The organism is Arthrobacter oryzae (assembly GCF_030812315.1).
GTDB classification, from domain to species: domain Bacteria; phylum Actinomycetota; class Actinomycetes; order Actinomycetales; family Micrococcaceae; genus Arthrobacter; species Arthrobacter oryzae_B.
Genome location: NZ_JAUSSM010000004.1, coordinates 1 through 56,497 on the forward strand (window position 1 = coordinate 1; position 56,497 = coordinate 56,497).

51 protein-coding genes, 1 rRNA gene and 3 pseudogenes (1 of these 55 cut by a window edge) are annotated in these 56,497 nt (G+C 65.1%); 33 read left to right on the forward strand and 22 right to left on the reverse strand.

From position 1 onward, the window contains the following. Positions 1-68: ribosomal RNA gene (locus J2S97_RS09245) — 16S ribosomal RNA — on the reverse strand; the annotation flags it as partial. A gap of 739 nt (positions 69-807) precedes the next feature. On the opposite strand from J2S97_RS09245, the gene J2S97_RS09250 reads away from it, so the two are divergent. Together J2S97_RS09250 and J2S97_RS09255 are read left to right on the forward strand one after the other, a co-directional pair. Next, entirely contained in the window at positions 808-1,587 is a 780-nt protein-coding gene (locus tag J2S97_RS09250; RefSeq protein ID WP_307048618.1) for an alpha/beta hydrolase, read from the forward strand. Further along, a pseudogene (locus J2S97_RS09255) lies at positions 1,571-2,857 on the forward strand (flavin-containing monooxygenase). Before J2S97_RS09250 ends, J2S97_RS09255 begins: the two are co-directional and overlap by 17 nt. Before the next feature lie 48 nt (positions 2,858-2,905). Here J2S97_RS09255 and J2S97_RS09260 read toward each other — a convergent pair. From J2S97_RS09260 to J2S97_RS09285, 6 genes are all read right to left on the reverse strand, one after another. Then, a complete protein-coding gene (locus tag J2S97_RS09260) occupies positions 2,906-3,667 on the reverse strand; it encodes a hypothetical protein (RefSeq protein WP_307048620.1) in 762 nt (253 codons plus the stop codon). 32 nt (positions 3,668-3,699) lie between these two features. Beyond that, entirely contained in the window at positions 3,700-3,966 is a 267-nt protein-coding gene (locus J2S97_RS09265) for a hypothetical protein (RefSeq protein ID WP_307048622.1), read from the reverse strand. A 242-nt stretch (positions 3,967-4,208) separates the two neighbouring features. Beyond that, positions 4,209-4,793 (reverse strand): hypothetical protein, encoded by a 585-nt coding sequence (locus tag J2S97_RS09270; protein WP_307048623.1) that lies wholly within the window; start codon positions 4,791-4,793, stop codon positions 4,209-4,211. Between the two features lie 101 nt (positions 4,794-4,894). Further along, on the reverse strand, positions 4,895-5,731 hold the full coding sequence (locus J2S97_RS09275) for an IS3 family transposase (protein ID WP_307049360.1): 837 nt from the start codon (positions 5,729-5,731) through the stop codon (positions 4,895-4,897). 14 nt (positions 5,732-5,745) lie between these two features. Next, the gene (locus tag J2S97_RS09280) at positions 5,746-6,234 is read right to left on the reverse strand and encodes a helix-turn-helix domain-containing protein (protein ID WP_307048625.1); all 489 of its coding nucleotides are present in this window, start codon (positions 6,232-6,234) and stop codon (positions 5,746-5,748) included. A gap of 120 nt (positions 6,235-6,354) precedes the next feature. Continuing rightward, positions 6,355-6,849, reverse strand: a complete 495-nt coding sequence (locus J2S97_RS09285; RefSeq protein ID WP_307048627.1) for a hypothetical protein — start codon at positions 6,847-6,849, stop codon at positions 6,355-6,357. A gap of 295 nt (positions 6,850-7,144) precedes the next feature. Between J2S97_RS09285 and J2S97_RS09290 the strand changes: the two genes are divergently transcribed. Then, positions 7,145-8,002, forward strand: a complete 858-nt coding sequence (locus tag J2S97_RS09290) for a class I SAM-dependent methyltransferase (protein ID WP_307048629.1) — start codon at positions 7,145-7,147, stop codon at positions 8,000-8,002. A gap of 63 nt (positions 8,003-8,065) precedes the next feature. Here J2S97_RS09290 and J2S97_RS09295 read toward each other — a convergent pair. Beyond that, positions 8,066-8,862: pseudogene (locus tag J2S97_RS09295) on the reverse strand (response regulator transcription factor). A gap of 544 nt (positions 8,863-9,406) precedes the next feature. Here J2S97_RS09295 and J2S97_RS09300 point away from each other — a divergent pair. Then, positions 9,407-10,399: a hypothetical protein gene (locus tag J2S97_RS09300; RefSeq protein ID WP_307048631.1), complete on the forward strand. Its 993-nt coding sequence runs from the start codon at positions 9,407-9,409 to the stop codon at positions 10,397-10,399. A gap of 90 nt (positions 10,400-10,489) precedes the next feature. Here the strand turns inward: J2S97_RS09300 and J2S97_RS09305 are convergent, their stop codons facing one another. Both J2S97_RS09305 and J2S97_RS09310 read right to left on the reverse strand, forming a co-directional pair. Further along, positions 10,490-10,654 (reverse strand): hypothetical protein, encoded by a 165-nt coding sequence (locus J2S97_RS09305; protein WP_214948754.1) that lies wholly within the window; start codon positions 10,652-10,654, stop codon positions 10,490-10,492. A 5-nt stretch (positions 10,655-10,659) separates the two neighbouring features. After that, entirely contained in the window at positions 10,660-11,709 is a 1,050-nt protein-coding gene (locus J2S97_RS09310; RefSeq protein ID WP_307048634.1) for a glycosyltransferase, read from the reverse strand. A 458-nt stretch (positions 11,710-12,167) separates the two neighbouring features. Between J2S97_RS09310 and J2S97_RS09315 the strand changes: the two genes are divergently transcribed. Then, positions 12,168-13,196 (forward strand): Gfo/Idh/MocA family oxidoreductase, encoded by a 1,029-nt coding sequence (locus tag J2S97_RS09315; RefSeq protein ID WP_307048636.1) that lies wholly within the window; start codon positions 12,168-12,170, stop codon positions 13,194-13,196. A 110-nt stretch (positions 13,197-13,306) separates the two neighbouring features. Here J2S97_RS09315 and J2S97_RS09320 read toward each other — a convergent pair whose 3' ends face one another. Continuing rightward, a complete protein-coding gene (locus J2S97_RS09320) occupies positions 13,307-14,953 on the reverse strand; it encodes an alkaline phosphatase D family protein (RefSeq protein WP_307048638.1) in 1,647 nt (548 codons plus the stop codon). Between the two features lie 180 nt (positions 14,954-15,133). Here J2S97_RS09320 and J2S97_RS09325 point away from each other — a divergent pair, with 180 nt between their 5' ends. From J2S97_RS09325 to J2S97_RS09355, 7 genes are all read left to right on the forward strand, one after another. Next, complete coding sequence (locus J2S97_RS09325) at positions 15,134-15,922, forward strand: ATP-binding cassette domain-containing protein (protein ID WP_307048640.1); 789 nt, start codon at positions 15,134-15,136, stop codon at positions 15,920-15,922. Further along, positions 15,919-16,785: an ABC transporter ATP-binding protein gene (locus tag J2S97_RS09330; protein WP_307048641.1), complete on the forward strand. Its 867-nt coding sequence runs from the start codon at positions 15,919-15,921 to the stop codon at positions 16,783-16,785. The genes J2S97_RS09325 and J2S97_RS09330 overlap by 4 nt, the downstream gene beginning before the upstream one ends. Beyond that, the gene (locus tag J2S97_RS09335; RefSeq protein ID WP_307048643.1) at positions 16,782-18,035 is read left to right on the forward strand and encodes an MFS transporter; all 1,254 of its coding nucleotides are present in this window, start codon (positions 16,782-16,784) and stop codon (positions 18,033-18,035) included. The genes J2S97_RS09330 and J2S97_RS09335 overlap by 4 nt, the downstream gene beginning before the upstream one ends. A 46-nt stretch (positions 18,036-18,081) precedes the next feature. Further along, positions 18,082-19,614, forward strand: a complete 1,533-nt coding sequence (locus J2S97_RS09340) for an ABC transporter substrate-binding protein (protein WP_307048645.1) — start codon at positions 18,082-18,084, stop codon at positions 19,612-19,614. Then, positions 19,614-21,440 (forward strand): ABC transporter permease subunit, encoded by a 1,827-nt coding sequence (locus tag J2S97_RS09345; protein WP_307048647.1) that lies wholly within the window; start codon positions 19,614-19,616, stop codon positions 21,438-21,440. Before J2S97_RS09340 ends, J2S97_RS09345 begins: the two co-directional genes overlap by 1 nt. A 5-nt stretch (positions 21,441-21,445) precedes the next feature. Beyond that, positions 21,446-21,742 carry a DUF1905 domain-containing protein gene (locus J2S97_RS09350; RefSeq protein WP_307049362.1) on the forward strand — a complete coding sequence of 99 codons (297 nt, stop codon included), beginning with the start codon at positions 21,446-21,448 and terminating at the stop codon, positions 21,740-21,742. A 137-nt stretch (positions 21,743-21,879) separates the two neighbouring features. Next, the gene (locus tag J2S97_RS09355; RefSeq protein ID WP_307048650.1) at positions 21,880-22,227 is read left to right on the forward strand and encodes a hypothetical protein; all 348 of its coding nucleotides are present in this window, start codon (positions 21,880-21,882) and stop codon (positions 22,225-22,227) included. A gap of 89 nt (positions 22,228-22,316) precedes the next feature. Here the strand turns inward: J2S97_RS09355 and J2S97_RS09360 are convergent, their stop codons facing one another. After that, a complete protein-coding gene (locus J2S97_RS09360; protein ID WP_307048652.1) occupies positions 22,317-22,478 on the reverse strand; it encodes a hypothetical protein in 162 nt (53 codons plus the stop codon). A 118-nt stretch (positions 22,479-22,596) separates the two neighbouring features. On the opposite strand from J2S97_RS09360, the gene J2S97_RS09365 reads away from it, so the two are divergent. Next, positions 22,597-24,405 (forward strand): SARP family transcriptional regulator, encoded by a 1,809-nt coding sequence (locus J2S97_RS09365; RefSeq protein ID WP_307048654.1) that lies wholly within the window; start codon positions 22,597-22,599, stop codon positions 24,403-24,405. 54 nt (positions 24,406-24,459) lie between these two features. On the opposite strand, the gene J2S97_RS09370 is transcribed toward J2S97_RS09365, so the two are convergent. From J2S97_RS09370 to J2S97_RS09380, 3 genes are all read right to left on the reverse strand, one after another. Continuing rightward, entirely contained in the window at positions 24,460-25,707 is a 1,248-nt protein-coding gene (locus tag J2S97_RS09370) for a plasmid pRiA4b ORF-3 family protein (protein WP_307048656.1), read from the reverse strand. A 130-nt stretch (positions 25,708-25,837) separates the two neighbouring features. Further along, on the reverse strand, positions 25,838-26,041 hold the full coding sequence (locus J2S97_RS09375) for a cold-shock protein (RefSeq protein WP_003806113.1): 204 nt from the start codon (positions 26,039-26,041) through the stop codon (positions 25,838-25,840). A 164-nt stretch (positions 26,042-26,205) separates the two neighbouring features. Next, on the reverse strand, positions 26,206-27,453 hold the full coding sequence (locus J2S97_RS09380; protein WP_307048663.1) for an FHA domain-containing protein: 1,248 nt from the start codon (positions 27,451-27,453) through the stop codon (positions 26,206-26,208). Positions 27,454-27,696: 243 nt separating this feature from the next. On the opposite strand from J2S97_RS09380, the gene J2S97_RS09385 reads away from it, so the two are divergent. Continuing rightward, the gene (locus J2S97_RS09385; RefSeq protein WP_307048665.1) at positions 27,697-28,083 is read left to right on the forward strand and encodes a TfoX/Sxy family protein; all 387 of its coding nucleotides are present in this window, start codon (positions 27,697-27,699) and stop codon (positions 28,081-28,083) included. A 71-nt stretch (positions 28,084-28,154) separates the two neighbouring features. Here J2S97_RS09385 and J2S97_RS09390 read toward each other — a convergent pair whose 3' ends face one another. Further along, a complete protein-coding gene (locus tag J2S97_RS09390; protein ID WP_181039024.1) occupies positions 28,155-28,310 on the reverse strand; it encodes a hypothetical protein in 156 nt (51 codons plus the stop codon). After that, entirely contained in the window at positions 28,307-28,432 is a 126-nt protein-coding gene (locus J2S97_RS09395; protein WP_307048667.1) for a hypothetical protein, read from the reverse strand. The genes J2S97_RS09390 and J2S97_RS09395 overlap by 4 nt, the downstream gene beginning before the upstream one ends. Before the next feature lie 203 nt (positions 28,433-28,635). Here J2S97_RS09395 and J2S97_RS09400 point away from each other — a divergent pair, with 203 nt between their 5' ends. The 10 genes from J2S97_RS09400 (at position 28,636) to J2S97_RS09445 (ending at position 40,581) form a co-directional block, all read left to right on the forward strand. Continuing rightward, complete coding sequence (locus tag J2S97_RS09400; RefSeq protein WP_307048669.1) at positions 28,636-30,228, forward strand: alkaline phosphatase D family protein; 1,593 nt, start codon at positions 28,636-28,638, stop codon at positions 30,226-30,228. Between the two features lie 216 nt (positions 30,229-30,444). Further along, a complete protein-coding gene (locus J2S97_RS09405; RefSeq protein WP_307048671.1) occupies positions 30,445-31,110 on the forward strand; it encodes a hypothetical protein in 666 nt (221 codons plus the stop codon). A 2-nt stretch (positions 31,111-31,112) separates the two neighbouring features. Then, a complete protein-coding gene (locus J2S97_RS09410; RefSeq protein ID WP_307048673.1) occupies positions 31,113-31,688 on the forward strand; it encodes a hypothetical protein in 576 nt (191 codons plus the stop codon). Positions 31,689-31,701: 13 nt separating this feature from the next. Then, the gene (locus J2S97_RS09415) at positions 31,702-31,968 is read left to right on the forward strand and encodes a type II toxin-antitoxin system Phd/YefM family antitoxin (RefSeq protein WP_307048675.1); all 267 of its coding nucleotides are present in this window, start codon (positions 31,702-31,704) and stop codon (positions 31,966-31,968) included. A gap of 179 nt (positions 31,969-32,147) precedes the next feature. Further along, the gene (locus J2S97_RS09420; RefSeq protein WP_307048676.1) at positions 32,148-32,354 is read left to right on the forward strand and encodes a hypothetical protein; all 207 of its coding nucleotides are present in this window, start codon (positions 32,148-32,150) and stop codon (positions 32,352-32,354) included. A 78-nt stretch (positions 32,355-32,432) separates the two neighbouring features. Beyond that, positions 32,433-33,914: a DUF3375 domain-containing protein gene (locus J2S97_RS09425; RefSeq protein ID WP_307048678.1), complete on the forward strand. Its 1,482-nt coding sequence runs from the start codon at positions 32,433-32,435 to the stop codon at positions 33,912-33,914. Continuing rightward, a complete protein-coding gene (locus tag J2S97_RS09430) occupies positions 33,911-34,570 on the forward strand; it encodes a DUF4194 domain-containing protein (RefSeq protein ID WP_307048680.1) in 660 nt (219 codons plus the stop codon). The genes J2S97_RS09425 and J2S97_RS09430 overlap by 4 nt, the downstream gene beginning before the upstream one ends. Then, positions 34,567-37,971, forward strand: a complete 3,405-nt coding sequence (locus tag J2S97_RS09435) for an ATP-binding protein (RefSeq protein WP_307048682.1) — start codon at positions 34,567-34,569, stop codon at positions 37,969-37,971. The genes J2S97_RS09430 and J2S97_RS09435 overlap by 4 nt, the downstream gene beginning before the upstream one ends. Next, entirely contained in the window at positions 37,961-39,241 is a 1,281-nt protein-coding gene (locus J2S97_RS09440) for a Wadjet anti-phage system protein JetD domain-containing protein (RefSeq protein ID WP_307048683.1), read from the forward strand. Before J2S97_RS09435 ends, J2S97_RS09440 begins: the two co-directional genes overlap by 11 nt. A gap of 140 nt (positions 39,242-39,381) precedes the next feature. Beyond that, the gene (locus J2S97_RS09445) at positions 39,382-40,581 is read left to right on the forward strand and encodes a Fic family protein (protein WP_307048685.1); all 1,200 of its coding nucleotides are present in this window, start codon (positions 39,382-39,384) and stop codon (positions 40,579-40,581) included. An 11-nt stretch (positions 40,582-40,592) separates the two neighbouring features. Here J2S97_RS09445 and J2S97_RS09450 read toward each other — a convergent pair whose 3' ends face one another. Beyond that, the gene (locus tag J2S97_RS09450) at positions 40,593-42,056 is read right to left on the reverse strand and encodes an AAA family ATPase (protein WP_307048687.1); all 1,464 of its coding nucleotides are present in this window, start codon (positions 42,054-42,056) and stop codon (positions 40,593-40,595) included. A gap of 111 nt (positions 42,057-42,167) precedes the next feature. On the opposite strand from J2S97_RS09450, the gene J2S97_RS09455 reads away from it, so the two are divergent. Further along, positions 42,168-42,950, forward strand: a complete 783-nt coding sequence (locus tag J2S97_RS09455) for a GntR family transcriptional regulator (RefSeq protein WP_307048689.1) — start codon at positions 42,168-42,170, stop codon at positions 42,948-42,950. Positions 42,951-42,969: 19 nt separating this feature from the next. Here J2S97_RS09455 and J2S97_RS09460 read toward each other — a convergent pair whose 3' ends face one another. Next, positions 42,970-44,247 carry a S8 family peptidase gene (locus J2S97_RS09460; RefSeq protein ID WP_307048691.1) on the reverse strand — a complete coding sequence of 426 codons (1,278 nt, stop codon included), beginning with the start codon at positions 44,245-44,247 and terminating at the stop codon, positions 42,970-42,972. Between the two features lie 324 nt (positions 44,248-44,571). On the opposite strand from J2S97_RS09460, the gene J2S97_RS09465 reads away from it, so the two are divergent. Beyond that, positions 44,572-45,357 (forward strand): alpha/beta fold hydrolase, encoded by a 786-nt coding sequence (locus J2S97_RS09465; protein WP_307048693.1) that lies wholly within the window; start codon positions 44,572-44,574, stop codon positions 45,355-45,357. Positions 45,358-45,401: 44 nt separating this feature from the next. On the opposite strand, the pseudogene J2S97_RS09470 reads toward J2S97_RS09465, so the two are convergent. Further along, a pseudogene (locus tag J2S97_RS09470) lies at positions 45,402-45,766 on the reverse strand (nucleoside deaminase); the annotation flags it as partial. A gap of 118 nt (positions 45,767-45,884) precedes the next feature. Between J2S97_RS09470 and J2S97_RS09475 the strand changes: the two are divergent. Genes J2S97_RS09475 through J2S97_RS09495 form a run of 5 tightly spaced genes read left to right on the forward strand, consistent with a single transcriptional unit; the run spans position 45,885 to position 52,567 of the window. Then, entirely contained in the window at positions 45,885-46,880 is a 996-nt protein-coding gene (locus tag J2S97_RS09475) for a LacI family DNA-binding transcriptional regulator (protein ID WP_307048698.1), read from the forward strand. A 42-nt stretch (positions 46,881-46,922) separates the two neighbouring features. Further along, positions 46,923-48,299, forward strand: coding sequence for an ABC transporter substrate-binding protein (locus J2S97_RS09480; protein ID WP_307048700.1), 1,377 nt, complete (start codon positions 46,923-46,925; stop codon positions 48,297-48,299). Beyond that, the gene (locus J2S97_RS09485) at positions 48,296-49,219 is read left to right on the forward strand and encodes a carbohydrate ABC transporter permease (protein ID WP_307048702.1); all 924 of its coding nucleotides are present in this window, start codon (positions 48,296-48,298) and stop codon (positions 49,217-49,219) included. Before J2S97_RS09480 ends, J2S97_RS09485 begins: the two co-directional genes overlap by 4 nt. 42 nt (positions 49,220-49,261) lie before the next feature. Continuing rightward, positions 49,262-50,182 (forward strand): carbohydrate ABC transporter permease, encoded by a 921-nt coding sequence (locus J2S97_RS09490; protein WP_307048705.1) that lies wholly within the window; start codon positions 49,262-49,264, stop codon positions 50,180-50,182. Between the two features lie 54 nt (positions 50,183-50,236). Further along, positions 50,237-52,567: a beta-L-arabinofuranosidase domain-containing protein gene (locus J2S97_RS09495; protein ID WP_307048708.1), complete on the forward strand. Its 2,331-nt coding sequence runs from the start codon at positions 50,237-50,239 to the stop codon at positions 52,565-52,567. A 291-nt stretch (positions 52,568-52,858) separates the two neighbouring features. On the opposite strand, the gene J2S97_RS09500 is transcribed toward J2S97_RS09495, so the two are convergent. Continuing rightward, a complete protein-coding gene (locus J2S97_RS09500; protein WP_307048710.1) occupies positions 52,859-53,407 on the reverse strand; it encodes a TetR/AcrR family transcriptional regulator in 549 nt (182 codons plus the stop codon). A gap of 115 nt (positions 53,408-53,522) precedes the next feature. On the opposite strand from J2S97_RS09500, the gene J2S97_RS09505 reads away from it, so the two are divergent. Together J2S97_RS09505 and J2S97_RS09510 are read left to right on the forward strand one after the other, a co-directional pair. Further along, positions 53,523-54,944: an MFS transporter gene (locus J2S97_RS09505; protein WP_307048712.1), complete on the forward strand. Its 1,422-nt coding sequence runs from the start codon at positions 53,523-53,525 to the stop codon at positions 54,942-54,944. 177 nt (positions 54,945-55,121) lie between these two features. Further along, positions 55,122-55,907: an alpha/beta fold hydrolase gene (locus J2S97_RS09510; RefSeq protein ID WP_307048714.1), complete on the forward strand. Its 786-nt coding sequence runs from the start codon at positions 55,122-55,124 to the stop codon at positions 55,905-55,907. A 55-nt stretch (positions 55,908-55,962) separates the two neighbouring features. Here the strand turns inward: J2S97_RS09510 and J2S97_RS09515 are convergent, their stop codons facing one another. After that, positions 55,963-56,497: the 3' portion of a TetR/AcrR family transcriptional regulator gene (locus J2S97_RS09515; RefSeq protein WP_307048716.1), read on the reverse strand. The gene runs 77 nt beyond the window's last position; 535 of the gene's 612 nt are visible here — the last part of the coding sequence; its start codon lies off the right edge, out of view; its stop codon occupies positions 55,963-55,965.

Sequence of the window (56,497 nt, forward strand, 5' to 3'; positions counted from 1 at the left end):
CGTTCGACTTGCATGTGTTAAGCACGCCGCCAGCGTTCATCCTGAGCCAGGATCAAACTCTCCGTTGAAGTAAAACAAAAACAGACACAACCAGGAACCACGGGAAAACGCGGAACCAGACTGCACAAAATTTGAAACCAGCTGAAAAACAACCGGATCACACCACGGGGTGGCACAATCCAGCCAAATCCAACCAATCCATATAAACAAATTGGTATCAACAAACTTGGCACACTATTGAGTTCTCAAACAACAGACACACCCGGCACCACCACAACCAACAACTCGGTCGCGGATCGCTCCGGAGCAACTTTCCAAACTTACCCGCTTCCGGGAAGCTTTGCAAACCCGCGTTTCCGCAGTTCCAAGCTCCACCACAAGGGCCCCCACCCGGTTTCCGCACGCCAGCAAAGACGCCGTTTTTCAGGCCATTCAGAAGGGGGTCGGTCGCTATCTTTCCGCATCAGCGGCGGCGACTCGAATTACTTTACACGGGCCTTAGACCCTGCGCAAACCGGGCCAATCAGGGCGTCCGATGCGCCAAAAACCCTGGAATGGCGCGGGCTGGAGACTTGCCAGGCCGCAGCCGCCCCTAAAATCCGCCGAAACGGCTTTCTGTGGAGCCCGTCATACTCCGAGGCCGCGCGCTGAGTTCCCCCAAGTAGGTAGCAGCAGATGCCGTTTTGATGCCCCGGAACGATACCAGCTGCTACCCAGTTGGGCTGGCTGGCCCGCCCGGTCCAAGCACCTCATCTCCCCGGAGGAAACACCCCTTGAATCCTGCAGGGCCGGGCGTATGGTTCTTCCATGGGACCGATTCGGGCCATGCTTCTTCCCGGTGCAGTGCTTCCCGCTCAGCGCGCGTACGGCGCGCTGATTGAGGCCCTGGGACCGGACGTCGACGCCGCTGCCAAGGACCTTGAGCTCTATGCAGGCGAGGATCCGCCGCCGGGCTGGAGCCTGGACACTGAGGTAGATGGCGTGCTGCGCGAAGCCGATGCCCGGGGGTGGGCAACGTTCCATCTCGCGGGGTACTCCGGCGGGGGTGCGGCGGCGTTGGCCGTCGCCGCCGGACACCCTGAGCGCTTGTTAAGCCTGTCCCTGTTTGAGCCCGCCTGGGCCGGAACCTGGGATTGGAGTCGGGCCCACGCCCTGATGTGGGAGAAGCATGACGCACTGGAGGCGCTGCCGGCCGACCAGTTCTTGCCGGCGTTCATGCGGCTGGCAGTCAAGCCCGACGTCGTCCTTCCGCCGCCGCCGGCGGGCGACCCTCCGCCGTGGATGGCCAGACGCCCGGCAGGAATCATGGCGTTCCTGAAGAACTTCAGGAGCTACAACCTGGACCGTGCACGGCTGGCCAGCTTCGACCGGCCGGTGCTCTTCGTCCTGGGCGGCCTGAGCAACCCGGACAACTACGAGGAAACGGGCGCCCGGTTGTCCACGGTCTTCCCCGACTACCGCCTCGAGGTCTTCGAAGTGCGCCACCACTTCGATCCCCCGCACCGGATCGAACCCGACCGCCTAGCCGGGTTGTTGCGTGTGCACTGGGACCGCGCCGAAATCAGGCACCGTGCAGACCTTCTCTGACCCGTTCCCAGCAACACCCGCGAACCACACGAGCCAGGTGGACACCCTGGTGGTCGGTGCCGGGCAGGCGGGCCTGGCCATGAGCTACTGGCTGAGCCAAACCGGCGTCGAACATCAGTTGCTGGAACGGCGCCCCGCGCTGGGCGGGGCGTGGCAGGACCGTTGGGACGCGTTCGTCCTGAACACGCCGAACTTTTCCCTCGCGCTGCCCTGAGGGACCTATGACGGCCCGGTTCCGGAGGCGTTCATGCCGCGCGCGGACGTCGTGGATTACATGCGGAAGTATGCCGAGACCATCGGGGCCCCCGTCCTGACAGACACGGATGTCACCCGCATCGCGCCTATGGACGGAAACGGCTTCAGCGTGGAAACCACCCAGGGCAGCTGGCGGGCACGCAACGTGGTGCTGGCCACCGGCGGCTACCAGAAACCGAAACTCCCCGCGCTATCGGCAAAGCTGCCGGCCCACATCCTGCAACTGCACACGGACGGCTACCGCAACCCGGAACAGCTGCCCGACGGGGCGGTCCTGATTGTGGGGACCGGCCAGTCCGGGGGCCAGATCGCGGAGGAACTGCTAGCCGTCGGCCGGGAAATCCACTTGGCGGTGTCCACTTGCCCCGAAGCACCGCGCCGGTACCGTGGCCAGGACGTCATCTACTGGATGATGCAGGTTGCCCAGAACGGCCCGGAGTACGGACTCAACGGCCTCACCGTGGGCCAGCTGCCCTCCCCCGCGGCGCGGTTCATGTGCAACCCGCTGGTGTCCGGCGCCGACGGCGGCCATGACATCCATCTGCGGGATCTCGGCCGCCGCGGCGTTCGGCTGCACGGCCATTTGCAAGCAGCCGACGACGTCGAACTCGTCTTCAGTGACGACCTTCCGGCGCGCTTGGGCGTCGTGGAGCGGACGTTCTACCAGCGCATGCGGCCGATGTTCGATGCCTACATTGCCGTTGCGGGCCTGTCAGCCCCGGAAGCGGAACCGCCGCGCAAGGACGACTGGGTTCCGTCTGAACCGGCGCGGCTGAAGCTTGAGGCCTCGAACATCACGTCGGTCATCTGGGCAACGGGCTACAGGCTGGACTTCAGCATTTTGGACATCCCGGTGCTGGACGAGTGGAACTACCCCCGCCACCACCGCGGGGTCACCGAACACCCGGGCCTTTACGCGGTCGGACTCCCGTGGCTGACCGGGCACGGCTCGTCGATTGTGGCCGGGGTCGGGCGCGACGCCAAGTACATCGCGGAGTACATCGCAGCACGGTGAAGCGACCGCTTAGGTAGGCCGGTTACGTAAGCCGGTTAGCAGCGGAAATTACTCCGCACAAAGCCCGTCGAAATGCACCGGTGTGGCCAGGCCGGCGGCGCTGAACCAGTCCTTTGCCCAGGCCTGGACTGAAGGCTTCCCGAGCTGTTCGATGACCTGTTCCGGCGGTCCGGCGAACACGGATTCCCCGTCCTCGACGCACTCGCCGGCAGCAATGCCGGCAAGCAGCCCGAAGAGGGCCGGCTGGTCCAGGAACGGAAGTTTCCCGCCGTCGCCGTCGCTCAGAACGCCCCAGCGGGAGGTGAACAGCGAAAAGTCCTCGGGATATTCGCCGTGGCCCACTTGGAGCGGGCAGGCCTCCGCGTTGAGCTGGATCCGCCGGTAGTTGGGCTCCGTTTCGTCCAGTGCCAGCAGCTGGCGTTCGTCCAGCCACGACACCCAGACCGGAGTGCACTCCCCAAGCAGCGGGTACGGAGCGGCGGCAATGTAGCCGGCCCTGCTCACGTGCGCGGAGTGGCCGACGGCGATGTTGTGGAGCTGGCCACGGACCAGAGGCAGGACAGGGCTGACAGGCCGGTGGTAGGCGGCGAACTTTCTTCGCATCACGTCGGCACTGGCATTCGAGCCGATGGAGACCACCATGGAGCGGGAGTCGAGCGGAGCGGCGTCGGCTTCTGCGAGCGCCCGGTCCAGGCCGACTGCCAGCTCAAGGGGCAAGAAGCTGTCGCCGTCCATCACACCTGAGGATTCGGGCGCATCCCACGGATACAGCAGCGGATCGAGCTCGGTGCTGTTATCGCTCGTGGTCATGCCCATCGGTCAGTCTTCCTCGTGGTGCAGCGTCAGTCACCCATGCCGGGGTGGACGGGCACGAAGTCGATCTTGTTTCCCGGGCTGGTCTTCTTCGTCGGAGACCGCGAGAATCCTTTCGCGTCCAGGTGGTTCTGCGCCCGGTATTCGGCCAGGGCCTCGTCGTAGGCCCTGTTGAGCCTGCCGCCGGAGAGCTCCTCCGTTGTGCCGTCGGCAAAGGTGACGCTAATAAGGACGCTTTCCGGGAAGTGCCGGTTCATCCGGACATAGCCATCGGCATCCTGCTGGAGATTAATCAAAGTGTCGTTCGCTTTCGTGGTCGTGACTTCCAGTGTCCCGCACTTTTCGTTGCCGCAGGTCCTAACGCCTATTTCCCCGCCAGGCACGCACCTTAAACAACCCAAGGCCTTAAATAACCCAAGGCCCGGATTGAAGTGGTCCCCGAAAGTTGGACTCGTAAATGTGCGAGGTCCACTCTAGCGGCCATAGACCGGCCTTCGAAAAAGTCCCCGTCCCATTGGGACGGGGACTTTTGTCGTTGCTATTCCGGCGGGGAATCCCGGGTCACCAGTCGTGGATTAGCGTGAGCGGTGGCAGTGGGCGGGCCCTGCCACATTTTGATGAAACGCGGCAGGCTCTTGCCGTGCTCTGATTCGGAAGACAAGACAGACACTGGTGATGGCGATTCCTTCCAGAACTGGACGAAATGCCGTTCGACTGACGATTCCACGACCAGGTCAAAGGCTGTGTCGCGGCCTGTGGCGTGGAGTCTGGCACGGTAGCTGCCATTCTGATCACCCGTGATGGTGCCGACGTCCTTCATCTCCCAGGCTGCGGGCGTGTTGAAGTAGGCGCGGCCCTCCGGGATCATCAGCGACACCTCGTGGATGTCTTCCCAGCCTGGCGAGAGGGCCTCCGGTCTCGATCGAAGGACTTCGACAGTCAGGTCAATGGGCCCTGAATGGACTCCGGTGGAGACCAACGGAACCGCCAGCCGAGTCGCCTGGCTCTCCCCGCGCATGGCCGCCTGCAGGGCAGCTGCGGGGTCCGCCGGAGGAAAGGGCTCCACCACGAAGTCCACGACATGACCCGACGCATGTATGACGAAAGTTACGTACTCGATCACAGGCCCTGCCTTTCAAGCAATTTTGATTGGAATGCCTCGCATTGAACATACAAGACGCAGGCGGGTGGATTATCCCGTAGAGCGTTGGCTAAGTAGGAGACCTATGCCGCAAGCATCTGAGCACGATACTCGACCGGGCTCAATCCCTTGAGCTTGGTGGAAATTCTTTCAGTGTTGTACCAGCGGATGTACTCGTGCAGCGCTGCTGTCAGTGCGTCGGCGTTGAGGAACCGGACGCGGTGGAAGAGCTCTTCCTTCAGGTGTCCGAAGAAGTTCTCCATCACGGCGTTGTCGTAGCAGTTGGCTTTGCGGGACATCGACTGGACCGCGCCGGCGTCCGCCAAGAGTGTGCGCCATGAGGTGTGCTGGTATTGGAATCCCTGGTCGGAGTGCACGAGGGGTTTCTGCCCCGTCTCCAGCGTGGCCAAGGCGCTGCGCAGAGAGTCGTTGGCCAGCGCCAGATTGGGCGAGGTGCCAATGGCGTAGGAGATGATCTGCCGGTCAAAAAGGTCCATGACCGGTGATAGGTAGAGTTTCCTGTCGCCGACGCTGAACTCGGTCACACCGGTAACCCACTTCTGATTCGGCGCATCCGCTTCGAACTGGCGTTTCAACAGGTTCGGGGCAATAACGCCCTGCTCGCCCTGGTAGGAGTTGTAGCGCTTTTTCCGCCGGACCTTGCAGACCAACCCCAGCACACCCATCAGCTTCAGCACGGTCTTCTTCGCGACCGTCCAGCCTTGCTTGACGAGTTCGATATGGACACGGCGGTGACCATACCGGGCGTGGCTCTTCTCAAAGATGCCCGTGACCGCTGCTTTGAGCTCTGCTTGCGGGTCAGGAGCCAGCAGCCGAGCTTGATGATAGAAGAACATGGACCGGGGCAGGCCGGCAACGTCCAACAGAACTTCCAACCGGTGTTCGGCCTTGAGAGCGATGACAGCGCGGACTTTTAGCGCTGTCCCTCGTCCCTCAAGGCGTTTACTTTTCCCAAGAAGGCCACCTCTGCCCGCAACCGCTCGTTCTCGCGACGAAGCCGCTGCAGCTCAGACTCCGGCTCGGCCGGCAGCTGAGGAAGAGAGGTCGGCCGGCCCGGTGATTTCGGGCGCAAGCCGTCCTCGCCTTCGTTGCGGTATATCCGCGCCCACTTCTTGATCAGATCCGGCGAGGAGAGTTGGAGGTCCTTCGCCAGAGCGACCTGGCTCTCCCCGGCCAGGAACCGACGGACCGTATCGAGTTTGAACTCAAACGTGAACTTCCGATGGGTCGATTTGGTCACCAGCGCCGTACCTCCGCGAACTCTCCACAGGGCATGAATGCGGATGACAGCTTTTGAACGGACTCCTAATCTCGTCGCCGCTGCCTTCGCACCCCAACCAATCTCGAACAACGCTACCGCGGCCTCGCGCTGTTCCTCAGATAACGAACTACTGTCCTGCATAAAACTGCTCCCCGATAGAAGGTCCGATTTCTCGGTCCAACCTTCGGGGAGCAGTTCAGATGGGGGTTCCGGGCCTTGAGCGTTTCGGGAGCCGGGCTCAGCGGCTGCCCGGGGAGGGCGTCAGTCGGACATTGACGTGACGCCGCTGTAGTACCAGCCGGTGTACGGCGACCAGACGCCGTTGCTGCCTTCCTGGAAGCTGATCTTGTGGTAGACCTCCTCGTTGCCGATCTCGCCGTTCACCAGGGTGCGGACGTTGGAGATGGTCACGGCTCCGCTGTACTGGTTCAGGTGCCGGCTGAACGTGCTGGTGCCCAGGTGGTCGTCGCCGTTGGGCCAGTCGTCCTGCTCCCAGCGCTGCTGCGTGATGTTGATGTAGCGGTCGGTGTTGCAGTAGACCCGCATCCGGTAGTCCACCAGCTTCACGCCGGAAGAATTGTGGCCGGCGAACACCGGGGCGAGCGGGGTCACCGAGCAGGCGTAGTTGGTGCCGGCCGCCTGGGCCGGGGCGGCCAGGGCGAACGGTGCCGCCACTGCTCCGAGCCCGATGGCGGTCAGCAGGGCCACCTTGCGGCGGACGGAGTGGGACTTCTTGGTGGTTGGTGCGTTGGACATGGAGTTGCTCCTGAGGGGAAAGATGCAGTGGGGATGAGGTGCTTTGCCCGGCATTCCGGGGCTCCGGATCCGCCGGGATTTTCCCTGCGTTCCGATGTATCCATAGTGGATCCGGCGACCCCTCCCGCACTTCCGTGCTAGCACGTAAATCTACTGGCGAGTATCGAAACGCCCCCAGATAGCGCGGGCACCTTTACATCCCGCCGGTCCGCGGCCAAAATAACTCACACCACAGCCTCCACTGGGACCACAGCGCGCTGTCACTCAGAACCTGCCACAGCAGAGGGGTGCCACCATGAACGACAAGACCGAAGCAACCGAGGCGGACCGGGCACTGAAGCAAAAGCACCGTGCCATGTGGGCGCAGGGCGACTACCCCGCCCTCGCCAGCGAACTGGTTTCAGACCTCGGGGCAATCCTCGTTGAGGCGTGCGGCATCAAGCCCCGGCATCGCGTCCTGGACGTGGCCGCGGGCGCCGGCAACGCGGCGATCCCGGCCGCCATGATGAACGCGGAAGTCATCGCCAGCGACCTGACGCCAGAAATGTTCGACGCCGGCCGCCGGCAGGCAGCCGATCGCGGCGCTGAGCTGGAATGGCAGGAGGCGGACGCCGAGGCGCTCCCGTTCCGGGACAACGAGTTCGACGTTGTGATGTCCTGCCTGGGCGTGATGTTTGCGCCGCACCACCAGGCCGGTGCGGACGAGCTGGTGCGGGTCTGCAAGCCTGACGGCACCATCGGGCTGCTGAGCTGGACGCCCGAAGGGTTCATCGGGAAGATGTTCGCCACCATGAAGCCGTTCGCTCCGCCGCCCCCGCCCGGCGCGCAGCCGCCGCCGCTCTGGGGCAGCGAGGACCACGTCCGCGAGCTCTTCGGCAGCAGCGTCACGGACATCAAGGCCGAAAAGCGGACGGTGGCCATCACCAGCTTCCACCACCCGGAGGACTTCCTGCACTACTTCAAGTCCCACTACGGCCCGACGATCTCCGTGTACAAATTCCTTGGTGAGGACCAGGACAAGGTCAGCGCCCTGGACAAGGCCCTCACGGAACTGGCCGACACGTTCCTCGAAGCCCACGGCGACACCACGGCGCAGATGGAATGGGAATACCTGCTGCTCACCGCCAAGAAGGCGCGCCCCGCAACGTCGTAGCTTTCCGGATCCTCGTCCCCGTCCAAGGCACTGACGCCGTCCATGACCGGCGGATAACGTTGGCTATGGCGCGAGCCGATAACCCACGCCGCGCACTGTTTCAATCCAGCGCGGCGAACGCGAGCTGTCCCCCAGTTGCTTGCGCAGGTTCCCCAGATGGACCTGGACGGCGCGCTCCTCGCCGTCGCTGACGAACGAGCCGGTGTTGTAAGGCTCGTTCCGCAACCGGCGGACCAGGTCCGCCTTCGTCTGCACCATGCGGCCGTTCTCCATCAGGACCAGGAGCAGGTCGAACTGCGTACGGGTCAGGTTTAACGGCAACCCCTGGATGGCGGCTGCGCGCGAACCTTCGTGCAATGTCAGGCCCCTGTGCTCAAAATCGCACAGCATTACAGCGCCGGCGTTCCGGGGCCGAGTGTCGACGGCGGCCGCAACTGGAGCCGGAGGGTGTCTTCCGGGCCGGGAACGTGGCCCCTCGACCTTCTCTCCGAAGGTGGAATCCAGCAACCGCGGACGCCTCAGCATCGCTGCGATCCGGCACGCAATTCCCTGGGACGGAATGGCTTGGTGAGGTAGTCGTCCGCCCCAGCCTCGAAGCCCATCAGCGCATCGGCTTCGTCCATGCGGCCTGTGACCATGATCAGGTAGGCGTTACTGAAAGTCCGGATCCGGCGGGAGGCCTCGATGCCGTCAAAGTCCGGAAGGCCTACATCCATGGTGACAATGTCCGGGTCGTGTTCCCGCACGGCCTCCACGCCTTCCATTCCCGAAGACGTTTCGAACACGGCAAAACCGAACTGCTGGAGGACCTCCTTGAGAGACCTCCTTATGTCGTCGTCGTCTTCGACAACTACTGCAATGCCCCGTTCCACCGTCTGTCCCCCAAAAAATTACACACTGCCCATTGCTGTGCCGAACGTAGGATAATTTCCCCCGATGGAGCGGGCTGGCGTCCGCGACGGACGCTCGCTTGTGTACACACTCCGGCACCTGGTCCTCCGGCACACCATCCAAGATGTTTCACGTTTTCTATTCGTTGACGTGAACCAATCGGATGGGTTTTATAAATGACATGACGGAGGCCCTGAATACCGAGCCTACACTCTCGAATTACTTCTCATCCCAAGCTGCACACCCAAATTTGCGCAATTCTTGATCTTTGCAGAAAATTTCGCATTTTGAGGTTCTGACGGGCTCAAATATTGATGCAGCAAGACTATTGCCTTTTGTGACAGGTCTGACTGATGATCATCGTGTGCTCAATGGGGGCGCAAAGCTGCTCGCTGGGGAGCAACACATAAGGGGCGTTGCATGGCTTCTTCTCGGTTACCTGTCTCACATTCCAACCGCCCGCTGAGATCCCTGGCCATGCTGGCGGCCGCGAGCCTGGCTATGCTGGCATGCATGCCCTCCGCACAGGCGGCGGAAACCACTCCGCCGGACCCCGGTCCTGCCGGCAGCTTTTCCTGGAAGGGCTTCAATTGGGAAAAGCGCTTCTGGGGCGGGGCCCCGCAGTACAACAGGCTCTTTGACGCAGCCAACGTCAGCAATCCCGACTCCAACGGCCACGTCACCCTGAAACTGACCAATCCAACCGGCGAAGCCCCCGTTGGCGCTGAATTTCAGTCCACCCGCCAGGGCTTCGGCTATGGAACCTACAGCACCACAGTGGAAAAGAACCTCAGCCTCCTGCAAAAGGAAGTGGTGTGGGGCTGCCTGTTCACATACGATCCCCTGGCCGAGCCCGGCTACAACGAAATCGACCTCTGCGAAGCATCGGCTTGGGGTGGCGGTGCCGCCTACGGCGAATCATGGCCGGTCAGCCAGGGCCACGGGTATTGGTTCGACGCCACCAAACCTCCGGGCGAAGGCAACAACACGGTGGTTTTTGATGTCACCACAAGCCCCATCACCACCCACCGGATGGTGTGGGAGCCGGGCAAGCTGACCTTCGAGACGTACGCGGGTGAGGGCTTCGCCGGCACTCTCCTGAAGCGCACGGTCCTACAGGGAACCACAGTTCCCGCCCCGGCGAAGGAGCAGGTCCATTTCAACCTGTGGGTCACGGGCGGCGGGGGCGGGGATCCTGCCCATGTGAGTCCGGAGTCAGTGGTGGTCCGGGATTTCTCCTTCGTACCCGCGGCCACCGCGTCGCCGCCCCCGACGACGTCGGCCATCAAACTGTCCTCAACCACCGCTAAAGCCAAGGGCGTGAACACCACCACGCTGAAGTGGACCGGTGCCACGGGCACCAACGTGACGCTTTGGATCAACGGCGCCCCGAAGACAGTGCCCAACACGGGCAGCTACGTCAACAAGTTCAAGGGTGGCAACACCACCACGTACAAGGTGTGCGACAGTGGCGGATGCTCGGGCGTCCTAAGCGTGGTCACCTGACGACGTCCAGTCCAAACACAAGTGCAGGGCGTCCGGATTACCGGGCGCCCTGCACTTTGGTTCTCTTCTCAGCTTTTACGGCGGAACAGCCTAGGACTTGTCGCCCCGAACGGGAACAATCCGCTTAATGGCAAGGCCCAATGCCACGAGGGCAAAAGCTGCAAGCGCAAACCAGAAAATATCACCCGCGCCGGTCATGGCAAGAGTTCCGGAACCCACTCCGGCCGCGGCTGGAGCTGCTGGGTTGTCATACATAGTTATTACCAGGCTTTCTTTTTATTGAGGGCTGCGTCCAGGTACGCCTTCGCGTGGGCCGCCTGCAGAAACAGGTCAATCACCAGCTCGTACATGGTGGCGGCGGCGAGCATGTATTTCCATCCCCGCAGCCGCAGCGTGACCACACGTTCGATCACGAAGACACCGGTCACGGCCAGCCAGAACGGCTGAATGTTCAGCCCGGCCCCCGTGCCCAGTGCAAACGCCACCGTGCCGAAGTAGGCCAGCGTCACCAGGACGCCCACCATTGCCAGGACCTGCCGGCCCCAGTACGGGCGCGTGACCCGGGTCCAGCCATACTGCACGCAGTTCTCCACCGCCCCGCGCTTCCACCGGAGCCGCTGCGCCCACAGTTCGCGCCAGGTCGGCATCACTTCGGTCACCAGCGTGCAGTCCGCCGGCGATTTGATCCGGTACCGCAGCGTCAGCAGGGCAAACGAGAGCTCGTTGTCCTCGGTCAGGACGGAGGTGTCGTACACCCCGCCGCGGCCATTCCCCGGCGGCAGCGACCCGTCCAGCCTGGCCGCGATGACATCGCGGAGCGTACGTGTCCGGAACAGGGCTGCCGTGCCGGTGACCACCAGGCACTTGCCCTTGAGGCGCTTCACGTCACGGGCGTACCGGGCGTATTCGTTGCGCTGCAGGTGCCCCACGAATCCGCCGCCGTGACCGCCACGGAAAACGCCGCCTACGGCGCCAAGCCTGGAGTCCCGCTGCAAATGGGACACGGCCCGTTCGATGAAGTCATCGGAAAGCTGCGAATCTGCGTCCTGAATGAGAATCATGTCTTCGGGCTCGGCCGCGGGCAGGAGGCCACCAAGTGCAAAGTTCAGCGCACCGGCCTTCTTGTCAGCGTTTCCTTCGGTGCAGAGAACCTCGGCGCCCTCCTCGAGGGCGATGTCCGCCGTGGCATCGGTGCAATTGTCTGCCACCACAATCACCCTGTCCGGGCGGCGTCCCTGGCGCTTCAGTGACCTCAGGGTTTTTCCGATGCCTGCGGCCTCATTGTGCGCCGGTACGACGACGGTAATCACAGAACCACCGGCTCGGAAAAAGGCAAAACGGAAGCCTGGAAATTCCGGCCACAAGTCTGGATAATTACATTAAGTTGTGACATGCAACGCATTAGTTAATTCGTCCCCACGGGAATTCACTGAATTCTTCTTGGGTTTGAGCGTTTCACCAATAATGCAATTCAACGGCAGAGAATGGACAAGGAACGCGCAAGATCCAGTAAAGATGAACGCAACGCAAGCTGGGCTCAAGCCTGGTGGCGCTGAGATTGCGTACTGCGCACCGCGGTGGCGTCCCGCCGACGTGCACAACCTCAGCCGCAACGTTGCGCATCGGCGATGCGCAGACGAGCATCGGCCGGGCCCGGGTCATCCACGTCCCGCCCACCTTCGCCATGCAATTTCTTCGAAGTTTGTTCTAACATAAGGACAAACTGTTCCAGTGTGGGGAGAGGCCCCTGGGAGACGAAGGAGATCTTGTGAAACTTGGACTCGTTGGATTCGGCTTCGGCGGCCGGATCTTCCACGCCCCGTTCATCACGGCCGCCGACGGGGTGGACCTCGCCGGCATCGTGACCCGCTCCCCTGTCCGCCGCGCGGAGGCCGCGGAGGAATACCCGGAAGTGCCGCTCTACGGCTCCCTGACAGAGCTGCTCGCCGCCGGCGTGGATGCGGTAGTGATCACCACGCCGCCCGAAACGCGCCGCGAGCTGGTGCTCGAGGCGATCGCGGCCGGGGTCCACGTGGTGGCGGACAAGCCCTTCGCACCGAACGCCGAAGTGGCGCGCGAACTGGTCAAGGCGGCGGCCGACGCCGGTGTGATCCTCAATGTGTTCCACAACCGCCGCTGGGACACGGACATCCGCACGCTCCGCTCGGTGCTGGACTCCGGTGAGGTGGGACAGGTGGCTCGATTCGAGTCCCGCTTCGATTTCGACCAGCCGGAGACCCTCGAGGCCGGCCCCGCCGGGGGCTTGCTGCGCGACCTCGGCAGCCACCTGGTGGACCAGGCGCTGTGGCTCTTCGGCCCGGCGGCCAGCGTCTACGCCACTCTCGACTGGGCGGACCTGGACGCCGGCCGCACCGACTCGGGCTTCTTCGTGACCATCACGCACCGGAGCGGCGTGCGGTCCCATGTGTCGGCCACCAAGAGCAACCGGCTCGTCGCGCGGGAAATGCGGCTGCTCGGCTCCGACGGAAGCTATGTCTCGCAGCAGTCCGACGTGCAGGCCGATGCCGCCATTGCGGGCGCGCGCCCGGTGAACGACCCGGCCGCGTGGGGTTACGAAGACGAATCCCGTTGGGGAACGCTCACGACGGCGGCGGGCCAGGTCCGCGTGCCGTCCGAGCAAGGCGCGTATCACGCCTACTACGAGCAGTTAGCCCTGGCCGGTGCCGGCAAGGGACCCCAGCCGGTCCCCGGCAGCGAGGCCGTCCACACCCTCGAGGTCCTGGACGCCGCCCGGCTCAGCGACGCCGAGTCTCGCTCGGTGGACATCGCCGGCTGACCGCGCGCCGGCCAGCCCAAGCCGGCGCCACAAGGGCAGGAACCCCGACGGCGGGAGGCCGGCAGCGTGTGCCGGCCTCCCGCCGTCGTACGTTCGGTGGTTGAACTTCCCTACCGTTCCGGGTGGAGGGCCTTGCTCCAGAGGACGGTGCCGTTGGCGTTGCGTAGGCTGACGGTGAAGACGTCGTCCTCGTCCAGGTCCACGTGGCCGAAGAACTGGTTTTCGCCGCTGCGCGGGGACTGGTTAGCGTAGGCGCCGGTCCTGTGGAACGCCACCTGTGGGCCGAAGGTGCCGTCCAGTTCGCCGGGGCCGAAGCTGCCGGCGTTGATGGGGCCGGCCACGAATTCCCAGAAGGGGTCGAAGTCCGTGAAGCCTGCACGCTCGGGCGAGTAGTGGTGCGCGGCGCAGTAGTGGACGTCGGCGGTCAGCCAGACCACGTTTTTAACCCGGTTGCGCTTCAATGTGGAGAGCACCCCGGCGATCTCGAGTTCCTTGCCCAAGGGGGCGCCGGGGTCGCGGTTGGCCAGGGATTCCTGGTTCACGGGGCCGTCGGGGACGATCAGGCCGAGCGGGAGGTCGGCGGAGATGACCTTCCAGGTGGCCTTCGACCTGCTGACCTCCGTGGTGAGCCAGCGCGCCTGCTCCTCGCCGAGGATGTGGGTGAGGTGCGTTTCCCTGCCGTCGGTGTTGGGGTCCTTGAAGGTGCGCATGTCCAGGCAGATGACGTCCAGCTGGGGGCCGCGGGAGATCTTGCGGTAGATGCGGGCGGGTTCGAAGCCGGTGCTGCCGTCACCTGCCCGGGTGCCGAGGCCGGAGACGGGCTGGTATTCCTGCCAGGCCTGGCGGCCGCGGGCGGCGAGCACGTCCACGCGGCGTTCGGTGTAGCGCGGGTCGGTGAGGATCTCCCCCGGGTACCAGTTGTTGGTGGTTTCGTGGTCGTCCCACTGGGCGATCACCGGGACCTCTGCGTACAGGGCGCGGACGTTGCGGTCCATGAGGTTGTAGCGGTGCCGGCCGCGGTACTCATTGAGGGTTTCGGCCACCTTCGAGACCTCCTCGGTGACCAGGTTGCGCCAGATCTGCCCGTCGGGCTCGGTGACCTGCGCGGCGATGGGGCCGTCGGCGTAGATGGTGTCGCCGGAGTGGATGAAGAAGTCCGGCTTGGTGGCGTGCATGGCCGCGTAGCCGCGCATGCCGCCGATCTCCTCGTTGATGCCCCAGCCCTGGCCCGCGGTGTCGCCGGTCCAGACGAAGCTCTGCTTGCGCGGTGCGCGGCCGCTGCTGAGCAGGCCGGTTCCGCTTGCTGACGAACCGGGGGCGGTACTGAAGGAGCCCTGCGCGGTTTCGCCGGCGTTGCCGTCGGCGTCCTCGAAGTGCAGGGTGAGCGCGAACCGGGTGCCGGCCGGGAGGTGCTCGGCGTTGATCCGGGAGGTGAAGTCGGTGGCTTCGCTGCCGGCACTCCCCCGCAGCACCCGCTGGAAGGCGCGGCCGCCGCGGAGCGGGGCACCGTCCTCGTCCACCGCGAGCAGGTTGGCCACCAGCCGGCCGGGCCCCGACGCACGGGACCACAGCACGCCGGAATCGGCGGTGACATCGCCGGTGGCGATGCCGGACGGGAGGGTCAGACGGTTGCGGACCAGCGCGATGCCAGCGGGGCTGGTTGCGTGGGCGGCAGCGGTTGCGGCGGGCACGACGGTGGCAGCACCGGCGGCGGCCAGGGCACCTTTGAGGACATTTCGGCGGGTGAAAGCAGTCATGGGTTCATCGTTGTGGTCCCGGATGAACCGGTGGTGGCGGGGGTGTGAACGGCGGTTGAGTCCGCCCTGACCCGCTTGACCGGACCGGCCAAAGACTCTGTGACGACTCTTGCGTAATTGATAATGATTCTTGATAAGGTTAGGCTATCCGTCCAAGCCCGTTCACCTGAAAGTTGGGAAATGACTGCCGCCATCATGGTGCAGGACCTGTCGGTTTCCCTGCATGGCCGCCCCTTGGTGGACGGCCTCACCTTTGACCTTGCACCGGGCGAGAAGGTTGCGCTGCTGGGCGCCTCGGGCTCCGGGAAGTCGCTGACTGCGTCTGCCCTGCTCGGCACGCTTCCCGCCAGGATGGACGTCTCCGGCCGCCTCCGGCTGGACGGCAGGGATGTGCCACTGGCCCGTCGGCGGCCGGGATCGGCAGGATCCGGAATGCTCGCGGCGATTCACCAGGACCCGACGACCGCCCTCAACCCCCTGGTGCCGCTGGGAAAGCAGCTGGCGATTCCGCTGCGGCGGGAGGGCCACTCGGCGCCGGAGGCACGCGAACGCGCGGCGGGCCTGCTCGCGTCGGTGGGCATCGGAGACCCTGCCCGCGTCCTCGCCAGCTACAGCGGGGAACTCTCGGGAGGGGAGCTGCAGAGGGTCTGCATTGCCCTGGCCCTGGCCTGCCGCCCCACGGTCCTGGTTGCCGACGAGCCCACCACTGCCCTGGACATGGTGAGCCAGGCCAAGGTCCTGGACGTGCTGGCAAGGCAATCCACAGCAGGGCCCGCCACGTTGTTCATCACCCACGACCTGGCCGTGGCGCAGGCCCTGTGCAGCCGCGCTCTGGTCATGTCCTCCGGCCGCATCGTCGAACAAGGCCCCATGGATACCCTGCTCACTCAGCCCTCGCATCCGTACACCGCCCGGCTCGTCGAGGCCGCCAGCATAGTCCGCCCTGCCGGGCTGGAGCTTCCCGCATGAGCACTGCGAACGGCCCGGTCCTCACCGCCCGCAACCTCTCGCACAGTTACCGCAGCCACGGTTTCCGCGGCTACGGCTTCGGCGGCCACTGTTTCCGCGGTCACTACTTCGGCGGTCACGGCTTCCGCGGACGATGGCGGGACCTGCCGGCCCTGGACGACGTCTCCCTGTCCGTGCCGTCAGGCAGCAGCATCGGGCTGGTGGGCAGTTCCGGGGCGGGGAAGTCCACGCTGCTGCGCACCCTGCTGGCGCTGGAAAAGCCGGCCGCCGGCCAGGTGGAAATCGCCGGCCGACCGGTTACCGCCGGCTCCGCGTCGGGCCTGCGCTGGTACCGGCGGCTGGTGCAGTACGTGCCGCAAAACCCTGCCGGCAGCCTGGATCCCCGGATGACTGTGGAAGACCTGCTCGCCGAACCGCTCAAGCAGCTCCGCGTCGACGGGCACCACCAGGCCATGATCCGGACAGCGCTGGAAAGAGTCGCGCTGGATGACGGCGTGCTGCGGCGCAAGCCTGCGGAACTCTCCGGCGGCCAGAACCAGCGCGTCGCCATCGCCCGGGCACTGGTCCCCCAACCGAGGATCCTGCTCGCCGACGAACCCGTCAGCGGCCTGGACCTTCCGCTGCGGAACTCGGTCCTGTCGCTGCTCGGGGAACTGGTCCACCGCGACGGACTGGGGCTGTTGTTCGTCTCCCACGACCTCACCGCCGTCGCGGACCTCTGCCCCCACACCTTGGTCCTCTCATCCGGGCGGATCGTGGAACAAGGTCCCACCGGGAAGCTGTTCGCCGCACCGCAGCATCCCCGCACCCGTGAACTCATCGAATCCATTCCACGACCCCTCAGGACCCTCGAAACAGCATGACTACCACCATCACACCCGCGGCCGTCCGGACCGCCAGCCCACGGCTCCTGCTCTCCAGCCAGCTCATCTTCAACATCGGCTTCTACGCCGTCATCCCGTTCCTGGCCGTGTCCCTGCGCGAGGACTTCGCCATGGGAGCCATGGCGGTAGGGATCGTTCTGGGTGCCCGCACCTTCGCCCAGCAGGGAATGTTCCTGGCCGGCGGCGCCATCGCGGACCTGTGGGGGCCGCGCTATGCGATGATCACCGGCTGCCTCATCCGCGTCACTGGTTACCTGCTCCTTGCCGCTGCCGCTGATTTTCCGCTGTTCCTCCTTGCCGCCATCGTTACCGGCATCGGCGGAGCACTCTTTTCCCCGGCACTGGAAAGCCTGATGGGGTCGGCGGAAGGACGTCGAAAACCAGGCGCCGCGAACCGGCCCACACTCTTTGCCTTGCTGGTGATCTTCGGCGAGATGGGCGCAGTGGCAGGCCCGCTGGTGGGCGTGCTCCTGCTCGGGTTCGGCCTCGACGCAGCCCTCTACGTCGGTGCGGGCATTTTCACCGTGATGGCCTTCGTGTTCTGGCGCCAGGTACCGGCCGCGCCACCCGTCAGCCGGAATCCGACGGCCCGCCGTCCGCAGCTCTGGGACTGCCTTAAAGACAAGCGCTTCATCTGGTTCGCAGCGTTCTACAGCGTCAACCTGCTTGCACACAACCAGCTCTATTTCGGCTTGCCGGTCGAACTGGAACGCAGCGGCCTGGGGTCGGCACCGCTTGGTGTCCTCTTCGCCTATGCTTCGGTCGTCACCGTCTGCCTGCAGTGGCCCGTCGCGAAGCTCACGCGCCGCCTCGCCCCTCAGACTGCCCTCACAACGGGCTTCGCCGTCCAAGGCGCAGGGTTCGCAGCCGTCGCTGCCCTCGCGATGTACCCGCAGGCCGGCGAACTCAAGGTGCTCCCCGCCGTCGTCCTTGTCTCCACGCTCTGCGTTGGCAACATGTTCGTGGCGCCGATCGCCATGGGGCTCGTCCTGGAGTTCGCCGGCGGCCGCCCGACGGGCGCCTTCTACGGGCTCCTTGCCAGTTGCGGCGGGTTGATGGTGCTCATCGGCAACATCGCCCTGGGGCCGTTGTACGAGCTGGCCGGCCAACCGTCGACGGCGGCCGCCGCGCCCTGGCTGCTCACCGCACTCCTTGCCACCGCTTCAGCGGCAGGGATCCGCCGCTTCCTGCCGGCCAGGGCGACGGCGGATGCCGCCGTTCGCGCCTAGCCCACCTCGACAGCTCCATCCGACAAACCTGAAAGACACGCACCCCATGCCCCGTCGCCGCGCCAAAACACTCCTGTCCGTTCTCTGCGCCACCGCACTGACCGCCGGCCTGAGCGGCTGCTTCTCGGCCAGCAACGCCTCGGACCCGGCGGCCACCGGTGCCGGCGAGCGCATCAGGGTGGCCATGCTGCAGCCGCCCCGCTCCGGCCTGACTCCGCTGAGCGACGACGCCTTCAAGCTTTCCCGCTGGAAAACCGCGGAAACGCTGGTGGTCCTGGACGGCCTGGGCGATGCGCAGCCGTCCTTGTCAACGCAGTGGAAGCAGCTGGACGGCAAAAACTGGCGTTTCGAGCTGCGCGAAGGGGTGACGTTCCATGACGGCACTCCCCTGACAGCCGAGCAGGTGGCGGCGTCCCTGACGGCGGCCGCCCAGGCCAGCCCGAAGCCGCGGATTCTCGACGGCGTCCAGCTGACGGTCCGCACGGACGGGGCGAACGCCGTCGTGGTTTCCACCGATGCGGAGGATCCGCTGGTCCCGCAGCGGCTCTCAAGTCCGCAACTGTCCATCCTGGCCGCGTCGGCGTACAAGCCGGGCAGCGTGGTCAATCCCCTCAATGCCGGCACGGGACCGTACGCCCTCGTCGCCGTCGACGGCACAAGCTCCGCAACCCTCAACCGCTTCGAAGGCTACTGGGGTGAAAAGGCGGCGAGCAGCGGCGTCGACGTCCAGTTCGTCCCGGACGGCACGGCCCGCGCGGCCGCCCTCCGAACGGGAAACGCGGACATCGTTGAAGCAATCCCCGTGGGCCAGGTGGCGCAGATCGACCCGGAGCTGGTCCATGAGGTTCCCATGCCCCGGACCAACACCTTGTACCTCAACAGCAAGTCCGGGCCGTTCGCCGATCCGGCAGTCCGCGCCGCCGCCCGCGAGGCGATCGACCGGGCAGCGATCGTTGAGCGTGTGTACGAAGGCCGTGCCAACGAGGCCGAAGGCCTGCTGGGCCCGGCATTGCCCTGGGCAGCCGGCGAGCGCAAGGATCCTTCCTACGCCCAGACCCTGGCGGGGCGCAGCAAGGCGGCCCCGGTCAACGGCGTCCGCATCTCGGTGGGTACCTTCACCGACCGGGCCGAACTGCCCGAGGTGGCCGTCCAGCTCGAGCAGCAGCTGGAAGCCGCGGGGTTCATCGTGGAACAGGACGTCCGCGAATACCGCCACATCGAGTCCGACGCCCTCGCCGGAAAGTTCGACGCCTTCATCCTGTCCCGCGCCACCGTCCTGGACTCGGGGGACCCCGTGGCGTACATGTTCAGCGACTTCTCCTGCAAGGGCTCCTTCAACATCCCGCAGTTCTGCGATTCCACGGTGGACGCGGCGCTGGCCGGGGCCGCTGCCATTCCGGCCGGACCCCAACGCAGGGCAGCGATCGCCGCTGCGGAGGCCCTGATCCTGGCCAAGGACGTTGCCGTCCCGCTCCTGCACGAACGCGTCATCCAGGGCGAATCGCCACGGGTCCACGGTGTGGAGCGTGACCCGCGCGAACGCGCCCTGATCACCGAAGGCACCGGAGTCTCGCGCTGATGCCGTCTGGGTCCTGGAACAACGCAGCGTCGCGGAAAGACGCTGGGTCCTGGAATACGGCGTTCTGGAAAACAGCCGTCTCGCGCACCCTGGCCCTCGGCGCCGTCGTGGTTCTGATTGGCACCCTGCCGTGGCTTTCCGGTCAGAGCCCCGAGTACACCATCCTCCGCGCACGGTACGCGGACCGGGAGGCGACGGAGGAGACCCTGGCGATGATCCGGGCGGAACTCGGACTCGACCGGGGCCCCCTGTACACGTTCCTCGCGTGGGCCGGCGGTGTGCTCCAGGGCGATCTGGGCAACTCGTGGGTCACCAACACGCCGGTGGGACCCGGGACGCTTTCAGGCTTGGCGGTTTCCCTCACCCTGATGGGCTTCGCCGTGGCGGTCGCCGCGGTGACGGCCGCGTGCTTCTGCGTACCGGACGTGGTCCGCGGCCTCCGGGGCATGCCTGCCCGCGGGTCCGGAGCTGCAGCTGCCGCCCTGACCGCAGTACCGGAGTTCCTGCTCGCTGCGATGCTGCTAGTGATCGGTGCGGTGTGGCTGGGCTGGTTCCCGCCGTACGGCTGGGACGGCATCCAATCCGCCGTCCTGCCCGCGTTGTCGATGGGCCTGCCGGCGGGCGCCCTAATCGGACGCCTGCTTTCCGACGCAGTCAGCGCAGCCTTCGCCGAGAAATGGGTGGCCACGTGGACCATGGCAGGCGCGGGCCGCGGCCAGGTGACGGCGGCGGTGTTCCGGCGTGCCCTGCCATCCGTGACGGGCCAGATTGCCCTGGTGCTGGTGGGGCTGACGGGCGGAGCCGTGGCGGTGGAGAAGGTGTTCGCGATTCCGGGACTGGGCAGGGCGGTACTCGGTGCGGCGAGCGCCCAGGATATCCCGGCGCTTCAGGCCGGGGTCCTGGCGCTCCTGGCCCTGGCGGTGATGGTGGGCACCCTCAGCACCGCGGCCCGCCGCTTGCTGCTGGGGCCGGCCCTTCGTTCGGGAACCGTCCCTGCCCCCGGAGCGGTGAAGGTAGCCCGACGGCGGGAGGCTGCGGTGCCGCTGTTCGCGGCCGGTCTGCTGGCGGTAATCGTGGTGGCGGGACTCGTCCGCGATCCGTTCACGTCCGGGCATGCGCGGCTGGCTGTACCGAGCCTGGCATTGCCGTTCGGTGCTGACGCCAGCGGCCGTGACCTGCTGGCCCGTGTTGGCCATGGCGCCGTGGCTACGGTGGGAACGGCCCTGCTGGTGGCGCTTGCCTGCCTGGCCATCGGCGTCGTGATCGGACTGTTTCCCTTGGCGGCAACAGGTCCGATTGAAGTCGCCAATGCAGCCCCGCCGATTCTTGCCGGCCTCATCGTCGCCGTCATCACGGGGCCTTCCGCCCACGGTGCAGCCATCGCCGTCACCGTTGCCAGCTGGGCTCCGCTGGCAGCGCACACGGCGGCCCTCGCGCAGGAAGCCAGATCGCGGCCGTACGTCCGGATCCTCCCGGTGTTGGGGGTGGGGAGGTGGCGGGTCCTATGGCGTCATGTCCTTCCCAGCGTGCTGGCACCGGTCTTCCGGCACGCCATGCTGCGCGTACCCGGTATTGCCTTGGCCCTTGCGGCGTTGGGTTTCCTGGGGCTGGGCCCGCGCCCGCCGGCTCCCGAGTGGGGGCTGGTGCTGGCCGAGGGGATCAACTATGTGGAGCGGGCCCCATGGGCTGTTGCGGCGCCGGCGGCGGCGCTGGTCCTGGCGTCAGTGCTGGCCGTTTCCCTGGCAAGCCTCAGTTGGGAACGGCCTCAGAGGGATTCGGCAGTTGAGCCCGCCGAAACCGGGCCTGGTGCCATACTCAAGACGTGACGACGATGTACGCGTTCCGCGGCGAGCTGTGGCTCTATCCCGACGCATCCGGGTGGCATTTCATCACGCTGCCGCCGGAGGTGGCGGACGAGATCCGGGACGAGTCGGCTCCCTTCCGCAAGGGCTTCGGGTCGGTGAAGGTCACGGCCTCGATCGCGGGAAACAGCTGGTCCACGTCGATCTTCCCGGAGAGCAAGAGCCACTCGTACGTGCTGCCGGTCAAGAAGGCCATCCGGACCGCGGCGGGCATCCGTGACGGTGATGACGTGGACGTGGAGCTGGTCCTGGAACTCGAGGGCTGATCTGCCAGGCGGCGTCAGCGGGACAGGTACCAATGGCTCTATACCGCGCCTTTCCGCAGGACTAGCATGCAGGTGCACGGCCGCGGTTGCATACCGCGCCGCAACAATGCCGAAGCAACTGCGTGGAAGGACCTGTCATGGAATGCATCACCTGGTTCGCGCCGATTCTGCCCGGGAAACTGGACGAGTGGAAGTCGCTCATCGAGGAGGTTCAGGGACCCCGCAAGGAGGAACACCGGCGTTCCCGCGAGCGGATGGGACTAAAACGGGAAGTTGTCAGCCACATGCCGACCCCGCAGGGGGACTTTGCCTGCCTGTTCCACGAGGCCGAGGACCTCTCCAAGTCGTTCCAAATCGCCGCGACCTCGGACGATCCGCACGATCAGTGGTTCAGGGAGAAAATCCAGGACATCCACGGCATCACGCCTGAGATGTTGCAGGGCCCCCTCCCTGCGTCGCTGCACTTTGATTACAAGGCCGGCTAACCGTCCCGGACGTGGCTGCGGCCAGGGAGGCTCCTGGTTAAGCCTCCCTGGCCGCAGTGGTTGAAAGTGGTTGAGCCTGCCGAAACCGGCTAGACCCTCGGCGACGCGTACGGCGCGCTGGGGAGGTTGCCTGCCGTCCAGGGTGCTGTGGAGCGGACGTCGGGCGTGTGGCCCCGGCCGTCATTCAAAACGGAGCGGACGGTCACGCTGAGAATCCAGAGTCCGAGTAGCAGGATGCCGATCAGTTCCATGGTTTTCCACCTCGTGTGAGTGTGTGCGGATTAGGTGATTTCAGTGTGTCCGGCCGGCGTGTGAGCAAGCGTGTGAATGCCGCAGACGCCGGCGGCGGCCAGCGGTACCATGAGCCGTATGGCCGAGAACTGGATTCGGCTCCTCGGTTCACCCGCGATCGAGACCCCCGGCGCAACTCCCCTGCAGCCCAGAGGCCGCAAGGCCTGGGCGGTGCTCGCCTACCTCGCGCTGCAGGCGGACGGCACCGGCCGCTCGCGCACGGCGTCGCTGCTCTTCCCGGATGCCGTGGACCCGCTCGGCGCCCTGCGCTGGAACCTGTCCGAGCTGCGGCGGACGCTCGACGGCGTGACGGTGGCAGGCGATCCCCTGCGGCTGTCGCTGCAGCCGCCGTGGCGCTGCGATGCACTGGAAGTGGTCGAGTCGGCCGGCAGCCCGGGGGTCAACCCGCGACGATTCAGCGGCCAGTTGTTGGAAGGGCTATCCTTCGCTGATTCCCCGGTCTTTGATTCGTGGCTGGCGGACCAGCGTTACCGGCTGGACAACGTCGTCCAGTCCCTGCTCTATGAAGCCGCGCTGGCAGCCTTGGCTTCGGGCGCTCCCGGCGAGTCGGCGGAGCTGGCAACACTGGCTCTGCACCGGGATCCATTCCACGCCGATTGCAACGCCGTCCTGGTCAAGGCGCTCGTGGCCCTGGGTGAGCACCGCCGGGCCCGCGAGCACGTCACCAAATGCGGGAACCTCTTCCGCCAGGAGCTGGGGCTGCCGCTGCCCGCGGAAGTCCAGCGTGCCCTGTCCGATGCTGCTCCTGCGCCGGACCCCGGGATGCCGGCTACCGCGGCGACGGTGCGGTCTTATCTCGACGCCGGCGGCTCATCGCTCTGGGCGGGCGCCGTGGACAGGGGGCTTGATCAGCTGCGGCTGGCGGTGGTACTGGCCCAGCGCACCGGCGACGACCATCTGCTCGCCGAGTCCCTCGTGACGCTGTCCGGGGCGCTGATCCACCAGGCAGGTGGCCGCGGCGCCGAGGTGGCGGACTTCCTGCACCGCGCGCTGCAGGCGGAAGGGCCCGACGGCGCCTCCCGCACTGCCGCCGCTGCGTACCGAGAGCTTGGCTACCTGTCCATACAGCGTGGGGTCCCGGACCGCGCGGCCGGCTGGCTCGCCCGGGCGATGCTGGCTGCCGAGGGATTCCCCGACGAACAGGCCCGGGTTCTGGCGATTCAGGGCATGCTGGCCTCAGACACCGCTCGGTACGACGATGCGGTGACTGCGCTGACTGAGTCAGGACGGCTGGCAAAAGATGTCGGGAACCGGCGGCAGCAGGCGTTCAGCGCGGCGCTGCTCGGCCGGGTGCACCTGCTCCGCGGGGACTTGGAGAAGGCGGCTGCGTCCCTGGACCGGGCACTGGTCTGGATCGCTGAGGAACACTGGACCGCGTTCGAGCCGTTTGTCGCCGGGGTGCGCGGCGAGACCTATCTTGCCGCGGGGCAGCTCGAGGAGGCCGCGGCGTTCATCGACCGGTCCTGGGTGATGGCCGACTTGGCCGGCGACCACTGTTACATGGCCTTGGCGGCAGGCGCGGAAGCGAAACTGTTCCTTGCGCATGGCGACCTGGCTGCGGCGGAGCACTGGATAGACCGGGGCCTGGAACCGAAGCCGTGGTACCTCTGGTACACCGCACGGCTGCTGGATACGGCGGCGGAGGTCGCCATCGCAGTAGGGTCCCCGCGGGCACCAAAGTTCGTCGAGAAGCTCTCCGAACTGGCGAGCCGGAGCGGAATGCGCGAGTTCACGGTGCGGGCGCAGTCCCACCGTGCAGTGCTTGGTGACGCGGCGGCCGCGCAGTCAGTGCCATGGCTGGCAAAGGAGATCGGCAACCCGGCGCTGGATACTGTCCTGGCGGAGCGGGGAACCGCCGGTGACTGAGCCTGTCGAAACCAGCCGGCCCTGATCTCGACAAGCTCGATCAGCGGCTGGCGCCTATCCCCTGTGGAGCAGCGACTGCACCTGGAGCAGGAACTTCCGGCCGCCGTCGGTCAGCGCGGGAAGGACGGTGAAGTGCTGGGCCGGGACCGTCAGCTTCAGGCAGTCGAGCGTCCAATGGATGCGCAAGTAGAGTTCCCTGGCCAGGTCGAGCGGGATGGGTGCCCCGGCCTTGGTGCGGAACCCTTCGACGTTGAGGGTGTCGGCGATGATCCGTTGGCGCTCGTCCCAGCGGGGCGTGTTGCCGTCGAGCAGCCACCGCACCACGAGGCCGTTCACGACGACAGCCGCTTTCTCAGGAGGCTTTCCGACGGCATCGGCGAGGTAGTCCCACAGCTGACGGCCGCCGTCGTGCATTTTGCGGCCGGCGGGCGAGAGCAGTAGGCGGCCCTTCGACTTCCGCAGCAGTTTCCAGCTCTGGAGCTGCTCCCGAAGGTGCAGGACGGGCAGGGTCTGTACCTCGCGGTTGGCCTTGCCGATCCAGCGGTCGTCCAGGCCGAGGGCGTGAAAAGTCTCCTTGACGAAGGCCGGCTTGAGGTAGCCGTCCTTTGTAAGCTCCAGCCCGTCGGCGGGAACCTGGGACAGGAACCAGTGGACCGGACGGACGACGGCGTCGATCTCGCCGTCCGTGGGCGGCTCCGGCCAGAGCTGCAGGGCGAGCTCGTCCAGGCGGGCGTTGAGGGCGGCGGTCTCGAACACGGTTGGCGCGAAGGTTGCGGGGTCCTGGCCGGTGGCGGACTCGTACCAACCAGCGACATCCTCATATTCCGGGTTCCCGGGGTCTGCGAGGACTTCAATGACGCGCCGGTAGCCGTGGGGACCTCCGGAATCCTCCACCGGCCCGCGGTTGGCGCCGTCGGTGCAGCGCACAGTCTTTTCGGGGGGCTCCGTCCGACCCATCACCTCGACGGTGTGCGTCCAGGCATCGCCGAAGTCGTATTCGTATTCTAAGTCGGCCGGTCCGGTCCGCTCTGCATCCAGAAGTTCAAAGAGCACGACACCAGACGCCGGCTCGTCGTCCATCTCCTCGGCCGCTTCGTCCGGGCCGATTATGACGCGTTTTGCTCCCTGCGGGTCAGTACAACGGATTCCATAGAGGTGCCGGTTTTCCCATCCGAAGGCGGCCTGAAGGACGCGGTGGAACTCCGGCACCGTGACGGTTTCCGGGAGAAGCAGTCGCCGCCAGATCTCTGGTTCGGTACCTTGAATGCCGATCTTGAGGTCGTAGGCGTGGACTGTTTGCATGGAGGCCATTGTTCCAGAGCGCCGGTGCCTTTGCCTGCCGAAACCAGCACACCCGGGTTAAACAAAAGCAGGACCGGTCAGTGACCGGCCCTGCTTTATGAAACCTAAACGGTCCCGGGTATCTAAGAAATTAGATAGCCTGGATGTTTACAGCCTGGGGACCCTTGGGGCCCTGCTCGGTTTCGAAGGAGACCTTCTGGTTCTCTTCGAGGGAGCGGAAACCGGAGGAGTTGATCGCAGAGTAGTGTGCGAAAACGTCCTGTGAGGAGTCATCGGGGGAAATGAAGCCGAAGCCCTTTTCAGCGTTAAACCATTTGACGGTACCAGTAGCCATTTTTTTATGTCCTTCGTGAAGGTGGAGGAACTGTCCCGACTTTCGGGTCCTCCGGTGTGGGGTGTTCAAAACCGCTACTTCAGAAGAACGAGGACTTTCGACCCCGCGTACTGCCTGAACTACCAAATACAAACACAACAACGGTCTCTACTGTACACGGGTTTTCAGAGAGGAATTACCACGGGCATCAGCGGGATGTCCGGGACCGTGATGGACCGCGGTCCGTCGAACCCCTGCATGAACACCGTGACGAAGCTGAGCGACACCGTGCCGCCGGATTCGGGCAGCTGGTTCTCGAAGTTGATGGTCCCCTTGCGCTGGCCACCGGGCGGTATGTCGGGCTGCCAGGTGCTGCGGAATGAATCGGCGTCGAAGGTGGTGCCGTCCGGGCCGGTGAGGATGGCGTTGTGGAACAGCGGCAGCGACATGGAGCTGGTGGTCCCGTTCCGCACATGGATCTCCACCCGGGTGAAATGTGCAGTGCTCTGGATGCCGAGGACGGTGACGGTGACGCCCTGGGCTTCGGTAACCACCTGACGGGCCAGCCGCTGGGTGCCTTCCTCGTTGCCGGAGAAGTAGCCGACGGCGTAACTCGCCGCGCCGGCGAGCAGCCACCCGCCGCCGCCGAGCAGGAGCAAGGTCGCCAGCACTGTGGCGATAACCGGACGGGAACGCGAACGCGGTGCAGCGCGCGGTGCAGCCTCGACCGGATAGGACGGATGCGCGTTCCCTGGGATTTCCCCATGCGTGTCCGGGTAGCCGGGTCTCAGCGGGCGGGCGGGACGCGCCGGCTGCACTCGCATTGACGGCCGGTACTGCGGTTTCGGCCGCTTGGGTGCCGGCTGTGCCTTGTCTTTGACGTAATCCAGAGCCTCCCCGCCCAGGGCAACCGCCAGGCCCACCGCGGGGGTGACGAACCACGTCCAGGTCGGCGTTAGCTCGGTCAGGAACGCGGTCAGGCTGTTGCCGATCAGCCCCACCACATTGATCGCGGCCGCGAAGAGCAGCGCCATGCCGAGGCCCCTCTTCCGGGCAGCGGCAGGGGCTGGCCGGCGTCCCTCCGGTCTGACGGCCGCATCCGGAGGTGCGCTGCCGCCGTCGTACGTCCTTTCAACGAAGCGGAGCGTGACCTGCCCGAACTGGACCTCATCGCCGTCGGTGAGTTCGGTGGGCGAGGTGATGGCGTGGCCATTGACCCAAGTGCCGTTGCGGGAGTCCTGGTCGTCGAGGATGGTGCGGCCGTCCAGCGAGGTCAGCAGGGCGTGCCGGCGGCTGACCCCGGAAACGGGCAGGCGCAGCCGTGAGCCTTCGTCGCTGCCGATGGTCGTTTTCCCGTGCGGGATGACAATCCGGGTCCCCGCCGCCTCCCCGCTGACGACGACGAACTCGCTCCGTACCCCAGGTCCGTCCATGACTTACCCCGACCAGCCAGGAGGGCACAACGGCCCCCGCAGGAAAGACACCGTCATCCGCCGCCGGCGCATGACATGTAGCAAGTCTCCTCCCGGCGGGAGGTGGCTGACAAGGAACGCGAAGCCGGCTGCCGGCGCCGTTCCCGGGGCCCCGAACGCGCTCTCGACCGGGCTCCGGAACGGGCATATCCTGCAGGCAGTCCACACTTGCAGTACGTTCCGGCACTTTAGGGAGACGCTCACATGGAAATGCCCAAACCGTCCGACGCCGACAAGGAGCACTTCCGGAAGGTGGTGCCGGACCATCCGGATGTGGTGGTCAAGCCGATGTTCGGCAACCTGGGCGCGTTCGTCAACGGGAACATGTTCGCCGGGCTGTTCGGCCCCACGATCGGAGTAAAACTCTCCGAGGCGGACAAACAGGAACTTGAAGGCACCGAGCGAACCGTCCCGTTCGGCCCGCCGGAGCGGCCCATGGGCGGCTACACCGGGCTCCCGGAGGTGTGGAACGCCGAAGGCGACGGCGATGACGCCCGGGCACAGGCCTGGGTTCAGAAGGCTTACGAGCACGTCGCCGGCCTGCCGCCCAAGGAGCCGAAGGCTTCGAAACCGAAGGCCGCCAAGAAGTAGCTCTCCCGCACGGGCGCTCCCCCCAAAGTCGAGCTCCCTAGCTGCCGGGGCGTCCTGCCCTGGTTGCAGGTTCAGCCGCGGTTGTAGCGGGCAAGTGCTTCTTTGTAGACAGCGGCAATTTCATGGTCGCCCCTGTCGGTGTATTTGGCGATGATGTTCGCGAGGTCACGTTTGATGACCAAATGCGCGTCATACGGTTCACGAGGGCGGCGAACGTAATCGTTCATGATTTCCCACCCACTTGCGCCTCTTCGCGCTCCAGCAGATAGCGCAAAAATGCCGCCTGGTTGTCGATTTCCCGCTGTTTGCGCGGGGAAACCCAATCCAGCAATTCTTTGTCGTCAACCATGATGCTCACTCCTTTCCGGTGATGAATTGATGGTCATCCCGGTCGGGCAAGATCCGCCAAAGTTTCGGGCAAGATAGGCGAAGGTCTTGGCGGCGGTAGCGCAACAAGACACCGCTCAAAATCGGCAGCGTTTGTCATGCAGTTAACCGCCCATTCACACCGTCCTTAGGGCCCGTCCAACCGGCCTCCGTACGGTCGATGCCATGGACACCAACATCTCGCGCAGATCACTTCTTTCCGTCGGCCTCGGGGCCGGACTTGTCGCCGCCCTGCCGGGTGCCGCCGTCGCCACCTCGACAGCGGACGACGCCGGGCTCCGCACCGATCCGTTCATGCTGGGCATCGCCTCCGGCGAGCCGTGGCCGGACGGCTTTGTCATCTGGACGCGGCTGGCCGTGGACCCGCTCGCGGAGGACGGGCTCGGCGGGATGCCGTCGCGGACCGTGCCGGTCGCCTGGGAGGTGGCCGAAGATGCCGGCATGCGCCGCGTGGTGGCCCGCGGCGTCGAACAGGCCCGGATTGAGAACGCCCACTCCGTCCACGTGGAGCTGAACGGCCTGAAGCCCGGGCGCGAATACTTCTACCGGTTCCGCAGCGGCCGGCACATCAGCGCCACCGGCCGGACCCTCACCAGCCCAGCGCCGCACGAGACGCCGGCGGCGCTGGCCATGGCGTTCGCGAGCTGCTCGCAGTATGAGCACGGCTACTTCACGGCCTATACGCGCCTCGCGGAGGACCACCCGGACCTGGTGCTGCACCTGGGCGACTACATGTACGAGTACAAGAAGGGCAGCTACGTGATCGGCGGCGGGAACCCCCGCGACCACGAAGGCCCGGAGACCTCCAGCCTGGCCGGCTACCGCCAGCGCCACGCGCAGTACAAGTCCGACGCCGACCTGCAGGCGGCGCACGCCGTCGCACCGTGGCTGGTGGTCTGGGACGACCACGAGGTGGACAACAATTGGGCGGACGAGGTCCCCGAGAACACCGATGCGGGCCAGCTGAACGACACCACCGAACGCTTCCGGCAGCGCCGGGCGGCGGCGTTCAAGGCGTACTACGAGAACATGCCGCTGCGCGCGTCGTCGGTGCCGGCCGGGTTCGACATGAAGATCTACCGCACCATCCAGTGGGGCCAGCTGGCCAACTTCCACATGATGGATACCCGGCAGTACCGGGACGACCAACTCGCCGGGGACGGCTGGAGGAAGAACGTGGCCGAGCGGCTGGCCGAGGACCGCACCATCACCGGCGCGGAGCAGGAGAAGTGGCTGCTGGACGGCTTCCGCAACTCCACGCAGCGCTGGGACATCCTGGGCCAGCAGGTGTTCTTCGCCGAGCGCGACCGCGCCCAGGCGGCCGACATTGACGACGTGTCCATGGACGGGTGGGACGGCTACGCCGCATCACGGCGCCGCATCACCCAAGGCTGGGTGGACGCGAACGTGCGCAACGCCGTTGTCCTCACGGGCGACGTGCACCGGAACTGGGCCAACGACCTCAAGGTGGACTACAAAGACCCGGCGTCGGCGGTGGTCGGGTCCGAACTGGTGTGCACGTCCATCACGTCCACCGGTGACGGCTCGGGGTCCACAACGGACCCGGTGATGGCCTGGAACCCGCACCTGAAGTTCTACAACGACAACCGCGGGTACGTGACCACGCGCATCACCAAGGACGCGCTGACCGCGGACTTCCGCGTGCTGGACCACGTCACGACGCCGGGTGCGCCTGTTTCCACGAAGGCGTCGTTCGAGATCCGGGACGGGGTGCCGGGGCTGGTGGCACGGGGGTAGCCTCCTCAGCGAAGCCGCCCGGCCGGGACTCCCCGGCCGGGCGCCGTCGTGGGCAGCCACCCATCCCGGAAGCCGCCCGTGGGGAGGGGCTTTCGGCCCGCAGACAATGTCTTACGTGAGCTCTAGAATGAGCATTCACTAGCAGGGGCATGCGGCGCTCCTGCTTCCGTGAGGGATTCGTATGGGCGGTGTTTAGCTGGCTTGAACGGATCATGAATGGGATGGCTGATGATGAGCAACGGCGCACCTGACTTTGATCCACACCGCCGTGCCGTCCCGCCGCGAATGCCGGCCAATCCACCACGGGTCGGAACAGCGAACGACAATCCAGCCCTGCTGCTCGACAACTACGCCGAGTTCATCGGACGGCTGGAGGCGGCGGCTGAGAAGCTCAGTCCGCGGCGGGATGCACTGAACAAGGCCCTTGGCGCTGCCGAACTCCTCTTCAACCAGAACTACGCAGGCGTCGAGCTGTGGGGACAGCGGCTCTCCGGAATCAGGCAGCTCCTCAACCGCCACACTGCCGAACAGCAATCGCGGACGTACACGAGCCTGAGCGAGCTTCACGACATTGCCGAAAGGATGGAGCAGATGTTCGGCAGCCGCTCGCAGCGGATACAGCAGGTGTGCAGCGGGATCCGGGCGCGCCTTGACCCCATCAATGCGTCGCTGTTTGAGCTGGAGAAGAGCAAGGTCAAACTGACGTCGTCCAGGATGCTCGCGCTGGAGAGGGAGAATCTCAGTAAGGTCGCCGCGGACCTTTCAGTCCCTGCGGAAGGCATCATCCGCGGTGTCACCGACCACGGCCTTCGCGAGAGCCTCCGGGAGGCGCGGGACGCAATAATCCTCGCCGAAGCCCTGCTTGAAGTGAAAGGGACCTGACCATGCCGAATCCACGGACAGAGCACCTAGTTATCTGCAGCTTCACTTCGCAGGAATGGACCGGCAGGCCAGACGACGGCGCGGGCGCCACTTTCGTCAGGTTTGCGGTCGTCGGATTCGTATTGTGCCTGTTCCTCATGCTCTTCGTCCCGTTGCTCAGGATCGTGGGCTTCACGATGATTATCGTGACGTTCTTCGCCACAATATGCACCGCTTTAAGCATTCGGGCCAAGGCCTCGCGCGAGCGGGCTGTCCTGCAGCGGCTGACCGCGACCGTGAACGAAGTAGTCCTTGAACTCACCGCGGACAAGACCAAGCAACTCTCGGCTGAGAACTTCCGCTCATTGCTCAGCGGAGGTAGCCGGCCGCTGCCTGTCAACGGAGTGTCAGGGCTGCACCTGAAAGTTGTCGGGGGGCCTTCACCGAAGCCCAAGCAGAATGCGCTGGCGAAACCCGAAGAAGTGACCACGACGCATGTGGTCCTCGCAGCCACCCCGCCTGACTACGGAATCGGCAGCTTCGACCGCCTCCTCGAGACCGTCACCACTGACCCTGGCTTCAATTCCCCCGGCACCTAGCAAGGGCTACGACATGACAACAATCCCCGAACGTGAACTCCGCAAGCAGATCAGCAGGATTCTCCAGCGCGTGAAGAACGGCGAAACCATCATTATCACCAAGAACGGCGAAATGGCGGCCACATTGATTCCGCCTGCCGTTCCTCCTTTTGAACGTTTGCTCCTGTCCGGAAACGTACGGCAGGCAGCCACGCAGCCTATCGACTTCGATATCCTCCGCCGTGTTAAATCTGATGCTGGCAGCCCAGAGATCCTGGCCGATCTGCGCGACGACCGCTGATCATCTGCATCCACGCGTCGGCTGCACTCTAACCCCGATGCAACAAATGGCGTTCGTCCCGGCCGCATGCCGGGTACGATCTCCTCACCGGCCGCAATGATGCCCAGGAGCTGTGCTGAGTCTTGCGGGAAACTTTGCTGGATCTGAAACGCATCTATTGGACACGACAGAGCCTGCGCATGGCCGACGTCGCAGCGATTGTCTGGATGTTCGCCGCCGCCACCCACGCTTTCATCCCGAACAACGGGGATGCTGCCAGCCACCGCGCCACAACCGTCACCGAGGTCTTCCGCCCCATGCTCGACGGCGTCCTGCCGGCAGGTGCGCTCCCGGGAGTCTCGGCAGTGGATGCAGTCGCCGCCGGCGAGCGCCAGCCACTCCCATAGCCCAAGTGGGCCGTCCGGGCCCCGTCCGGTGTGACGCCGACTCTTCCTCCACAGAAAATGTCCGCGCCGCCCTCTAGAGTGAACATAGGACGTGAGGCGGAACACCACGAGGACCGGATGGACTACTACGCAATCAACGCCCTGCGTGAGAACCATGCAGGCTGGTCCCTGCTGCGAGCCCAGAACGCACCACTGGCAATCTCGTTTTTCATTGCTGCCTTCACCGGCCCCAACCACCGCAACCTGGGCCGCCAGCAGCTCATCGACAGCCTGGACGACGTCCTGTTCGGCCTCCGGGACACCTACGGTGAGGACAAGTTCCCGCGCCAGGCCTCGGAGTATCTGGACGACTGGGCCGCCCCCGAAAAGGCCTGGCTGCGCAAGTACTACGTACCAGGTCAGGACGAACCCCGCTACGACCTCACCGCCGCCGCCGAAGACGTGGTCCGCTGGGTGGAGAGCCTGCGCGGCCGCGACTTCGTGGCCACCCAGTCCCGGCTCACCAGCATCTTCGCCGTCCTCAAACAGCTCGTTCAGCAGTCCGAAACGGATCCCGAGGTACGGCTCACAGAGCTCCAGCGCCAGCGCGACGGGATCGATGCGGAGATGCAGCGCATCCGTGACGGAAACATCCGGGTCATGACCGCCCCGGAAGCGCTCGACCACTTCCAGCAGCTGACCACCCTCGCGAAGGATCTCCTCTCCGACTTCCGCGAGGTCGAACAGAACTTCCGCAAGCTCGACCGTCAGGTCCGCGAACAGATCGCCACGTGGGACGGCACCCAGGGAGAGCTTCTGGAGTCAATCTTCGCCAACCAGCAGGACATCAGCAGCTCGCTGCAGGGCCGGACGTTCCAGGGCTTCTGGGACTATCTGATGTCGCCGCAGTTGCGCACTGAACTGCGGGAACTCCTCCAGCGCGCCACACAGATTGAAGCCCTCGCCGGCATGGACAACCTGCACGCCATCACCAACCTGCACCAGGACTGGCTGCCCGCCGTCGAGCAGACCCAGGGAACGGTCCGCCAGCTGTCCCAGCAGATGCGCCGGCTGCTCGATGACAAGGTATTCCTGGAAAACAAGCGCATCATGCAGCTTATCCGGAGCGTCGAGTCCGGCGCCCTGACGACCCGGGAGCAGCCGCCGACGGGAGACTTCATCGCCATCGCTGCTCCGTCAGTTGACATCACCCTGCCGTTCGAGCGCCCGCTGTACGAGCCGAGCCGAAGGGTACTGGTGGACGACGACGTCCTCACCGCCGACGACGCGGACGTGGACGCCGGCGCCCTGTTCAGCCAGTTCCACGTGGACAAGGAACGCCTGAAAGCCAACATCGACGCTGTACTCGCCGAAGCGGAGCAGGCGACGCTCGCGGAGGTCACCGCCGTTTATCCGGTCTCGCAAGGCCTGGCAGAGATCGTGGCCTACTACCAGCTGGCCACGGAATCGGACTGGGCGAGCATCAACCCGGAAGCCTCGCAACAGATCTCCTGGCAGCTGCCGGACGGCGGCATCCGCGAAGCAACCATTGAGCAGATCATCTTCGGAAGGCCGGCATGAACACCGTCGAAGACCCGAACACCACAACGGCAGCCAGGACGCCCGAGGAGCTTCCCGGCGTGGTCACCCGGCTTTTCAAAGGCGTGCTCTACGCCGAAGGGGACGAGAAGCTCTGGCAGTCGCTGCTGGGCCTCTCCTCCCAGGTCCGCGACTATGTTTCCGTCCTGGGGCTCGACCTGATCCTGGACGAATCCGAAGGCTACGCGTTCCTGAAGTCCCGCGAGGACGCCGACGCCGCGCTCCCCCGGCTGATCCCGCGGCGGCAGCTGACCTTCAACGTCAGCCTGCTGCTTGCCCTCCTGCGCGGCCGGCTGCTGGAGTTCGACACCAACAGCAGCGAGCTCCGGCTCATCATGACCGACCAGGACATCGCCGAGATGGTGGCCGTCTTCCTGCCCGAATCCAGCAACGAGGCCAAGATCATGGACCGGCTCGCCACCGACATCAAGAAGGTTGTGGAGCTCGGATTCCTGCGAAGGCTGAAAGGACAGCTTGGAACATATGAAGTGGTGCGCGTCCTCAAAGCGTTCGTGGATGCCCAGTGGCTGGAGGAGTTCGACGCGCGGCTGTCGGACTACCGGGCGACACTCGCCGGAACACCGTCCACCACGGCTGCTCTGACCGGGACAGGCACAATGGAGGCGGGAGGCAAATGACCGCGGATCTGCAGGACACCCTCTTCAGCCTGGAAGAAAAGACGGACGACGGCGGCACTCCCCCCGGTTTCCGGCTGCACCGTCTGGAGCTGCTCAATTGGGGCACCTTCCACCAGGGCGTGCGGACCTTCCGGCTGGACGGTGCCAACAGTCTCCTCACCGGCGACATCGGCTCGGGAAAGTCAACCGTCGTTGACGCCATCACCACCCTGCTGCTGCCCGCACACCGGATCGAATACAACAAGGCCGCCGGCGCACAGAAGAAGGAACGCTCGCTGATGTCGTATGTGCGCGGCTTCCACAAGAGCACGCGCAGCACCGGTGGTGAATACTCCAAGCCCGTGGCACTGCGGGGCACCGGCGCCCTGACGGTAGTGCTCGCCGTCTTCCATAATGCGGTGCTGGACAAGTCAGTCACCTTGGCAATCTCCCTTTGGGCCACCCAGGAGGCGGGCACTCCCAGCCGCTTCTACTCGCTGTCAGAGACGGACCAGTCCATCGCGGCGGACTTCTCGAACTTCGGCCAGGACCCGGTGAAGCTGAAGAAGAAGCTGCGCGCTGCCGGAACTGCCGTCCACGACACTTTTGACCCCTACGCCGCGGCCTTCAAGCGGCAGTTCGGAATCAGCAGCAACCAAGCTATGGAGCTGTTCCACCGCACGGTGTCCATGAAGCAGGTGGAGAACATTACCTCCTTCGTGCGCACCAACATGCTGGAAGAGGACAATGTCGGCGAGCGCATAAGCAACCTCATCCACCACTTCGACGACCTGAAAAAAGCCCACGATGCGGTGCTGCGGGCCAAGGACCAGATCGCACTGCTCACGCCGATCCGGGACGGCGCCGGCCAGCACGCACAGCTGAGCCGCGAGGACGAACTCGCCCGCCAGCAGCGGGACCAGCTGCGTCCTTGGTTCACGGACCGGAAGCTGCAGCTGAGCCTGGAGCACCAGTCGGAGCTCGAACGCACCGGGGAACGGCTGCAGGAAGACAACACCAAGCTGCGCACCGAGATCACCGGCAAGCGTCACGAGCTGTCCGCAGTCCAGGAGGACATCCGCACCAACGGCGGCGGCCGGCTTGCTGCGATCGATGCCGACGTTGCGCGGCTGACTGTCGAGTTCCGGGCCCAGCGGCAGCGCTTCGACACGTACGCCGCCGCTGCGAAGGATCTGGGGCTCCGACCACCGGAGGACCGTGTGCTGTTCGACGGCAACCGTGCCCGCCTCGAGGAGGTCGAAACAAACCTCAGTACCCAATCTGATGAGCTGCAGGAGAGCCGCACCCAGCTGACCATCACCCGCACCGAACAGACGGTGCGGCTGACCGAAATCGGTACCGAACTGCGTAGCCTGCAGTCCCGCCCCAACCTGCTGCCGCTGCCCCAACTCGAGCTCCGCCGTCGGCTCAGCGAGGGCACTGGGATCGCGGAGACCGCGCTGCCCTACGTCGGCGAACTCCTGCGGATCCGTGACGGCGAGAGCGCTTGGGAGGGTGCCGCGGAACGAACGCTGCACGGCTTCGCCTTGTCTTTGCTGGTGCCGGCTGAACACTATGCGGCAGTGAGCAGCTGGGTGGATATCAACAACCTGCGTGGCCGGCTGGTGTACCTGAAGATCGGCGAATCGCCCGCCGTCAGGACGGCAGAACCCGGCACGCTGGCCTCGAAGATCGCCACCAAGCCTGGCACGGCTTTCCGCAATTTCCTGGTGGATGAACTGGCGACGCGCTACGACCACGTCTGCTGCGACACGCTCGAGGATTTCCGCCGCTATCCCAAGGCGCTGACTGTCAACGGGCAGCTCAAGGGAGGCCGCGGTCGGCACGAAAAGGACGACCGTCGGGAGCTCACGGACCGGCGCAACTACGTGCTCGGCTGGGACAACCACGACAAGATCAGCCGGTTCCTCGCCGAACAGGACGAGTTCAAGGGCCAGCTCCAGGTCACCCAGACCGAGCTGAAGAAGGTTGACTCGTCACTAGGAGATCTGGGCAGGCGAAACCAGCAGCTGGGCACCGTGCGGTCTGTGGCGGACTTCGGCGAGATCAGCTGGCAGCTCACCGCCCGGCGCGTCGAGGAGCTCAAGGCGGAGAAGCTTGAGCTGGAGACCGCCAGTGACGTGCTGAAGCAGCTGACGGCCAAAGAGGCCGCCGTGGCCGAGGAGCTGGACCGGCTGGAGTACAAGGCCGGAAAGCTGCAGCAGCGGATCGGTTCCAATGAGAAGGATGCCAAGGACATCGGGGAAGCGATAGTTGAATGCGGCGGCATTCTCGCGGAGAATCCGCTGACGGACGACGGCGGCGTGCTGGCCGCCGTCGAACGCCTCACCGCGGCGGCGCTCGGGGACAAGACGCTGACCTACAAGAACACCGGAACGGTGGAAAGCTCCGTCCGCTCCGGGCTGACGGACGCCATCGACGCGCTATCCAAGCGCATCGCCCGGGCGGCGGAAAGCACCGTCCGGCTCATGGCAGACTTCCGCAACAAGTACCCGAACGAGACCACGGACATCGACGCCGCCCTCGAGGCTGCCAGTGACTACAACCGGCTGCTGGAGCAGCTAGTCAGCAACGACCTCCCCCGCTTCGAGGCGCATTTCAAGGAGTCGCTGAACCAGAACACCATCCACGAGGTGGTGGCGTTCAACGCGTTCTTGGACAGCCGCCGGCAGGACATCGTGAACCGGATCGGCGAGATCAACCAATCCCTCGCCGGAATTGAATACAACCCGGGGCGGCACATCCAGCTGGAGCACCAGAACACCTCCGACCAGGATGTGCGTGAGTTCGGGGTTGACCTGAGGGCTTGCTCGGAGGGGACCATCGGCGACGAGGACCAGTACTCAGAGGAGAAGTACCTGCAGGTGGAGCGGCTGATCGAGCGTTTCCGCGGCCGGGACGGACTGACGACTCTGGACGAACGGTGGACCGCCAAGGTCACTGACGTCCGGAACTGGTTTACGTTCTCGGCATCGGAAAAGTGGACCGAGACAGGCGAGGAGTTCGAACACTTCACGGATTCGGGCGGCAAGTCTGGCGGCCAGAAAGAGAAGCTGGCGTACACAATTCTGGCGGCGGCGCTGGCGTTCCAGTTCGGACTGGGCTCCGGCGCTGCGGCTGGGAGTGCGGGCAAGAAGCCGGGCGGCGGCCGGAGTTTCCGGTTCGTGGTGATCGACGAGGCGTTCGGGCGCGGGTCGGATGAATCGGCGCGATACGGCCTGCAGCTGTTCCAGCGCATGCAGCTTCAGCTGCTGATCGTCACGCCGCTGCAGAAGATCCACGTGATCGAGCCGTTTGTCTCGCACGTGGGATTCGTGGCGAACACCAACGGCGACGATTCCCAGCTGCGCAACATGACCATCCAGGAGTATCGGGACGAGCGGGACCGGCGTGCCGGCTGAGGGACCAAAGACGTGGACGACGCTGGCCGGGCTGCGTTCGCTGTCGCTGAAGGCCTGGAACAGCGGGGCCCTGTTGCGCGAACTGCTCGAACCCACCGGCGTCTACCCCCGCCGTCGGCCGTTGAAGCGCCCGACGGCGGCAGGCCTTTTACGCGATTACGCGGCGGCCCGTGAGTGGGCAGCGGAGCTGTCCGGCGGGGCCGGCCACTATCGTCTGGAGACGGTCGAGGTCGGCCGGACCACTATCGGTTCCAACCAGCTGCCAGCGGCGGCTGTGTTCGCCTCCGTGGACGACGAGATTGCGTTCATAGGCAAGGCAAGGGACGCAGCCCGGTTCGTGGAGCTCGCGGAGGGGCTGACCGTGCTGCATCCCTCGTGGCGCGCCTGGGCTTTGAAACGGCCGCTCCATCTGCTGGAGCTGGGCACCGTCGCACTGACTGCAGCCCGCGTGGCACTCTGGCTGCGCGACAACCCTGAGCCAGGCGTCTACGTCCGCCAGCTCAGCCTGCCAGGAGTACACACCAAGTTCATCGAGACCAATCGGCGAGTGATCGCTGAGCTGGCGGAGGCCCTGCGCGTTGGCTCCGTGCCAGATCCTTCCGAAGGCGAGGCCCTTCCGGATACACCGGCAGAGCCGGGTTCGCTGCTGGGGCAGCAGGCACCGCGGACTCCCGCAGCCCGCTTCGCTGCCAGGTACGGCTTCCTCCACCCACCTGAGCTCGTCAGATTCCGGATGCTGGATCCCACTGTGCCTCTACTCGGCGGCGCCAGGGACCTTACTGTCACTGCGGAAGCGTTTAGCTCTCTGCGACTGCCTGTGACGTCAGTGATCGTCACCGAGAACCTGGTCAATTTCCTGGCCCTGCCTGAACGGATGGAGACCATAGCCATCTACGGCGGCGGGTACGGATTCTCGTCCCTGCGGGACGCCCGTTGGCTGGCAGATTGCCAGGTCCTGTACTGGGGCGACCTGGACACACATGGCTTCCGGATCCTGGACGAGCTACGGGCAGTCCACCCGCACGTGGCCAGTGTTTTGATGGACGAGGCCACGCTATTGGCTCACCAGGACGCGTGGGGCAGTGAACCGTCACCATCCCGTGCAACACTCCCCAGGCTGACAGCCCCGGAGAATGCAGTCTATGAAGCGCTGGGCAACGATTCCTTCGGGAAGTCAGTCAGGCTTGAGCAGGAGCTGATTCGATGGGACTGGGCGCTGGAGCGGCTCCGGCCGTTGATTAAGCCTGTCGAAACCGAGCGCGGTGAATGACCCATGACGTCGAACCCACATCGGTGGGAGTAAGTGGGAGAATCATTGTAAGGTTCTGACACTTCGCGATATAAATGTCAGAATTCTCTTGGAATTATGACAGATAGGGTGACATGGGACAGGCGGAGGATCGCGACGGCATGACCGCGGGCGCGAAGTGGCCCGCCGCCACGTACGAACCCTACGAATGGAAGGGCAGAGAGGACGCCTACATGGCCTCCAGCTACCTGTCCGGTATGACCGGACGGCAGTATGAGGCGTTCGTCCCGCCGCTTATCGCCGGCAGTACCTACCTACCCTCACCCGGGGTCGCAGCTCTGGCAGAAGAGGCAGCCCAGGAGATCAGCCGGTTCGATGAGCGCTACGGCGAGCACCTCCGGCCGTTCGGGACCTTACTGCTGCGCAGCGAATCCACTGCGTCCTCCCAGATCGAGAACCTTACCGCCAGCGCCCGCAGCCTGGGAGAGGCAGAGCTCGGTGTCGAAGACCGTGAAAACGCCACTCTCGTCGTCCGCAACGTCCGCGCCATGGAGACCGCCCTCGCCGCCGCCAACCATCTCAGCCCCGACAGCATCCTGGACATGCACCGGGCCCTCCTGGACGGCACCCGAGACACCGATGTCGCTGGCCAATGGCGCGAGGAACAGGTGTGGATCGGCACTAGCACGGTGAGTCCCATCGGTGCGCAATTCGTTCCACCGCACCACACACGGGTTCCGGAGCTGATGGCCGATGTCATGGACTATGCCCGCCGCACGGATGTTCCCGCCATCATTCAGTCCGCCATCGCGCACGCCCAGTTCGAGACCATCCACCCGTTCACCGACGGCAACGGCCGCACCGGGCGGGCTCTGCTCCACGCCATGCTCAAGCACCGCGGCGTGGCCTCCCACGTCACCGTCCCGGTTTCAGCCGGTCTGCTTGCCAACGTAGAGGCCTACCACGAGGCACTCACTGCCTACCGGACTGGCGACCCTGAGCAGATCATCAGGGTCACCGCAGAAGCGTCATTCCGTGCCATCGACAATGGAGCCAGGCTTGCCGACGACGTCGTCGCGATCACCGAAGGCTGGACCTCCAGGATCGCCGCCCGCGGCGACTCTGCAGTTTGGCCGATCCTGGACCTGTTGGCCCACCAGCCGGTGGTGAACGCCGCGGTACTGGAACGAAAGCTAGGCCTGGACTACAGACGCCAGAAGCGGGCATTGGACGCACTAGAAGAAGCCGGTGTCGTCGTCGGCGTGAACAAATTCAAGAAAGGCCGGTTCTGGCGGGCCCCGGAAATGCTCAACGCCTTGGACGCCTTCGCCGAGCGGGCCGGACGCCGCGTCCGCTCATGAACTTGTAGCAGCTATTGCGCTGCCGCGGCTTCCATACCGGCGACCATTGCTTGTGCCTGCTCGCGAACCTCGATGCAGTTGAGCCATGAGGCGACGAGAGTTCTCCTGACGAAGGCGTGGTCCAGTCCTAGGTACTCCGCGATTTCGCGGAAAATCCTTTGATGAACCATTCCTTCAGTGTGTGCGATGGCAGCGTCGAGCCTCGCACGCGGGACGCCGAGTCGGTCTGCTGCCTCAGATCCGCAAGACTCAAGAATGCTCATCTCGGGATCACCTCCGGGCAAAAAGAATGCGTCGACGTCCTCAGCGTCTGAGCGCTGATCGCCATCCAGCACCAGCAGAGTTACGAGCCGTCTCATCGTGGACAGAATGGTCAAGGTTCTTCTTGCCTCACCGGTACCACCGAGTCGCACGATGTCCCAGGACCGGCCGTGGTCTAGGCCGAAAAACGCGAGAGCCATTCGAAGAATCTCCTCACCCAGCGAGTCTTCGACTATTGCTAAGTACTTCACCGACTGCTCATAACCGAGGGCCACCATGACCTCGTCGTGAGTCACGTCGTCTCTAATCACTACCCCGTTCGCGCCTCGAACGGCGAAACGCAGTAGGTCGATGGGGAGCCTTCGGATCATAGCTTCGGAATGAGTGGCGATGATCGTTTGGAATCCGCCGGCAAGCGTACGTCGGGCGATCTCATCCAAGAAAGCGATATGCCCTCGCGGCGAAAGGTAGCTTTCAGGTTCATCGATGAGGACAATGTCGGTGGCCAGAGACCTCCCAAGTTCCCAAATGCAGTAGAGAACCCAAAGTTCTCCCGAGCTCATCTCATACGCGGTACGCACTTGACCGTCCGGCATCGTCGCTTCAACGTATGGCGCGTCATACGAATCACTCCTGAAGGTGAAGAACTCTACGCTCGCATATGGGCGTCCAAGGATTCTGTTGATGCTGCCCAAGGTCGGCCGGTCGGCCGACCAGTTTCCTTCGAAGTCCTTGGCGTGGTCCGGAACTTCAACGTCCTGCATCCACATCTCGTAGTCAGCAAATGCTCGGTGTGCACTGAGCGGCACGGTGACACGAAGTGCTTCGTCGTTCTCGCCAAAAGTGAAACTCTCGATCCGTGGCCCGGCGAGATCGACGCTAAATTCTTGCGGGTTCCACCCCGACCCCATGTAAATCGATTGGGTGCCTGCGACGGCGCCAACTTCCGCTCTGCTCGCCTCCTTCCATCTGGACCTGGAGGCCGGAGGAAACCGCATGTGTTCCCCGCCGTACTTCGGCAACGACTCTTCCAAAATCTTCAAGAGATACGTCTTCCCTGCGCCGTGACTTCCGACAACCGCCGTGAGTTGCCCGAACCGCACTTCCTGTGGCGTGAAAACCGGCGAGCCGACAATACTGATGCGTTGAAGGTGGATGCGGTTATTCTTCGCTAACTTCGAGAGCACGCTCGGGTGATCATTGGCTGGCTGCATACGCCGAGTCTATGGAGAACCTGGGACATTCCGGAGGCCCTAGCTTGTCCAACAAACAAGTCACACGTGTCGTACGCTGGAATTCCCGAAGACCACAGAGCGAGGAATAACGTGCACGAGGACGCCGCCAGGTTCCTGTCCCAGCCGGTGAAGGCCCAACCCGGCTCGCCGCTGCGGGTTGCCGTGTACTCCCGGATCGCCGGGGCCATCCGCAACAGCCTGCTGACACCCGGCTCCATGCTCCCCACCGAAACGGAGCTCGGCGCGGACATGAAGGTCAGCCGCACCGTGGTCCGCGAAGCCCTGATGCTGCTCGAAGAGGACGGACTCATCCGGGCCCGCCGCGGCGTCGGCCGGTTCGTCGCCGATACCCTCCCCCGCATCGGCATCGAGCGGATCCGTCCCTTCGAGGAAGTCCTCGGGGGCCCCGGCCAGCACGTCGAGATCAAGCGCATCCAGGTGGTGCGGCAGCCGGCATCCGAGTTCGCCGCGCCCGGCGTGGGCGTCGAACCCGGCGCTGACGTCTGGCTCTGGGAGTCCGTCCTGATTCGCGACGGCGAGCCTGTCGCCCACCTGCAGGAGAACGTCTCCGCCCAGCCCGTGCGGCTGGGCAAAGCTGCCCCCGCACCGCTGGAAATCGACGACGACGGCGGCACCACGCTGCTCGCCGCCCTCAACTCCCGCTTCGGCCGGGTCCTCGGACCCGGCGAATGCCAGATCAGCCTGAGCCAGGTGGGACCCAGCCGGGCCAAGCTGCTGGACCTGCGGGCCCCGGATCCGGTCCTCGTGCTGACGCAGTACGTCAGGCACGCGAACCGGCCCTTCTACCTGGCCAAGTGCCTCATCGCGGCACGCGCCGGGCACCTGTCCGTGATGCAGTCGCTCCAGTCTTAGTCCTTCGGCCTCGTAATAGCTAAGGGCAGGTGCCGGCGACGGCCTTGCATGCGTTCACGCGGCCACGTGCCCAGTTCGTGCCCGTGCCGGGGATCGGGTCGGCGGTTGATTCGATTTTCGCGCGGACGGAATCTTTGTCAGGGCTAGCCTGCGATGCCCAGACAAGCGCGGCAACGCCGGCGACAACAGGTGAGGCCATTGAGGTGCCGCTGGCGACGTCATAGCCCATGGACCGGCCGTTCTGCGTACCCAGGAGGAACTCGTGGTTCGGGAAGGTCGAGTAGACGTTGACACCCGGCGCGGCGACATCCACCCACTTTCCATAGGTTGAGAAGGATGCTTTGTTGTCCTTGTTGTCCGTTGCAGCCACGGCAATGACGTTGGGATAGGCGCCCGGGTAGATCTTGGCCTGGGTACCGGCGTTGCCGGCCGCGGCAACGATCACTACACCCTTATTCCAGGCGTAATTGACGGCAGCTTCGAGAGTGCGTGAAGAGACGCGCTGTCCAAGGCTCATATTGATGATGTTGGCGCCGTTGTCGGCGGCCCAGCTGATGCCGTTTGCAATGACTGAGCTGGAGCCGGACCCGCTGTCATTGAGCACTTTGACATCCAGGATGCTGCAGTCCGGGCACACACCGGCAACACCAATCTTGTTGTTGTACTTGGCGGCAACGATGCCAGCGACGTGGGTGCCGTGACCGTACTTGTCCTCAGGGTTTGCTTTGGGATCCTCTTTGGTGTCCGCACTGACGAAGTTCGCGTATCCAACAACCTGCGATGCGATGTCGTCGTGGACGTTTGCCACGCCGGTATCGAGAATGGCCACCTTGGTGCCGTCGCCGGTCGTGACCTTCCAGGCTTCAACGGCGTCCACATCGGCGTCCGCTTTGCCGTCGGCCGCTAGCAGCGTGCCGGCGGTGCTCGTAAGAGACTGGCCAACGTTCTGCAGGGCGTACTGTTGCGGGAAATACTGGTCATCGGTCGCGGCAGTAACCACCTCGTCCGGCTCGGCGTACTCAACCGCCGGGTTCCGGCTCAATGCTTCGATGAGCTGCAATTCCTTGCCGGCCGGAACTTTGATGAGTTGGGCGCCGGTACTGCCGATGCCAGCGCCCTCGCTGAGGCCATGCTGGCGCAGCACTCCGGCAGCCGCTCCGTGGTCGCGGAATTTGACCATGATTTGCCCCGCGATACGGGAGGACTCGGAACCCGCCGCGTTCCCTGGGAGCGCCAACGTGATGGCGCCAAACCCCATGATGATCACTGTGAAAAAAGCTATAAGGATTCTTCTCATGGGGAGTATCTTGCGTCAATCTCCACGAGCTAGATAGTGGGAGCGGGCAAGTGGTTGCCGACTGCCGGATCGAAAGCTGCCGCCCCGCCGCACGGCACTGCGCCGACAAACGAAAGCAGCACCTCCACCAGGTGCGTCGACCGTCACCACCGGGGCCACCGCGGATGCAGGCGAGCAGGCTAAGTTTCCTGAGGCGGGGATTTCGGTTGGGGTGGCGGGCGCCGGGCTGCTCCGCGGTCGTCTGAGGAGCTCCCTGGTGCTGGCCTTCCCCTCACGACGTAGCGGCCGGTAGCCGGTAGACCACCTCGGGCGTATGGTTCGTTTATGGATCGGATACGGGCCATCCTTCTTCCCGGTGCCGTGCTCCCCGCCCAGCCTGCGTACGAAGCTCTGATTGACGCCCTGGGCCCGGATGTAGAGGCCGTGGCCAAAGACTTGGAGCTCTACGCAGACGATGAGCCGCCGCCCGGCTGGAGCCTGGACACAGAGATCGACGGCGTGCTCCGCGAAGCCGATGCCCGGGGATGGGAGAGGTTCCACCTTGTGGGCTATTCGGGCGGCGGCGCGGCTGCGCTGGCGTTCGCTGCCAAACATCCCGGACGTCTGCTGAGCCTGACGCTGCTGGAGCCGGCCTGGGCCGGGAACTGGGACTGGAGCCCTGCGCACGCGGAGCTCTGGAAGAAGTACGAGCAGCTGGAAGCCCTTCCCCCGGAGCAGTTCATGCCCGCCTTCATCAGGCTGGGAGTTAAGCCCGACGTCGTGCTTCCACCACCGCCGCCGGGTCCCCCGCCGCCGTGGATGGCAAAGCGGCCCGCGGGTATCAGGGCGTTCCTGCGGAACTTCAAGAGCTATGACCTGGACAGGGCACGTTTGACCGCGTTTCCCCAGCCGGTGTTCTTCGCCCTCGGCGGCCTGAGCAACCCGGACGACTACGGCGAGATCGCCGGCCGGCTGGCAAGGGTCTTCTTCCCGGACTTCCACCTGGAGGTGTTCTCCAAGCGCCACCACTTCGACCCGCCACACCGGATCGAGCCCGAGCGGCTTGCTGAGCTGCTGCGGGCGCACTGGGAGCGGGCGCAACGCGAGAGTGCGACATCCGCTGGCTCCTGACTTTGCAGTCAGCTGGGCGACACGCGTCCGCCCTCACATGGCGCTAAGACGCCAAGAGACTCCCCGCGTGACCGTAAAAGCCCAAATTCGCCGTCGAACGTGCGCGCCTCCCCCCCACCACCACGCGGGCGATCTTGAATTGAATGATGGTCCCGGCGCACATGGCACGGGCAAGGGTGGCGTAAAGCGTGGTGTCTCGGTAATCTTCTGCCGGCCTGCTGCGCGGAGCGCGGACATTTCTCCGTGCGCGATCGGGTCGGCGTTTTGGACCCGTTCGTTGTGTCCGCTGGCAATGACCATGCCGTCCCGGGCGAGCGCTGCTCCGAGGGGATGCCGCCTTCCGCCAGGCTCTTTTGGGCGGCTGGTAGGTGGCTTCGAATGCCGAGTCGGAAGCGTTCCGGAACCGCAGCGGGCCCTCCCGACATGTTCGGCCGGAAAGAGTCAGCAGAAATGTTTCCTATTGACAGGAAAACTTTCCGCAATCTATTCTGAATGTGTTGCACATCTCATCACTTCCAGGAGGATTCGTGAGCTTCACGTCCCGCAGGGTAACCATGGCCGACGTCGCCAACGCCTCTGGCGTTTCCATAGGCACGGTGTCCAAGGCGCTCAACAAACGGGGCCAGCTTCGTGAAGATACCCGGGTCCGCGTCCTGGCTGCCGCTCGGGAACTCGGTTTCGAGGCCCCTGCTGCGGAAGGCAACCACAACGACGTCCTCACCATCGGTCTGGTGACGTCGGACGACATCGGACGCTTCAGCATTCCCGTTATGTACGGGCTAGAGGATTCGTTCGGCCCGGAGCAGGCATCGGTGCTCATCAGCAACTCACGGGGCGATCTGGTCCGCGAGCGCCACTGCGTGGAGACGCTGGCCTCCCGCAATGTCGATGCAATCGTGGTCATGACGAATCTCACCGGCCCGCGCGCCCCACTGCCCCCGACATCGGTGCCGATCGTCTATGTCATGGGACATTCTTCCGACCCCGAAGACATGTCAGTGGTGGTTGACCAGGTGCAGGGCGTACTCCTTGCACTCGAACATGCAGCCAACCTGGGCCATCAGAACATCGCCTACGTAGCGGGGCCCCGCCAGGACTACTCGGCCCGCATCCGCGCCGAGGCCGTACAGGAACATGCCGGAGCCTTCGGGCTCACCCTGGCGGGCGACCGTCCCCTCTACGGAAACTGGTCCGAGGCCTGGGGCAGGCAAGCCGCCCAGATGCTGCGCCAGCGGGTGGAACCTGTGGACATCGTTCTCTGCGGCAGTGACGAGATCGCCCGCGGTGTGGCTGACGGACTCCGCGAGGCAAACATTGTGGTGCCCCATGACGTCGCGATCATCGGCTTCGACAACTGGGCAGCAGCGGCCATGAACTGCAGGCCATCCCTGACAACCGTCGACATGAACCTTGAAGAACTGGGCCGCGCCGCAGGAGCACGTGTCCTTGAAGCCATCGGCGGAAACAGCAGGCCCGGCGTCGACGCACAGCCCTGCCAGCTCATCGTCCGCGATTCCACCTAACAATCATCCCGCTCCACCAACGTCAACGACCACGAGGGACCAATGATGCACTCCCCACCGGCCGGCCTTCGCCGCGCCCAAAATTCCCCCACCGGCGGCAGCCGGGACTTTAGCCGCCGCTCTGTACTGACGCTCGGAGCCGCAGCCGTGGCAGCGACGTTCGGCCTGTCAGGATGCTCGGCTGTCCTGCCGGAAACAGATGTGGCTGCAGCGAACTTCGGGAGAAACCCGTCCGGCTCCATCCGCTTCTGGTGCCGAGCCACGGCCTTCAAGCCCGCTCAGCTCATCGTGGACAAATACCACCGGGCCCAGCAGGCAGTGAGGATTGAGCTCACCGTCCTGCCGGAGGGCCAGATGACAACAAAGCTCGCCACCGCGATCCGGGGCGGTTCCGTGCCGGACGTCGTTGCCCCTGACTCCGTCACGACTCCCGTTTTCAGCACCCGGGACGCCTTAACGGACCTCACCCCGCTGATCAACGAGCTCCCCTACGCGGAGTACCTGAACAAGCCGCTCCTTGACGTGGCCTCCTTCAACGGGAAAATCTACGGGCTCCCGGCGCTTTCCAACGTCTCGCAACTGTTCTGGAACAAAGAGCTCTACGAGAAGGCAGGGCTGAACCCGGATAAGGGCCCCAGCAACTACGCGGAATACCTGGAGCACGCCGCGGCGGTTCAGTCCATCAAGGGGGTTTCCGGAGTGACCTTCACCGGCAACTCCGCGGGCATCCTTGGCTACGTGATCCAACCGCATTTCTGGGCCGACCAGAGCCCGTTCTACAAGGGGCCGCTGGGCCGCCAGCAGGCGGCGGTGCTGGGCAACGAGCCGCTCCGCAGGACGCTGGAGCTTTACCGCAGCTTCTACACTGAAGGGCTCGCCCAGCCAGGGGCCGAGGCGGACTCCGGTGCGGCGTGGGGGCAAGACTTCCTCAAAGGAACTGTGGGGCTTTTCCCGGGGTCCTACGACCTGGTGGTAGGGGGCGCCACACCGGATTTCCTGGACAAGCTTGGGGTCAGCGCCTTCCCTGGCCCCGACGGAAACGTTTCGCAATTTTCCGGCGGAGCGGTTTTGTCCATTCCCCGGGGCGCCTCGAATCCCGGGGCCGCCTGGGATTTCATCCGCTTCGTGGGCGAGCTTGAACAGCAGTCCGAACTGGCCGCATTGGGCTGGTATCCGGTGCGCAGCGACATCCTCAAAACCGGCTTCGCAGAGAAATTCCCCCTTATGGTCCCGGGCATGGAGCGCATGAACGAAGGCTTCGCCGCTCCCACCACGCTCTACACACAGCTCACCAACACCGTGCAGTCGCCCTGGCTTGCGATGTTCCGCGAAGCAGTCTTCAGCCAGGACGCCCTCGACGACGTTCTTCACCGGGCGCATGAAGAGACTGCCCGAGTTCTGAAGGTGAATCAGGCATGACAACCGCAACCCCGTTCCAGACCCAACCCCAGACCGGGACCAAGGCACCGCGGCGCGCATCGCGCCGCGACTCCTACACCGGCATGCTGATGCTCGCCCCGGCCGTGCTCCTCGTAGCTGTTTTCGTCATCGTTCCGCTGGTGTTTGCCGTGGTCATCTCCCTGACCAACTGGCCGCTGGTGGGCGAAGTGGAGTTCAACGGGATCGAAAACTACATCACCGCCTTCGCCGACACCGTGTTCTGGGGATCCATCCTCTACACGCTGGGTTTCGCCGTCATCTCCACAGCCTTAGGAATCACCGTCGGTTACTTGCTCGCCATGCTTGTCCGCTCCAACCGCCGGGGCGCCGGGCTCATCCGCACTGCAGTGTTCCTGCCCTACGTCATCGGCATCACCTCCTTAAGCTTCGTGGCCATCCTGGAGTTCCGGCCGGACAGCGGCGCGCTCGACCAGCTGCTCCTTAACCTCGGCATCACCTCGGCGCCCACGGCCTGGCTCCTGGACGGTACGAGCGCCACCGTGCTGATAGTCCTCCTGGGCACCTACGTGGGCTCCGGCTTTACCATGATCATCCTGATGTCCGGCATGCAGAGCATCCCGGACGAACTCTACGAATCCGCCCAAATAGACGGCGCCGGACGGTGGAAGCAGGAATTCCTGGTCACCGTTCCGCTGCTCAAGCGGTACCTCGGACTGCTGACCGTGATGGGCTTCATCGGCGCCATCCTCGCCTTCACCCAGTTCTTCATCATCACGGGCGGAGGCCCGGGAACAGGCACCCTCACAACCATGCTCTACGTCTACAACAAGGCCTTCGGCGACCTGCAGGTGGGTTACGCAACCGCCCTGTCGTTTGTCGTCGTCGTCATCGCAGCAGGCCTCACCCTCATTCAGTTCCGCGTCATGCGCGAGGACTGACCAGCACACACTCTTCGTCCGAGTCCGATCAAAGGAGATTCCGTGACAACTTCCACCCAAGCGCCGCCGCCGGTCACTTCGCGGCTGCCCCGCACTCCCCCCAACGCTCCACATGCCAAGAAAGCACCTGCATCGGCACGGCTCAGGACGGCACTGTACGCGCTGATTGGCACCGTCGTATCGATACTCTTCGTTGCCCCGGTGCTCTGGTCCGTCCTCCGTTCCCTTCAGCCCGGAGCCCAGATTGCAGGCCCGGCGGCGGGGCAATCGTTCACGGACCTGTCCCTCGACAACTACGCCGGCCTCATCAACAACATCGGCGCCGGCTCCTACATCTGGAACAGCCTGACCATTGCGCTGGGCTCCGCGGTGTTGAGCGTGGTCATCACCACCCTTGCCGCCTACGCCCTGGTCAACTACCCGTTCCGGGGATCGAATGTGGCGTTCGCGCTCATCCTGCTGACCATGATGGTCCCCTTCCAGGCCATCCTGACGCCGCTCTTCCTGGAGATGAACGCCCTGGGCCTGACAGACTCCTTGGCCGGCATCATCGTCTTCCACCTCACCTTCAACCTCCCCTTCGGCGTCTTCCTGATGAGAAACTCCTTCGCCCAGATCCCGGCGGAGGTTGTAGAAGCGGCACGGATCGACGGCGCGGGTCCCCTCCGGATTCTGTTCTCCGTGCTGAGGCCCATGATTGTCCCCGGGGCCGTGACAGTATTCCTCTTCGCGTTCCTCGGCGCCTGGGGAGACTTCCTGGGCGCGCTGACTTTCCTGACCAGGCAGGAGCTCTTCACCCTGCCCGTCGCGGTGGAGAATGTCGCCTCCGGCGCGTTCGGAACGGTGAATTACGGTTACGTCATCGCGGGCGCGGTGTTGCTTATGCTCCCCTGCCTCATCCTCTACGCAGCCGTCCAGCGCTATTACGTGCGGGGCCTCGTCGCGGGGGCCGTCAAGGGCTAAGACCCGAAGCCGTCCCGTTCCCCACAGACTCGAACCCAGAAAGCCGCACTTCCCATGCACCCCACCACCGCCACCGCGGAAACCACCCTGCCGCCGTCGTCCTTTCCCTTGAACAGCGTCCGGCTGCTGCCCAGCGACTTCAAGAACGCGCAGGACACCGATATCCGTTATGTCCTGGCACTGGACGCCGACCGTCTCTGCACGCCCTACCGCAGGGAAGCAGGACTTCCGACGACGGCGGCGGCGTACGGCGGGTGGGAATCCGACGGCCTGGCAGGACACATCGGCGGGCACTACCTCTCGGCCTGCGCGCAGTTGTTTGCGGCAACGGGCGATGCCCGGTTGCTCGAGCGGCTGCAGTACGTCCTGGGCGTGTTCGAAGAGTGCCAGAACGCGGCGGGCACCGGGTACCTGGGCGGGGTTCCCGGCGGCCGCCGCCTCGGCGAAGAACTCCGGGCAGGAGAAATTGATGCTGACGTGTTCACGCTCAACGGACGTTGGGTCCCGCTTTACAGCCTCCACAAGACCTTCGCCGGACTCCTGGATGCCTACACGTATGCCGGGGCAGAATCGGCCCTGCGAATGCTCACCCGTTTGGCGGACTGGTGGCTCACGGTTTCAGCCGGCCTGGACGATGACTCGTTCGAGGAAGTCCTGGTCACCGAGTTCGGCGGAATGAACGACACCCTGACATCCCTTGCCGAACTGACAGGGCGGGACGACTACCTGCGCGAGGCTGCCCGTTTTTCGCACCGCGCCATCCTGGAACCCCTTGCTGCATGCCATGACCGGCTGGACGGGCTCCACGCCAACACGCAGATACCCAAGGTGGTGGGGTACGAACGGTTCGCGCAGGCCACGGGCAGCCAGGAGCATCTCGAGGCGTCCGACTTCTTCTGGCACACCGTCACCCGTGAGCGGACCGTGTCGATCGGGGGCAACAGCGTCCGGGAGCATTTCCACCCGTCGCGCGATTTCACGCCCATGATCCTCGACGTCCAGGGTCCGGAGACCTGCAACACCTACAACATGCTCAAGCTCGCCAAGCTGCGCTTCGAGCGGGCCGGCGACCCCGGAGCGGTGGAGTTCTACGAGCGCGCCACCTTCAATCACATCCTGTCCTCCCAGCACCCTGTGCGCGGCGGGTTCGTGTACTTCACGCCGATGCGTCCGTCCCATTACCGCGTGTACTCCACCGTCCATGAATCCATGTGGTGCTGTGTGGGTTCCGGCCTGGAAAACCATGCCCGCTATGGCGAGCTGATCTACAGCCACAGCGGCGGCAACCTGGCAGTGAACCTGTACATCGCTTCGGAGCTCAACTGGGCCGAAAGAGGCGTGAAGGTCCGGATGGAGACAGATTTCCCGTACTCGGATACCGTCCGGCTGACCGTCACAACTGCCAGCCCCACAGACTTCACCCTGCAGCTGCGCCGCCCGGAGTGGGCAACGGCCATGGAGATTCATGTCCATGAAAGGGACGCGGCCGGCGGACCGCCAGAGGCGCAGGCAGTGCAGGGGAACGCCGGCTACGTCCATCGCGTGTGGGAAGGAACCACCACGGTCTCCGTACGTCTTCAGGCCGACATCCTGGCCGAGGCCCTGCCTGACGGTTCTCCCTGGGTTTCCTTCCTCTACGGGCCCGTGGTCCTCGCCGCCCGGGAGGGAACCGCCGGCATGGATGCCGTGGACGCGCCGGACGAGCGCATGGGGCATGTTGCTTCCGCTCGCCAGGATCCCCTGGCCGGCACACCGGTGGTAGTTTCAGCGGACCCGGCAGCCGCCGTCGAACTGTCCGACCGGGCGGCCGTCACTGCGGAACTGACCGCCGTTCGGAACGGCACAACCGTTCGGCTCAAGCTCGAGCCGTTTGCCGGGATCCACGACGAGCGCTACACCGTGTACTGGCCCACGGGTGCCTCCGCCGAGATGCGCACGGCAGAGCTTGCCGCAACTGATGCGGCAGCGGACACGAGGGGCGATGTCATCGACGCCGTGTCCGCGGGTGAGCAGCAGCCGGAGTCCGACCACTTCTTCGCCGGCGAAGCCACCCGGGCCGGCGGTCAGGACGGAGTGCACTGGCGCAGCGCTACGGGCTGGTTCTCCTATGTGCTCAAGGACTCCGGCGGCAGAGCCGCCTCCGTACGGGTAAGGATGCGGCCTGACGCAGGACGTGGACAGCGGATCAGCCTCAATGGCGTGCCGCTGAAGGAGGCTTTGGACTCCCGCGTCGAGCATGGCCAGGAGGTTACCGAATACGCCGTCCCCGCAGAGGCAAGGGCTGATGCGTCCGGGGCGCTCGTCTTCGCTGTCCATGCCCTCCCCGGCACCGCCACCGGTGACCTGCTCTCCGTCGAATTACTCGACGGCGCCCGCCTTGCCTGACCGGGGTGTCTTGGTCTTCGGCCTCCTTCGCGATCCAGGACGGCGCGCCGGCGCGCCAGAGACGGTAATGAGCAGCCGACGACGGCGCGGCGGCCGGCTCGTCCGCTGACCGCCCCGGCCGCTGTTGTTAGGCCAGCCGTGCTGGCTTCAGCCGCAAGATAGGCGAAGCGGCCATCCAACTGGCCCGTGGCTACCGGACGGCGTCGTATGCCTTGACGCGGCCGGCTAGCCCAGAAATGTGCCGGACGGGTGGGACGGCTACGCCGCCCACGGCGCAGCTCCCGTCCGGCGTCAGGGAGCGAGGAGCCCGTCGGCGACAATCGCGAGCATCGGCGCCATTGAGTCGGCGGGAAGCTCGCTGTTGTCCACCACTGCAGCCACGCCGCCGACGAGCCGGCTGATTTGGATTGCCTCCACCCCGGGGCGCAGGGCCGAGTCCAACCCGTCAATCAGGCGCTGATTCGCATTGACGTAGGTCGTGCATTTTGCTGCGAATGGCGACCCGGGATCGCCCAGCGCAGCAGTGATCCGCGCGGCTGCACCCTTATGTTCTGTCAGCATCGCCGCATATTCGGTCAGCCAGGTCAACAGCCGCTCCCGCGCGGAGGCGTCGAGCGATAGCGCCCTGTCGACTGCCGCGTTGACCTTCCCCGCCCAAGCCTCAAGGACCGCGTCGTACAGCGACTCTTTGGTCGGGAAGTGCCGGTACAGCGTGCCGGGCCCCACCTCGGCCCCTTTGGCCACCTCGTCCATCGACACGGCGTCGAAGCCCTTGGCGCGGAACAGCGCACGTGCCACCTCCACGATCCGATCGCGGTTGCGTTGGGCGTCAGCGCGCACAGAAACACCTCTCAAAACATGGTTGCCAAACGGAGAGTGTCTCCGTATAGTTCTAAACGGAGCATCTCTCCTTTTAGTGTACGTCAGCCCTTCGGCTAGAACAGGACACCATCCCATGACATCCACAATCGCCACAGGGGCGCCCGCCGGGCTCGCCCGGAGAAGCGGAAATCCGCGCGGCCCCGCCGGCAGCATTGGCCTCTGGCTGGTCATGCTTGCCCAACTCATGCTTGTCCTCGATGCGACCGTCGTAAACGTCGCACTCCCCCACATCGCCACCGACCTCGATTTCACCCCGGCCCAGCTCAGCTGGGTCCTGAACGGCTACGCCGTTGCCTTCGGCGGCCTCCTGCTGCTCGGCGGACGGATCGGAGACGTCTTCGGCCGTCGCCGCACGTTCCTGGTGGGCGTGGCAGTCTTCACGGTCTTCTCGCTGCTCGGCGGCCTGGCCACCTCACCCCTTCTCCTCGTCATCTCACGCGCACTCCAAGGCCTCGGTGCCGCGTTCGCCGCCCCGAGCGTGCTCGCGCTCATCACCACGAGCGCGCGGGACGACGGCGCGCGGAACCGGGCGCTTGCATTGTTCTCCGCCGTCGCCTCGATGGGCGGCGCGCTCGGGCTCATTCTTGGCGGCCTGCTCACCGACATCGCCAACTGGAGGTGGACCCTCTTCATCAACGTGCCGATCGGCGTCGTCGTACTCCTTGCCGTGCCGCGCCTCGTCGCCGAAACTCCCCGGAGACCCGGGCGCTTCGACGTGCTCGGAGCGGTGACCGCAACGGGCGGCGCCGTCGCCATCGTGTGGGCCCTCATCCAGGCGGGCGACGACGGCTGGTCCAGTCCCCGCACGATCGGCGGGCTGGTGGTCGGCGCAGCGCTGCTCACCGTGCTCGCCTTCACCGAGCGGAGAGTGGCCCACCCCCTGCTGCGGCCGCAGCTGCTCAGCAGCCCGAGCCGGGTGGCGGCGCTGGCGGCAATGGCGGCCACCTACGGCGGGATGCTGGCGATGTTCTTCCTCATGGTCCAGTACCTCGAAAACGATCTGCACCTCACGCCACTGCTGACGGGGCTGGCGTTCCTGCCGATGCCCCTGAGCATCTTCGCGATGTCGCGAATCGTCCCGCGACTGGTCGAGCGCTTCGGGGCCGTCCGCCTCGTCATCCTCGGCACCGCACTTCGCGTGGTCGCCTTCCTGCCGCTCACGCAACTGAGTCCGGACACGCCCTTCGCCGCCGTCATGGTTGCCCTGCTCTTGACGGGAATCTCAGCCGGCATGACGTTCATGCCGCTCACGACGCTCGCGCTCCGCGACGTCGAACCCGAGCACGCAGGGTCCGCCTCTGGGCTTTTCCAGACAATGCAGCAACTTGGCGGCGCCGTTGGACTGGCCATCGTGGCTTCGACCTACGCGGCCTTCGCTGTCCCCGGAGACTTCCTGACCGGTGGACGGGCCGGGTTCTGGTCGGCGACCATCCTCTCCGCCCTCGCGCTGGCAGCCGTCGTCGGGCTGGTCATCAGACCTCGGAAGGTGGCATGAGGGCACCCGCTCGCCGGTCACACCAGGTGCGGCGCGAAGGCGCCGTCGAGCTCCAGCACCACACGGCAGCGGGCGCCGGGCTGCTCCGCGGTCGTCTGAGGAGCTCCTGGTGCTGGCCTTCCCCACACGACGTAGCGGCCGGTAGCCGGTAGGCCACCTCGGGCGTATGGTTCGTTTATGGATCGGATACGGGCCATCCTTCTTCCCGGTGCCGTGCTCCCCGCCCAGCCTGCGTACGAAGCTCTGATTGACGCCCTGGGCCCGGAAGTAGAGGCCTTAGCCAAAGACTTGGAGCTCTACGCAGACGATGAGCCGCCGCCCGGCTGGAGCCTGGACACAGAGATCGACGGCGTACTCCGCGAGGCCGACGCCCTCGGCTGGGAGACGTTCCACCTTGTCGGATACTCCGGCGGCGGCGCAGCGGCTCTTGCCTTCGCCGCCAAACACCCCGAACGCCTGCTGAGCCTGGCCCTGCTCGAGCCCGCCTGGGCCGGCAGCTGGGACTGGAGCCCTGCCCATGCGGAGCTGTGGAAGAAGTACGAGGAGCTGGAAGGACTCCCTCCGGATGAGTTCATGCTGGAGTTCATGAGGCTGGGGGTGAGGCCCGACGTCGTCCTTCCACCGCCGCCTCCGGGTCCCCCGCCGCCGTGGATGGCAAAGCGGCCCGCGGGTATCAGGGCGTTCCTGCGGAACTTCAAGAGCTATGACCTGGACAGGGCACGTTTGGCCGCGTTTCCCCAGCCGGTGTTCTTCGCCCTCGGCGGCCTGAGCAACCCGGACGACTACGGCGAGATCGCCGGCCGGCTGGCAAGGGTCTTCTTCCCGGACTTCCACCTCGAGGTGTTCTCCAAGCGCCACCACTTCGACCCGCCACACCGGATCGAGCCGGAGCGACTGGCCGAGTTGCTCCGAAAGCACTGGGAGCGGGCCGAAGGCAGGAGTGAGGCATCAACTGGCTCCTGACTTTGCAGTCCGTTCAGCGACACGCGTCCGGCCTGGGATCTGAGACGCCAGGAGACTAGCTGGGGGCGAGCAATCGCGCTGCTGCGTCTCGCCCCACCGCGAAGGGCTGCGGGAAGGTACCCATTCCCATTGTCACGAGCCCGCCCTCGTACAGAAGCATCAACGAGTCGGCTGTCTGGGCAGGATCAGCAACGGACGCTTCCCTGCACAGTTGCTCGAGTAGGTCTCTCAACCATTTCTTTTGGCGGATAGCTTCCGCCGCGATGGGGCTCTCCGGGTCATCCATCTCGGCCCGCGCGTTGATCGCGCAACACCCTTTGTCGCTGTTGTCGATGGCCCACCGCCCGGAGATGTCGAAGACCGCGAGGATCCGCCCGGTGCCGCCTGCGGGTACCTGCGCGAGCTCATTTTCGAGATACTCGCGCCACCGGGCGTCCCGCCGTCGGAGGTAGGCCACCGCCAGCGCCTCTTTCGAACCGAACTGGTCGTACAGGGTTTTCTTGGTTACGCCAGCCGCCGCGGCGATCGTATCCACCCCTACCGCGTGGATTCCTTCCCGATAGAACAGCTCGGACGCGGCGCGCAGCACC

What these genes read in the sequence shown, in the direction of transcription:
- J2S97_RS09395 (WP_307048667.1), bottom strand. Translation starts at nt 28,432, where the DNA reads ATGGTTGACGACAAAGAATTGCTGGATTGGGTTTCCCCGCGCAAACAG.
- J2S97_RS09335 (WP_307048643.1), top strand. Translation starts at nt 16,782, where the DNA reads ATGACTACCACCATCACACCCGCGGCCGTCCGGACCGCCAGCCCACGG.
- J2S97_RS09510 (WP_307048714.1), top strand. Translation starts at nt 55,122, where the DNA reads ATGGATCGGATACGGGCCATCCTTCTTCCCGGTGCCGTGCTCCCCGCC.
- J2S97_RS09340 (WP_307048645.1), top strand. Translation starts at nt 18,082, where the DNA reads ATGCCCCGTCGCCGCGCCAAAACACTCCTGTCCGTTCTCTGCGCCACC.
- J2S97_RS09480 (WP_307048700.1), top strand. Translation starts at nt 46,923, where the DNA reads ATGATGCACTCCCCACCGGCCGGCCTTCGCCGCGCCCAAAATTCCCCC.
- J2S97_RS09445 (WP_307048685.1), top strand. Translation starts at nt 39,382, where the DNA reads ATGACCGCGGGCGCGAAGTGGCCCGCCGCCACGTACGAACCCTACGAA.
- J2S97_RS09485 (WP_307048702.1), top strand. Translation starts at nt 48,296, where the DNA reads ATGACAACCGCAACCCCGTTCCAGACCCAACCCCAGACCGGGACCAAG.
- J2S97_RS09375 (WP_003806113.1), bottom strand. Translation starts at nt 26,041, where the DNA reads ATGGCTACTGGTACCGTCAAATGGTTTAACGCTGAAAAGGGCTTCGGC.
- J2S97_RS09260 (WP_307048620.1), bottom strand. Translation starts at nt 3,667, where the DNA reads ATGACCACGAGCGATAACAGCACCGAGCTCGATCCGCTGCTGTATCCG.
- J2S97_RS09415 (WP_307048675.1), top strand. Translation starts at nt 31,702, where the DNA reads ATGACAACAATCCCCGAACGTGAACTCCGCAAGCAGATCAGCAGGATT.
- J2S97_RS09405 (WP_307048671.1), top strand. Translation starts at nt 30,445, where the DNA reads ATGGGATGGCTGATGATGAGCAACGGCGCACCTGACTTTGATCCACAC.
- J2S97_RS09450 (WP_307048687.1), bottom strand. Translation starts at nt 42,056, where the DNA reads ATGCAGCCAGCCAATGATCACCCGAGCGTGCTCTCGAAGTTAGCGAAG.
- J2S97_RS09300 (WP_307048631.1), top strand. Translation starts at nt 9,407, where the DNA reads ATGCCCTCCGCACAGGCGGCGGAAACCACTCCGCCGGACCCCGGTCCT.
- J2S97_RS09410 (WP_307048673.1), top strand. Translation starts at nt 31,113, where the DNA reads ATGCCGAATCCACGGACAGAGCACCTAGTTATCTGCAGCTTCACTTCG.
- J2S97_RS09355 (WP_307048650.1), top strand. Translation starts at nt 21,880, where the DNA reads ATGGAATGCATCACCTGGTTCGCGCCGATTCTGCCCGGGAAACTGGAC.
- J2S97_RS09465 (WP_307048693.1), top strand. Translation starts at nt 44,572, where the DNA reads ATGGATCGGATACGGGCCATCCTTCTTCCCGGTGCCGTGCTCCCCGCC.
- J2S97_RS09420 (WP_307048676.1), top strand. Translation starts at nt 32,148, where the DNA reads ATGGCCGACGTCGCAGCGATTGTCTGGATGTTCGCCGCCGCCACCCAC.
- J2S97_RS09305 (WP_214948754.1), bottom strand. Translation starts at nt 10,654, where the DNA reads ATGTATGACAACCCAGCAGCTCCAGCCGCGGCCGGAGTGGGTTCCGGA.
- J2S97_RS09320 (WP_307048638.1), bottom strand. Translation starts at nt 14,953, where the DNA reads ATGACTGCTTTCACCCGCCGAAATGTCCTCAAAGGTGCCCTGGCCGCC.
- J2S97_RS09350 (WP_307049362.1), top strand. Translation starts at nt 21,446, where the DNA reads ATGTACGCGTTCCGCGGCGAGCTGTGGCTCTATCCCGACGCATCCGGG.
- J2S97_RS09380 (WP_307048663.1), bottom strand. Translation starts at nt 27,453, where the DNA reads ATGGACGGACCTGGGGTACGGAGCGAGTTCGTCGTCGTCAGCGGGGAG.
- J2S97_RS09280 (WP_307048625.1), bottom strand. Translation starts at nt 6,234, where the DNA reads ATGCAGGACAGTAGTTCGTTATCTGAGGAACAGCGCGAGGCCGCGGTA.
- J2S97_RS09460 (WP_307048691.1), bottom strand. Translation starts at nt 44,247, where the DNA reads ATGAGAAGAATCCTTATAGCTTTTTTCACAGTGATCATCATGGGGTTT.
- J2S97_RS09290 (WP_307048629.1), top strand. Translation starts at nt 7,145, where the DNA reads ATGAACGACAAGACCGAAGCAACCGAGGCGGACCGGGCACTGAAGCAA.
- J2S97_RS09250 (WP_307048618.1), top strand. Translation starts at nt 808, where the DNA reads ATGGGACCGATTCGGGCCATGCTTCTTCCCGGTGCAGTGCTTCCCGCT.
- J2S97_RS09400 (WP_307048669.1), top strand. Translation starts at nt 28,636, where the DNA reads ATGGACACCAACATCTCGCGCAGATCACTTCTTTCCGTCGGCCTCGGG.
- J2S97_RS09345 (WP_307048647.1), top strand. Translation starts at nt 19,614, where the DNA reads ATGCCGTCTGGGTCCTGGAACAACGCAGCGTCGCGGAAAGACGCTGGG.
- J2S97_RS09505 (WP_307048712.1), top strand. Translation starts at nt 53,523, where the DNA reads ATGACATCCACAATCGCCACAGGGGCGCCCGCCGGGCTCGCCCGGAGA.
- J2S97_RS09360 (WP_307048652.1), bottom strand. Translation starts at nt 22,478, where the DNA reads ATGGAACTGATCGGCATCCTGCTACTCGGACTCTGGATTCTCAGCGTG.
- J2S97_RS09325 (WP_307048640.1), top strand. Translation starts at nt 15,134, where the DNA reads ATGACTGCCGCCATCATGGTGCAGGACCTGTCGGTTTCCCTGCATGGC.
- J2S97_RS09285 (WP_307048627.1), bottom strand. Translation starts at nt 6,849, where the DNA reads ATGTCCAACGCACCAACCACCAAGAAGTCCCACTCCGTCCGCCGCAAG.
- J2S97_RS09365 (WP_307048654.1), top strand. Translation starts at nt 22,597, where the DNA reads ATGGCCGAGAACTGGATTCGGCTCCTCGGTTCACCCGCGATCGAGACC.
- J2S97_RS09385 (WP_307048665.1), top strand. Translation starts at nt 27,697, where the DNA reads ATGGAAATGCCCAAACCGTCCGACGCCGACAAGGAGCACTTCCGGAAG.
- J2S97_RS09390 (WP_181039024.1), bottom strand. Translation starts at nt 28,310, where the DNA reads ATGAACGATTACGTTCGCCGCCCTCGTGAACCGTATGACGCGCATTTG.
- J2S97_RS09435 (WP_307048682.1), top strand. Translation starts at nt 34,567, where the DNA reads ATGACCGCGGATCTGCAGGACACCCTCTTCAGCCTGGAAGAAAAGACG.
- J2S97_RS09330 (WP_307048641.1), top strand. Translation starts at nt 15,919, where the DNA reads ATGAGCACTGCGAACGGCCCGGTCCTCACCGCCCGCAACCTCTCGCAC.
- J2S97_RS09430 (WP_307048680.1), top strand. Translation starts at nt 33,911, where the DNA reads ATGAACACCGTCGAAGACCCGAACACCACAACGGCAGCCAGGACGCCC.
- J2S97_RS09370 (WP_307048656.1), bottom strand. Translation starts at nt 25,707, where the DNA reads ATGCAAACAGTCCACGCCTACGACCTCAAGATCGGCATTCAAGGTACC.
- J2S97_RS09495 (WP_307048708.1), top strand. Translation starts at nt 50,237, where the DNA reads ATGCACCCCACCACCGCCACCGCGGAAACCACCCTGCCGCCGTCGTCC.